The following is a 56,940-nucleotide window of genomic DNA, read 5'->3' as shown; positions in this document are numbered from 1 at the left end:
TTAACGAAGGCATGAATATCATTGATGAGGCACTAATCGATATTAGAACCAGTATGTATGCACGTGGCTACAAATTAGTTACTCAAGAAAATGGCATTTCCAAAAGAATAGAATTTTCATTTAGCATTAAGTAATTATGGATCCACAAACGATTGATAATTTAATGACACTTGCATTAGTGTTCTGCCTCTTTTTCGTGGGAACATTTTTCATGATTGGCAGCATTATTTTTCTACTTCATTTTAGAAGAGTACTAGAAATTATATTCCAAAAACTCCATAATACCACACAGGACGTTTAGTTAGGGAGGTGACCCGGTCTCATTGGGAGGTTTATACGATCACAGCTTGGAGGCACGTATAAATTTAGGTTCGAATCCTTTACCGGGAGCAAATTTAAAACAACAACAAAAACATGGGAAGAATTATAACAGATTCATACGCAATCAGTAAAGGCAAAAGCTTTTTTAACGACAAAAAAGCAACCACACTCGCAAAGTTAAATAACCTAAGCGGTGAAGAAATAGAAAAGGGTTCCACCATCACTATCAACGGAAGAGGTTCTACAAAACTTCATTTAAACATTACCTGCGATACAACCGGTGTTGTGATTAGAAACATTTGGTGTGGTTACTTAGAACTTATTGATTAATAGTCATGGAAGCAACTAAAGAACAAAAGCAGCTCATCGCTATTAACACACCCAACAAAGAAATAAAAGAGGAATGGGTGCAATGGGCAACCGGCGACACGCAAAAGAGGTCCACAAACGACCTGTCTTTTGAACAGGCGAATAAGATACTCGAAATGTTGAAATTAAAGCCACACGTGCCCGATAATTGGGCTGTGTTTGATAAGAACAACAAAAAGCATCGCAACATTTTATCATTAATGTATCAAGCCGGTTGGACGATCATAAAAAACGGAAAAGAAGTGCCGGATTTATTAAGGTTAGACACTTTTCTAAAATCAAATAAATGTCCACTGGCAAAGCCACTAATGCAATATGATGACTTGAACGAAATGCCAAAACTTATCCAGTGTTTTAAAGGAATTGTAAAATCAAAATATAAGTAAGATGGAAATAATTTTAACAGCAATAGCATTTGTTTTAATAATTAGAGCGGTTGACAAAAACTCCTATAAATGCGGTTTTGCAGATGCAAAAGCAAAGTTTGATAAAGAACAGAATTACAGCATTGAAGAGATTTGTCCTCATGATGTTGTGGAGGTTAAAGTACTGTGCACGCTTGGAACTTGTGAAACCACAGTTGAACAATGTGAAGAGTGCAAAAAGATATTGACTAAGCCTAAAATTGAGTGCTGATGAAAATAGAACAGTTGCCTGAAATAAACAAGATCGTCCTTGCAAAATGCAGAAAAGCTGATGGAAGCATAGAACAGCATCTAATCAGAAGAATAAAAACCAAAGATACAAGTAATGGCTGGCAATGGTCAAACGCTACTCTAGACACTTATTTTACTTTAGAAGTTATATCAATTATAAAATGAAACTACAACTTAAACTCTCAGCAAAGCAGCTATCAACATTGATATACTGTTTTCAAAATTCAGGACAAACACAAATTCAAACCAAAGAAGAGAAATTCACTTGGTCAATTTTGAATGAAATCATCCTGAAACTTCAAAAAAAGTATTTAGAAGTAACGGCTTCAACTAACCTATTTAATGCCAAAAAAAAGCACTCATTTAACTTCACATACTATCAAGCTTTTATGTTAGAAAAGTTCTTGCAGATAGCACAGCAAAGAGCACTTTCAGAATATGATCGCAACGTAGTTCAATTAATCATTTCAACCATAAACAAACAACTCGTATGAAAACATCAATTTACGTTGCCGGCAAAGTAACCGGTTTAGAATATCAGGAAGTAGAAGAAAAATTTCAAGCTGCCGAAACAATGCTTTTAGATCAAGGTTGGCAAATCGTTGTCAATCCTGTAAAGCTAATCAACAACCCAATGGAAGAGTGGCACGCTGCAATGGAAAAATGCCTCGAAGCTCTCACAAACTGTGAGGCCATTTATATGCTCGCCTGTTCTGTTGACTCTCCGGGTGCATTGCTCGAACTTCAACACGCATTGGATCACAACATCGATATTTATTACGAGCTTGAGAATGTGGAAGAGGAACCCGAAATTTTGGGATAATGGAATCGCTTACCACTTACAGGGCAACCGGAAAGACAATCGGACTTGTACTGCTGTTTAAATACGATTTAAAGGGCAATTTAAGAGAGTTTAAAATCGAAGAGGGTGAACTCACAAATGAACAGATGATTTGGTTATACAGCGAACGATTCCCGGCCAATGAGCAACTCATTAAAAGGTGGTCCACCAATGACAACTATAAAAAGGTTTTTACAGTTGAAAAGTTCATCGCCGATTTGTCTTTTGAATCATTTTGGAAAATTTGGGATCTAAAAGTAAAACGTGAAAACTCCGAAAAGGCATGGAACAAACTAAACGAAGCCGACAGAATCAAATGTTTTCTGAATTATAAAAACTATCAACGGCATTTGAATTTAACCGGTCAAGCCAAAGCTCACTTAGTGACTTGGTTGAACCAAAAAAGATATAACGACGAATATTAAATTTAAAATCAATTTATATGAACACACTCAAAATTAACATCCCTGAAGGTTTCAAAATAGGATCCTTCAACGAATCAACCGGAGAGGTGAATTTTATCCCACTTCCAAAAAGCATCAAGGAGCGAATTCTAACGTTTGAAGACGTTTTAAAAGAAAACGGAATCGAAGCTTCCAATTTCAACAAAGAGTTAGAAGGTCTTCCTCTTGACGAAATAGCCTACCGAAAAGTAAAGCAAATTGTCAAAGCATTTAATGAGGGTTGGACTCCTGACTGGACAAATGGCAATGAGTACAAATACTATCCTTGGTTTAAGATGGGTTCTCCTTCGGGTGTCGGGTTCTCGTTCGGCGACTGCGATTATTGGTACTCGTATTCGGCTGCCGGCTCTCGCCTTTGCTTTAAATCTAAGGATTTGGCAATACACGCCGGACAATTATTTGAAAGCATTTACAAAGATTTTTTAACAGCTTAATTACACATAACATGAACGAAATTAAAACTTTTGAAGACGCCTGTTTGGCGTTAGGAATTGAGACAACTCTTCCTGATTTTTCGGCAATTCCGGAGGAATTCCAAAAACCGCTTATCGCATATTATAAAATTGTCATAATTGCCAAGGCATTAAATGAAGGCTGGACTCCTGATTGGACAAATGGTAAATGGGACAAATACTATCCTTGGTTCGAAATGGGTTCTCCTTCGGGTGTCGGGTTCTCGTTCAACGGCTGCGATGCTTGGTACACGAATTCGTTTGCCGGCTCTCGCCTTTGCTTTAAGTCAAGCGAGTTAGCAGAATATGCGGGTAAACAGTTTGAGAGCTTGTACAAAGAATACTTTGTAATAGAATAAACTAAAAAGGTCGTATGGTGTCGTTGCTGTAGTTCTCCTTCGGGTGTCAGGTTCTCGTACAACGACTACGATAATTGGAACACGAATTCGAATGCCAGCTCTCACCTGAGCTTAAAATAAAAACACCATAGACCCTGCCAACATGGCAAAAAATAACAAAATTAATAGGTTCGTTAGTAAAGCAATTGAAAGCGAGCCAAAATAAGCAAAGCATGAAGCGTATAAATAATATTTACGATCAAATCATATCACTTGAGAACCTAAGAATTGCGGAATCAAAAGCACGCAAAGGAAAAGTTAATCAGTATGGAGTGAAGCTTTTTGATAAGGAGGCTGAGAGCAACTTATTCAAACTACACGAAATGCTTTTAAACAAAACTTACCAAACTTCACCATACACTGTCTTCACAGTTTTTGAGCCGAAAGAAAGAATAGTATTTAAACTTCCATACTTTCCGGACAGAATCACCCATCACGCTATAATGAACATTTTGGAGCCCATTTTTGTAAAAGTTTTTACCAATGATACTTTTGCATGCATAAAAAGAAAAGGCATTCATGCGGCAGCCAATGGAGTTAAAAAAGCATTATTAGATCGTGAGAATACAAGATACTGTTTGAAGCTCGACATTGTAAAGTTTTATCCTAATGTTGACCATGATATTTTAAAGCAATTACTTCGGAGAAAGTTTAAGGATAATGACTTGCTTTGGCTATTAGATGAAATTATTGATAGTGCGGAAGGTCTGCCAATTGGTAACTATTTAAGCCAATACCTAGCAAATTTTTATCTAACATATTTCGATCACTGGATAAAGGAAGATTTATCGATTAAATATTACTTCAGATATGCTGATGACATTGTAATTCTTTCAGGTAACAAACCGCATTTACATCAAACATTATCACAGATTAAAACCAATTTAAAAGACAATTTAAAACTTGAAGTAAAAGATAACTACCAAGTTTTTCCGGTTGAGAAAAGAGGAATTGATTTTGTAGGTTATGTATTTTATCACACGCACACCTTACTGCGTAAATCAATAAAAAAACGATTTGCAAAAGCAGTATCAAAATCAAAAAACAAAGCAACAATTGCCGCCTATAATGGTTGGGCAATACATTGCAATTCAAAACATTTATTAAAGAAAATATTACCAAATGAATCAATTTAATAGCTTTGGAATAAAGCCCAAATTATCAACTTTCACAGGCGATAAAATTAAAATAGAAAGAATATTAAACACAGAAATCAAGGTAATTGATTATAAAATTGAAGAATCAAAAGTAAAAAAGGACACTAAACTTTTAACCATGCAAATTGAAAAATCGGGCGTTAAACATATAGTTTTTACAGGCTCAACAATTTTAATGCAAATGATTCAAGAGGTAAAAAAAGAGGATTTTCCATTTACTACCAAGATTGTTAAAGAATTTGAACATTTAGAATTTACATAATTACGGAAATCCGTAAAAAACTAAAAAACCAACCTAATACATTTGCACTATGGATCAAGAACTAAAAGGCTTAATGCTTACCGAAAAGAAAGTTTCTTTTACTTATGGCCTAATTATCGGGCTTGCAATAGGAGTTATTGCTTTGATTATTTTATATTTGACTATTAACTAATTTATACACATCATGAAAACAAAAAAATGGCTTATAATTGGTGTTGTTGTAGTGGCACTATTATTATTCGGAATGTACAACGAATCAAAACAAAAAGCGGCTGAAAAATTAGAACCAAAAGAAGCTCCAAAGGTTTTAACCTATGAAGAGCAGTTTAATCAAAAGCACTTTAATAGCGTTTTTGGATTTTACAAACCGGTAAAAAAATATCTCAAGGAAAACTTGAACGACCCATCAAGCCTAGAAATAGAAAAAACATGGCTTGTTAATATGAACGCCGATAGTACATTTAATGTAAAAACACTTTACAGAGCAAAAAACGCTTATCACGCTACTGTAAAAGAATCTATCTACTGTAGAATAGATATGGAAGGCAACCTTTACGATGTTAAGGTGGAATAAGAAAAAATAGGAATGTTGGGAAAGGTTGCTAGTTGCCCGCATTAATTTGCTAGTCTTTTCCGTACGTAAACACGTCAGAGTATAGAAGCCAATACCAGATAAACTCACATTCTGAAAAACGGGTAACCCGCCAATGAGCGGGTTTTTTTATGCCTAAAAACTTGATTTGCAACATTAAATCGTACTACCTATATTTGCTACATGTCGTACAATAGTAATAACTATAACAAATGGGTGAATGAAGTCATCAAGCTGTATCGCAGTTTGAAAACCCCTGACATACCTGATACCGAAATAATTCGCCGTGAATTTCCACGTCACAATATTCATTTGTCTTATCGCCAATGGATGAATATAAAAGGACGTCCGCTCAAAAAAGAAGCTCCTACAAATCAACTTAATCTGTTTGCATAATTTGCCCGGTAAGGCTAAATGTGAACTCGGTTTCCTGTTCGGTTTCATCTTCCAAATACTCTTCAAAACTGGTTGTAAAATTAAGCTCTCGTATTCGAAGACCTATTTCATTTTTGTTTTTACCAAGTGCACTTGTGCGAACCAAAGGTGTAAAATAGTTCATTTGCCACTTTTGCAAATTAGCAATAAGCTTATTTTCTAATTTCAAATATTCTAAAGCCTTTTCCTTTACTGGGAGTGTTGCTAAGTTGTACGATTGACTTCCGGTATTAAACATTAATGTTAACTCAATGTTAGCGAGCCCTAATTGTGATCCGTTAGCAATTTCGCTATAAGATGTATTAGGAAAGTCAATCAATATTGCCGGAAATGATACTGAAGACCTAAAATTTTCGTCTCCCCACTGTCCTAAGTTCTGGTCAATGAATCGAACCTCAGGAACAGTGACTTTTAAATGTTCCTGCAGATCTAAAAAAAACTGTTTAAAAAAGCTCATGATGGTAATAATTTAGTTAAGTCATTGCTTACGGTTCTAATAACGGCTTTGTTCAACACAGGGCTATCATAGCTCGTGATTGGCATAAATTGCCGTTGTGGTATGTTTACACTTCTAATGTGGCTTTTTACCACGCTTTGTCCTGTTTTGGCTGTCACGGTTTGCATTCGCTCTTTTCCAGTTTTAGTTGGCTTTCCTGTGCCAACTCTTGTTTTTGTATATCGATTTCGTGTATGTTGTTTAACAGTAACATTTCCTTTAAATCCCTCGTTGTGTGCTTTTGCGTAAGCCATCCTATTAAAGATAATTGCCTGTCCGGGTTGCAAGTTGTATGAAGTTGCAGCCCTCAAAGCTCCACTGTCAACCAATACGGTTCCGCCTCTTTTATTTTTTTTCCATCGATTAAAGTTTCTGCCCTGATATCCCTGTGCTCTAAAATTGCCATCAATAAAACGCATGGCTGTGTTTGCCGCTTTTTTTGGAAATTCCATTTTGGCATATTGGTCAATCTCTTTTGCTTTCGTTTTTAATAAAACTTGAAATTGTTCGGGTGTCATATTAAAAAAGTTTATATATTTGCAACATCATGGAAATGAATCAATTTACATATCAAGGTGTTGATTTAAGAACGGCTAACGTTTTTGACTTAACTAGCGATGCAGAATATTTAAAAAAATTCTTATCGGTTGAGTTAGGTGTTGACGATAAAGACGCTTATTTAGAACTCTCGACTTCTGAGAGCCGTGTTTTTGATATGTTTGATTATGCCGAAACTTTTCAAAAGACTGAGCTAATCAACAAACTTAACGAGCTTTATAAAAACGAATTAGCATCATTTTTTAACGAGTAGTTTTTCATTACTTTTCAATAGACTTTCAAACGATTCCTTTGTCATACTTTTCGAATATCTTACCAAAGAATAAACTGTTGCTTCAGACAATCCAAATTTGTTGTTTTTAACCATGTAATCAGTTAACCCGGTCATTTGTTCAGTATACCTACCATTTATTAAATAATTTTTTACGCTTTCCAAGTGCTCCGCTCTGTCTAGTTCCATCCAGTCAATTAGCCTATCATAGTTTTTAACCATCCGGTTGTAACCAGTTGAAACCCTATTATTAACCAACTCAGAATTTTGTAATTTACCACCAAGTTTGTTCATAAATTGAGGAAGCGTTTTTCTACTTACATATTCGTTAGCCAACTCCATAGAAAGCGTTTGGTCTTTGGTCATTCTAAGATTGCCCGGCTTATTTGCATTGTGCCACAATTCATGATGTAATGTTGAAATTGCATCCTCTTGTTTGTAAGTGGTTGGATTATTTACTTTAATATTGTTTAAGCCATCTTTAACCAAGTCAAGTCTTTCCTTTGTTAGATAAACGGCACCATTCATATCTGTATATCCATTAGTATTCTTTTTTCTACCAACCGCAAGAAATTTAAACCCACGTGCAAAAAACTCAGGAAAAAGTACTGAAAACTTTCCTATAGTGTTGCTTACATCAAGCGTTGTTTTCAGTTCGCTTTCAATTAAAGCCGGCTTGGCAGTATCTTTCTTATTGGCTTTACTTGTGGTCTTAAAATATGGATGGCTATTATTAAAAATTTCTAATGTTATACCTACATTGTTATCAAATATTTTACCTTTCACCAAAGGATCAACCATCTTGTTTGCCCACTCCGAGTTATACTTTTTGCTAACTTGACTTTCTTTACCCGGAATGATAGTGCAACGGCATCCCCAATCCAATGGAGTGTATAAACGTTTCCAAATTGGATCTGTTTTTTTTGCGGTGAACTTATCAAACAGTTTGTGTTCTGGTCGCACTCGGTCATCGCCAACCGTTGAAAATTGCAAATATTCAGCGTCAAGCTCTTGCCACTTAACAGCCATCAATGAGGCTTGTTTCGTGAGATTGTATTCCGTTTTTAAATACGCATTATTAAACACTTCACCTTCATTGGCTACAATCTTTCTAAATGATGGAAAAGAAATGATTTCCTTTTTTTGATTCATCATTAAAGACCGGTAGTGTTCCATTTGCGTTGTTGTTTTGGCAGCGGCAAATTCAAACAAATTGACTCGTAAAGCTTGCTGAAGCTTAATCATTTGTTCCTCTTCAATTGTTGAAGCAAATTGCAACCCTGAACTCATGGCTTTGACTAATTGCTCCGCTGTTGCTTGATATAAATCAAAGTTGAAATTCTCGTCGGTTTCCAACAGTTGTTTTGTGATGGCATCATAAATGGCATCCCAATCAATACCTTTATCGGCTAAATCTTCAAGCTCATGATCGCCACAACAAATAGGATTGCTGTATAAGTCATTTAACCGCCCTACGATGGTAGGGCTTGGTCGAAAAAATCGGCAATCGTTTGAGCAACCCGGTCAACTAAATTTTTCTTTTTAGTTTCCGAAAGCTTTCCTTTTTTATCCGGGTTTTTTTCGAGTTTTTTTTGCTCCTGTTCCACTTCAAGTGCTTTGTTTTTTTTCTCTTCCATTTGAGCCTTTAACACTTCATAATTGTCAGGCTTTGGGATGCTGTATGTATCATACCAATAGTCATCACTTACAGGCACTTTTTCAGAAACAACTTTATCAATCTCTAATTTAATTTTAAGTTTATTAATGTCGATTTCATCTTCATAATAAAACTTACCATTAATATCAAAACCATAGCTTTTCAGGATGTTTAAAAACTTAGGAGAGTTCAACATATTAGCAACAAACTTCATGTCGCTTCGAGTGATTTCGTCCTGTTGATCTCCGTGCTCTTTTGATTGAGCATAGCCGGAGCTCTTGGAGCTCGATGTTGTTTCGGTATTACCTAAGATGGCGATTGACATTTCAGCGTTACAGGCCTCTTTAAATCGCTCCTGAAGCTGTCCGTCACCGTTTGAGGTTTTGCCGTCCAACATTTGAAACTCCGCTTGCTTCGGAATCATCATCGCTAACGATGAGCCGCTTTCATCTAAAATCTGTTTAAGCTCTGTTCGGGTTTTGGTGTCAAAAGCATCATAATAGATAATGCGGACCGGTTGCCCAAATATTTCAACATATTGAGCCCAATCGGCAAAGTTGCCACGTTTGAATATTGCATACATCGAACAGGCTAAAAGCTTCCCTAAATCCTTTTTATCGCCAATGACCCACACAAAAGGCAGTTCATCAATTTTAAAAGATTCATTTTCTACAGTGCTATATTGCGAGCGTGTAATAACGCCTTTTTCGGGCTTGATGTGTTTACGATCAATGTCCTCAAATTTGAAGTTTTCACCAACAATAAACTCAACACCGGAGATTCCCCACAATTTACTTTCAATGATTTTTTTAATTAAATCACGTCCGGGTTTGCTATCCATAAGCTCAGTTAAAGCTTCATTTTCTTTACCTGACTTATCAATGAATTTTAAATCTTTATTGAGAACAGAATCAATTCTCTTTTCAATAATTCCCTGTAGGTGTCCGTCAAGCGAAACAACGTCATGATATAAATCATAAAGTTGTACCCTGTTTGGATAATGAATTGCCTCAGCATGAACAATGGCAGATTTTAATTTGCCAATATCTTTCGACTCCCGATTAGGAGCAACTAATGTTATATCCTGTACTACAATTGTAGGCTCTTTTTTTTCTTCACTCATCGCTAAAAATGATTAGTTCTTTTTGTGTTACTGTTCCAACTTACCTGTGTATTTGCACTCTCGTCAACATCGGGAGTTGATGGGTCATCGGGTTTATATGGCCACTCAGGAACTAGGTAGCCCTCTTTGATTTGAGTTAGCCATCCCGGTTCGTCTTTAGTTCCAATCATAAGCTCCCAATCCTCCCGAAAAAGGTCTAGGCTTACAGCAGGATTGTTTTTTCTAACTAACCAGTATGAAGCAATGATTTTGACTGTTTTCTTTAGATTTTCATCAACTACCGTTGGACCAACAACCGGCACGACATTATCATCGCCAAAAAGAGCTTTTAAATCGAATTTAAACAAATAGGATTTACAAAAATCTTCCGCAGCTTTTATTTGCGTAATTACTTCATTTTGGTTTGACCGGGTAATTTCGTCTATGATTTCCTGATATAACTCAGAGGTTAATTCAGCTGGTTGTACTAACATAATTTACATTTTAAATTTGTTCGCTTTTCGCTTAAACATTTCGATGCCGTCCACACTTCGTGCAATGGCTTTATTTTCGATGACAACAACACCGCCCTCGATTGTATCAGGACCATCAATTTTTTTAGATTTCATGTTGAAGCTTTTGAACTGACTCATTAGCCTTTCCATGTGTGGGTTTTTCTCTTCGGTTTTATTGAATATCAATTGTCCAAGTCTGTTCTTTGGCTCAAGAGTTCCCTCAATTCTCACGTGTTTATCAGGTTTTGATCTGCCATCCGGTGTGATCGGTAAGGCGATGTCTTTTTGTTCACCTGTTTTAAAAATAAGTGGCAACAACACCTGTTCATAGAATGGATCCTGTAGCGTGTTATTTTCAATAAATATGTTAATTGGATCTACACCCGCACTTTTTAAATACAGATAGGCCTCAAACAGGTAATCTACAAATGCAGCGTTCGTCATTTGATTTAGCCATACTTTATAAATACCATACTTGATCCCTTTTTTACCAATTACAGCCACACACTTTCCGGAGGATGTTGTTCTGTCTTTATTACTCGGAGCAGGGTCGGCATACACAACCACATAATCACAATGGCGAAGCTGTGTCAATTGGTCAATGATTAACTCCTTGAAAATATCGCCATCGTCTTCGGGATTATTAAAGTATTCCTTTTCACCTGAAGCAGCAGAAATAATTGACAAAACACGATCAATTTGCTCTTCACTGTTTTTTTGTGGCCAAGTGCTTTTTCCGTGCTCATCACGAATATTTACAATGTCGTGTTTATTCGCCTTTTTTGCCATTTCAGTGATACAGCAATACTTTGCAATAATGTTTCCACACGCAATTAACAACAGCCCTGTGCTAATGGAACGAGTTGGAATTAAAGCCTGTTCTATCCACTTCACATTTTCTTTTACACGCTCTTCATTTCGGCATATTTCGTCGGTATCGATATCGTCAACTAAAATAACATCCGGGCGTTTGGCGTCGTTACGAGTTCCACGCGGTGACTGACCAACACCAATGGAACGAAAAGCCACGTTTTTACGTGTTTTAAATTCGGCGGCTTCCCATGAACCAATACGCTTTTGAACTCCGTAGTCATTAATTAAACGATTGTTGTGTTCAAGGTTGGCTTTGTAAGGTAAAAGCAAACGCTCCGCATTATCGGCAGAATTAGACACCAGTAAGATGTTGCTTTTTTTGCCGGTCATAACTAGGTATAGTACTTCCATCATGGTGCGACCTGATTTGGATAATTCTCTCGCCCATGAGCGTACTTCGTACCACTCATCATTCTTTAAAACGCGTCGCGTTGCTTTGATATGAAAGTCCGCAGGTTCACTGGTATAGTAATTAGGAAAATAGTACTTAAACCATTCCTCCGGATTGTCTTCTAAATGTTTTTTTCTTTTTAGCTTATCAGCTGAACTTTCAGTAAGGTCAATAGGTGTGGCATTGTCAAGGTTTTTGCAAAACTCCTGCCATTGTAATAAATAGTCCTTATCCGTAATTTTTTTAGCCATTTTTCATTCTGTCATTGATAAACTCGTCAATGTAATTTTTAAAGTTGATTGCATCGTTCAGATTGACATTCTGAATGAAAGTCAATATTTTTTTACCAACTTCTACATATTCGCCAAGACCAACCTCCGTTTCCAACTTTTGAATGTTAGAGGTGATTTTCGACATTGTGTCGGCTTCCTTAGATAGCGGAACAGGTGGAGTTCTTAAAGCAATCATATCGTTCATTGCTTCCAGTTGATTGTAAAAGTGAACTAACTGATTTTGACGAGTGGTTAATAAGCTTTTACGAAGCTTATCCCATCCGTCTAAATCTGCCCATTTACTGATTGTCTTTTCAGAAACTTTCACACGAAGAGCTATTTCCTTAAATGTTATACGATCATTAACGTATAACATTCTAGCAAACTCTCTTTCGCTGTCTTTTGATAAGCCCATTTTCACATTGATTTATACTGCAAAATTGAAGTGAAAACCCTTGTAAATAAAAAAGTCACGCAAGGATTGCACACTTATTTTCAGAGCCTTAGCAATCGATATAAGTTTGCATCAATAAATCAAGTGCACCCAAAATGGCTAACGTGAAAATCAAAAAAATAGATCGAGAATATTGCATCACAGATGGATCTGTGAATGTGTATGGATATCGATTGCTAACAGAAGGTTTAAAGCTCGATGAGTTTAAGAAAAACCCGATTGGTTTTCTAATGCACGATAGAGACAAAGGTATTGTACTACGTTGGGAGGACTTTAGAGTTGACGGCGACAAAGTTTATGCAAAACCGGTCATTAACCTTTCGCATCCGGAAGGACCAAAAACAGTTGATGACATTGAAAACGGCTTTTTGAACGCTGCAAGTGTTGGACGTATTGTTTGTCTTGATGCGAGCGATGATAAATCGCTACAGCTTGAAGGTCAAACCTCGCTTACAATTACAGAATGGTTTCCTCGTGAAATTTCACTCGTTGACATTCCGGGCAATATGAATGCACTGGCTAATCTTTATGATATGGATGACAATCCAATCGAGTTAGCTGATCTAACAGACAAAGTAAAATCTAAAAATCGAGATATGAGTAAAGTTTTAATCACAGCGGCCATGTTGGCGGCTTTAAACTTAGACGACAAAGCCAGCGAGTCTGACGTGTCTGTCAAGCTTCAAGATTTAGCTGATTTAGCCGCAAAGGTTCCATTATTGGAAAAAGACCTTTCAGACAAAACGGCTGAGTTGACTAAAAAAGAAAAGGAGCTCAAAGATTTACAGGCATCAACTGTAAAATCACAAGTGGCTGATTTAATTGCTAAGGGCAAAACCGACAAAAAGCTTACCAATGAGGTAGCTTCTAAATTGGAGCTGTCTTATGCTGATAATCCAGAGGGTTTAAAAGACCTTATCGATGCTATGCCTGCTCAGGTAAGTGTTGCGAAAGAAACTACAGAGGCAGACGCTAAAGACTTAGCAGCTTTTGAAGGTAAAAAGTGGGATGACTTGTACGCAAGTGGTCAACTTGAGACAGTAAGAACGAAGTTCCCTGACTTGTACGAAAAAATGAAAAAAGAAAAATTTCCTAATCAAGACTAAATTATGGCAGGTTTAAAAATTCCTCAAGAGTTTTGGGTATCCTATATCGTAGAAAAACTACGTAGAACAAACCCACACATCATGCTTTGTAATGATGAATCAAAATTTGTAAAAGGCGGAAGTGTGGTGTATATCCCACAAGCCGGAGCAAATCCAAGTGTAGTAAAAAATAGAGCTTTTGGAGCTGCCACAGCAGTTCAAAGAGGCGATACAGCTGTTGTTTATGCACTTGATGTATTTACTACAGATCCAACAGCGATTACCTATGCTGAGGCAATGGAAATCAGCTACGAGAAAACCGACAGCGTATTAGGTGACCATACCGACACCTTAGCAGAAACAATCGGTGACGAATTAACATACAGTTGGATTCGTGGTGTGAAGCCTGCCGTTGGTGGTGGAACTACAGTAGAGTTTATTCCTGCAAGCCGCAGAATTCCAACTTCGGGAGCTTCTGTAGCTGTGAATGGTGTTGACGGTCAAACAGGTGTGCGTAAGGCATGTACTTATGTAGAGTTTGATGTGATGCAAGCGACTTTTAACAAAGACAACGTGCCAAAGAATGACCGTTATGCAATGTTAGAAAGCTTCATGTTAAAAGAGTTCCAAAACTCTTTATCAGGAAACCAAATGGCAGCATTTCAGCAAACGGCTGACTTAGCAAACGGAATCGTTGGTAAATATGCCGGGTTCACCATTTTAGAAAGAAGTTCGGTATTGGCTGTACAGACAAACGGAACTTTCAGACTACCGGGTGAAGCTTTGGCTGCAACTGATAACCTTGCCTCTATCTTCTGGCAAAAGCAATCGGTAACGAAAGCTTTGGGAACAACTGAGTTGTTTCAAGATTTCGGCAACCCACTTTACTACGGAGATATTCACTCCGGATTAGTGAAAATGGGAGGTCGTTGCAAACGCGAAGACTGGAAAGGTATTGGTCTTATTGTTCAAGCGGCAGTATAAACTTAACCGAAGTATATGTAAACAAAAGCTGTCATTTCACGATGGCAGCTTTTTTAATAATTAGTCAAATGGAAGATTTTTTAAGCACAGTTCTTTATCCATCATTGTACGCCTTTTTAGGCATCTTAGCCACTAAGTTGTTTGATTGGATTAAACCAAAATTTCAAACCAAAATTGACAATGCCGATGCAAAAGCAAAGGAATTGGAAAACGAGGTAAAAGCATCAGAATTTTATCGAAACTTATTAGACGATGCCAAAGTACGATTAGATCAAGCCATTCATCAATTGGAAGAGCGTGACAAAAGAATACAGGAGCGTGATGCACGAATAAAAGAACGCGACGAAAAAATCGACTATCTAATTGAAGAGATTGAGACAATGACCAATGAGCTGAAAAAATACAAACAGTTAAACGGCAAAGTATAATGGTAACATCAGCACAATGTTTAAAAAAATATGGAGATCCAAATCTTTTGGCAACCCAATCAAAACACTTTGTCCTTTGGTTAGTTGACCAAGATATTCAAGATGCTTTCAAACACGTTCGTTTTTCACAGGTTGGAACAATTGGGTTTCCAAAGAAGATTTTCATCAACAAAGATTTTCAACCAATACTAGAACAGGCATTACGAAATGTAATCAATAGAGGTTTAGCCTCTGAATTAGAAACATGGGACGGTTGTTTTATCATTCGTCAAAAAAGAGGTTTGTTATCGCTCTCATTACACTCATGGGCACTTGCTGTCGATGTTAACGCATCAGAAAACCAATTGCATCAAAAACCAAAGCTTTCACCAGCATTTGTAAAATGTTTTACCGATGCGGGTTGTGATTGGGGTGGAACATGGGAAAGAAAGGACGGAATGCACTTCCAAATCAAAAAAATATAATATATGAAAGCAATTTTCAGACTGTTTTTTGTTGTTGTGTTGGTGGTGGTGGCAGTTGGTTGTAAATCAGCTGCTCCGCTTCCACCAGAAACAAAAACCGAAATCAAGGAAACCACGATCACGGAAACAATAAAAGACACTGTTTTCTTAACGGAAAAAGATAGCTCATTTTATAAAGCCTACATCGAATGTGTTAACGGTAAGCCGCAGCTTAAGGAAGCAGAACAAACACCCGGAAGAAAATTGAAAGCTCCGGATGTCAAATTAAACGGAAATGAGTTAAGTGTGGATTGCATAGCGGAAGCCGAAAAGCTGTTTGCCCAATGGAAAGAAGTTCACAAAGCCGATAAAGTATTTACCGAAGTAAGAACACCTTATCCGGTTGTTATCGAAAAGCCTTTCACGCAATTTCAGGTGGTGCAACTATGGTGTGGAAAAATCTTTCTACTCATCGTGTTGTTACTTATCATAAGGCAAGCAATAAAGTATTTCAAGTTCATTTAATAACTAATTAAAATCAATTTAAAATGTCAAAAAATAAAGATTTAGCTAAAGACTACTTTGATCGTCACCCATTGAGCAATGAGTGCCACATCACATCAGACGGACGTGTATTTCACAATTCGGGAGCGGCTCAAGGGTATGCAACCAACTTGAAAGACCGTGAAATAGAAAAATTCGAAAGAGATCAAAAAAAGCAAGATGACAACACTTCTGACGATGCTGTTATCACTCTTGTCGATTTTGACCCTGAAGTAACAACTTATGCTCAGGCAAAAGCCTTAGTAAAAGAATTAAAACTTGAAACTCCTTCACAAAGCAAGGACGATCTATTCAAGGCATTAACTGAAGAAAAAGCTAAAACGCAAGAGTAATGGGTCAGGGAACAGGAACACCCGCAGTAAACGTTAGCGTTTCCTCCGGAAATTTATTAAGAGAGGTCAAAAAGATTGACGGTGTTGCCGCATTCGTTATGACGTCCACTGTTCATATAGGATTAGTTAAGGAAGTTTTCAATTTGCAGGATGCAATTGCCAAAGGTTACACGCTTTTAGCTGCTCCACAAATTTACAGAGCTTTAGAACAATTCTATACTGAGTTAGGCGGTTCCCAAAAGGTTTATGTAATGGGTGTTGAGGATACTATGACATTAACTCAAATGGTAACATCAACTAACGAAAACGGAATTAAAAAGTTGTTGCAAGCCAAAAGAGATATTACACATGTTGCAATAGACAGGCTTCCGGCTGGTGCGTATGATCCGGGAGAGGAATTTTTGGACGTGGATGTTCCGGCAGCGGTTTTGGCTTCAAAACCACTTATTGAATACCAACGCACTATTAACAGACCTTTCCGCTTAATCATTGCCGCTAAGGTAAATGATTTGGATGCCGATTTATACGAACCAAATACAGCTTTGAACACTGGAGCGATGGTTGTTTTAGGTAACAATGCAGCCGGTACTTCTTATGCCGCTTTGGCAATTGCCAGAACAATGAAGTTCGGAGTTCATGTAAAAATTGGCGACGGATTAAACGGACCTCTTTCAGTTGCTGAAGCTTTCATAAAAGATAAGCCAATTGAAGAATTCTTTCCTGTGCAACTCGATGAGTTTGCCGATGCCGGGTTCTGTGTAGTTCATCAACGTGAAGGATCTGCCGGTTATTATTTTGGTCGTGACAACATGGCCGGAAATGATGACTTTAGAATTTTGGTTCACGGTTCATTGATTGACAAAGCTCAACGAATTGCAACGGCAATCAACACTCCATTTTTGGAGAGTTCTGTTAGAATGACTGCTGAAGGCAAAATAAACGAAGCTGATGCGAAGTATTTGGAGGAAACTACAAAGCAAGCAATCTTGGCTCAAATGTCCGGGCAGATCAGTGATGTGGATGTGATTATTTCAACAGATCAAAACTTGATTGAAACTCCTGTTTTGACTGAAACTGTCAAAATATTACCACTTGGCTACTTGACTTGGATTAAAATCGAAATGGGTTTAACCTCTAATTTATCTTAACCATGAATGTAAATGTTACATCTTCTGAATGTGCATGGGCACAATTTGAAGTAAAATTATTAGGACGTGTAATCAAAGGATTGCGTGGTTTCTCTTTGAAAAAAGAGAAAGATATTGAGGAAATCTTTGGAGCAGGAAATGAGCCACTTGATTTGAACGAAGGAAATAACAAATATTCCGGTTCTATTAAGCTTTTAGGTTTTGAGGTAGATGCCTTGAACAAAACCGCCAAAGATGCAAATTATGACGATTTAACCGAAGTTCCGCACGAAGCGGCGACAATGACTTTATCGTTCAAAAAAAGAGCCACAGATCCCCTTACAACTTACACCGTAAGAGGTGTTAAGTTCACGGAGTGGTCGGCAGAAATGGAACAGGGTGCAAAAAACCGTGAAACTACACTGCCATTCAAAGCAATGAGTATCTATTAATCTAAATCCCCTGAGCAATCAGGGGATAATATTAACTTTTTTATCAATACAACAATGTCAACAAAACAAACAATCAATGATGCTTTTTCTAAGAGAAAAGCTCAAGAGAAAAAAAAGGAAGAAACAATCACATCCATCACAGATGAGCTAAAAGAATTGTTTGTAAAAAGATTCGGCAAGGACAAAATTGCTGAAGCTGAAAAACAAGCCGGCGGAAGAAAACTGCTTTTTATTAAAGTAGATGAATCGCTTGCCATTTTAAGACCTCCAACGGCTGAGGATTTAGGTGACTATTTAATGGCAATTGCTGAAAATGGAATGGCAAAAGCCGGAGTTCAAATTGTAGATCAACTTTGGATTGATGGCGATGTTGAACTTATCAACGACGAGGACAAATGGTGTGCTGTGTTCTTAAAAATGAATGCTTTGCTGGAGGGCAAAAAAGGGGAGTTTTTTCGCGGCTAGTGAGCGTGGAAAAAACGACGTAAAAAAGAACAAAGCAGGCATTGAATTTTTAACGGTCTTTGGCACTATGCAATTTGGCTCAACGGCATTAAAAGAATGGGGCGACGAACTGTTTTACTACAGAACCGGGATAGCCTTAGAAATTTGGGACAAAAAAAACGGTAACACCTGATGAACAATCAAATTGAATTTGTTTTAAAACTTAAAAACCTGATGGGAGGTGAGCTCAATAAAATGGGCTCAACCTCTCAATCAACATTTGGTAGAATGTCTAAGCACATGGATCAAGTGAATGGTAAAAATAAGATTTTAAAAGATTCATTTGGAGAGCTTAATAAGCAAATTCAGAATGCCGAAAACACTATAAAGAATAGCACAATACCAAGTCGTATTGCGTTAGCTCGTCGAGAGCTTGCCGCACTTTACAGACAAAGTGCGAGAAGTCAAGGCGGTTCTATGGGTGGAAGCGGTGGCGTTTCGATGCCCGGCAAAGGAATGGGCATTCAAGGAATGGCGATTGGTTCCATGCTTGGTGGTATCTACACTCAAGCTTTAGGAATGATTACTTCAGGAGCTGGAGCAATTATTTCGGAAAGCTTTAAAAAGGAAACTGCTATAACCGGACTTAAGACATTTTTAGGTGAAGCCGGAGCAAACGAAGCTTACAAAAACATTCGTCAAGATGCTAACATCACACCGTTTGACACGGAAAGCTTATTGATGGTAAACCGTTCTTTAATTTCTGCAGGAGAGAATGCAGTTTTAGCACGTTCTACATCCTTAGACTTGGCAAATGCAATAGCAGCTGTTGGAGGTGGAAATGATGAGCTTGGTAGAATGGCAGCCAATATGCAACAGATTAAAACAGTTGGTAAAGCTACGGCAATGGATATCCGACAATTTGGAATGACCGGTATTAATATTTATGAAATGTTGGCCAAGTCAACAGGGAAAAATATAGAGCAGGTTAAAGAAATGGAGGTAACCTATGAGCAACTTCAGGCGGCGTTAGCTATGTCAAGAGCCAAAGGCGGAATGTATGAGGGTGCAATGGAAGCTCAAAGTAACACCAAAAGCGGAAAGTGGAACACAATGAAAGATAATTTCATGACAGCCGCTGCTGATGTGGGCGATGCTTTCTCACCAATTATAAACAAGCTTTTAGATATTGGGGTTCGTTTTGCAAATAGTATTTCACCGGCTTTACAAATGGTTCAACCATACATTACACTGTTTGCCGATGGTCTAGGTTCTATCATTGATTATGTCACGAACATCGGAACACAAACAGGAGGTTGGGCTGATTATTTAGCCATTGCACAGGAAACTGCAGGCGTGATTTGGGGTGTTTTAAAACAGGTTGGTATTGCCATTTGGAAAATTGTAGGATCTATCATTGAGTTTGTGATGAACTCACAAATTATCAAGGACATTTTTGCAGTAATTCAAGGAGTGTTACAACGTGTTTTCTTAATTATTGGTTGGATTGTAGACAAACTTTTGTGGGTGTGGGAAAATGTAGTTATGCCACTTCTTAAAGCAATTGATGACGTGTATAAATACATAAGAGGCTTTTTTGCTGAGGAAAAGAATGTAACTGTAAATGTAAAAGCTAAACCGGTTGGCGTGCCAAAAGGTTCGGCATCACCAAGTACAGTTTTTGCAACGAGCAAAATGTCAGCATCCAATCAGTCAGCAGGAAGGTCTGCGGGTGAGAGTGTAGTTGGTGGTGGTCCTAAAACGATAAACATTTCAGTTGCTAAGTTCTTTGACAACATTCAGTTTACAACCATGAGCGGCAATGAGAGTGCTCAAGAGCTTGAAAAAATTGTCATGGAAACATTGGCAAGAGTAATATATAACGGTTCAAAATTAGCATAATGTCACAAACATTTGATTTATACAAGTTATACCGGTCAACTTTTGGAAACACACCTTTTGGAATAAAGCCGGGTGATTCTAAAAGCGAAGACATCAAGTATGTTGTGGCAGAAAACAGCAGAGACTTAGCCAATTTTGACTATACCACAAAGCGAATCGCACTAAATAAGTTTTCGGCTATGGGTCGGGACATTTGGTTTCCGGTAACCTTTTGGAAAAATACGCAAAGTTCTATTGAAATTGAAGCCTGTACTGTTGGCGTTAATTTGATGAAAACGATTGTAAAAACGCCTGTTAGTGAACGCAAAGGAACAGTAAAAGAGCAGTTTAATATTGATGATTATCGCTTTACTATAAAAGGCTTTTTGATTGGAAAAGACAGAAAGTTTCCGGAGGATCAAATCAATGCTTTAAAGGAATTATTTGAAACTTCCGAACCGGTGTTTTTAAAAGGCGGTTATCCAGAATTGTTTTTGGAGGAAAATGCACAAGTTGTCATTACCACTTTAGACTTTCCGGAGGTGGAAGGGAAAAGCCACTACATCAGACCGTTTAATTTAGTTTGTGAGTCAGATTACATTCAAGATCTAATCATTGTATAATGTTTACGCTAAGTAGTGAAATCAGTATTGGTAATTTACGAAAAGTAAAGCCCGCAAAAGTAGACTGGAAAACGGATGTAAATAGTTATGTTGACACCTGTTCAATTGACTTGCCGCGAATTAAATATTTAGTGACTGATAAACTCTCAACGGAGGACAAATCAGAGCTAAACGCCCGGAAAGAATATTTAGTAAAAGAAGGTGATGCGGTGGATGTTCTTTTGGGTTATGATGGCAGAAACGATCGAAGATTTAAGGGTTTTGTTCGTCGAGTGGTGCAAGGCATCCCGGTGAAAGTAGAATGTGAAGGATATGCGTATTTGTTGTACGATGTTATTTTTAATAAAAGTTACAGCTCCACAACGGCTAAACAAATTGTAACCGATTTATGTCAAGGTTTAGACATCATTATTTCCACCGAAATACCAAACATTCCTTTGCAGAATGTCCGATTTAAAAACGCTACCGGAATACAGGTTTTGGACTGGCTAAAAGATGAGTGTAAGCTTGCGGTTTATTTCAATTTTAATGAGCTATATGTTGGAACTCTTTTTGGTAAATCACAGAAAACAGTAAAATTAAAATTAGGTTGGAACACTATTAAAGACGACAATTTTAAGCAGCGTGAGCTTGACAAAAATGTAAAGATCAACATTATTGAAAAGAACATAAAAGGTGAAGTAAAACGAACGCCGGCAGATGTTCAAAAGTACAGTAATGAAAAAGATGTAAAAGTGAAAGCTGGTATTCCCAGTGAGCTTTTAAAACAGATCGCCAACAGATTACAAACTAAATCAAATTACGGAGGTCATCAGGGCGACATAGAGTTGTTTTTAGAGCCTCATTTTAATAAAGGTTTTGTGGCTAACATTGATGGGTTTCGTTACTCGGAAAAGTCAGGGAACTATTTTGTTGAAGCGGTCAAAGGAAGCTTTGGCAGAAACGGCGGAAGACAAACAATTGAATTAACCTTTTTACAACAGCTATAATGCCAACAGCGGAAGAAATACGAGCAGGATTTAAAGAGATGGCAAAAAAAAACGGACCAGCCGTTTCAAACATCGCAAAAGTTAAATCGGTTAATACAAGTGAGGCAACCTGTGTTTTAATAGATGATGACGGTCAAGAGTATTTTAACGTTCGCCTTCGTCCTGTTGTGAGTGATAAAAAGAGTTTGATTATTATCCCGAAAGTTGGCAGCTATATTTTGGCTGTTCGTGTGGAAGATGACGACGACTGGATGATTATTGGTTATGATGAAATTGAAAAAGTAGGCTACTACATTGATAATGTAATTTTTGAGATTGATGCTGATGGCTTCAAGTTGCAAAAACAAAATGAAACGCTCAAAATATTAGTTAGTGATTTGATAGCCGCTATCAAAAACATGAGCTTTACTGTTACCACACCGGACACGTTAACCGGAACAACAACGGCATTGACAAACACGGTGGAATTTGAAGCCGTTGAAACGCGATTTAATGACTTTTTAAAATAGGTTTAAATGAGAGGATTATTGCTTAACGAAAACATGACTTTGAAAGTTGTAAACGGATCCTTAGCGATCGGCGAAACAACGTATCAAAACCAACAAATGTTATTGTTGGCCGAAAAGTCAGATTTTAAACAGTTACCAATGCGAGGCGTTGGAGCAAAGCGTTTCCTTGAATCTAATCAGCCGGATGAGTTGGCACGTGAAATCAGGTTCGAATTTATTGCTGATGGGTTGACAGTAAAAACAATTGAGATTCCAGAAACCGGAACTTTAAAAATTGATGCAAGTTATGATTAAGGTGTTAGGCAATCAAACGTTTTATGACATCAGCATCCAATATTTTGGAACTGCTGACTATGCATTTCTTATTGCCGTTGCCAACAAAAAAAGTATTAGTTCTACGCTTGCATCTGGTGATGAATTAGTGTTGCCAAACGTTCCGATTATACCTGAAGTAATTCAGTTTTACAAATCTCGAAACATTGTGCCTGCAACAGGTATAAAATTACAAGAGGATCAAGAACTAATCAAAGAAACCGGATTTGTACCGACTTTAGAGCGAAAGAATCAAAACGGATTAGTAAAAGTTAAGGCATTAAACCGTCAAACGTTTTACGACGTCAGCATTCAATATTATGGAACTGCTGACTATGCTTTTTCAATTGCATACGCAAATCAAAAAAGTATTAGCTCTACACTAAAATCGGGTGATGAGCTAGTACTTCCACAGAATGTAAAAGATGAAAAGGCTATCCAGTATTACGTTGCAAGAAATATTGTTCCGGCAACGGGATTAACATTACAAACGCCAATAGTAGTTTCACTAGATTATGAATTACCGGGAGAGTTCCCATTATCATTTTAAGTATGGCACGAAATAAATCAGAAATAAGAGAGGAAATTAAAAGCTCATTCATTGCTAATCCGGCTTTAATTGAACTGTATGATTTGACACCGGGTCAAACTTTTGAAGAGCAGTTTTCAATTGCCTCCGTTGAAAATATATGGCTTGAGCAATTTGTTGACATGATTTATAATCACGAGTTGATTGTTTCGGCCAATGCGGCAAACTCAAGACCTCAAAACTTGCCAAATTTTATCGCTACCGTTTACAACTTTCACGATGGTTTGCCTTTGGTTTGGATGGACGGACAGTTCACTTATGACCTTAGTGAGGTTGAGAACCCAGAGGAAAGAAAAATAGTAAATCGATGTGCTGTGTTAGAAAGTGAAGACGGTGAGCTTGTGGTTAAGGTTGCAAAAATTAACAGCGATGAACTTGAACCATTGGCAGAACCGGAAGCGGAAAGATTACTTTTCTATTTGAACCAAATGAAAGTACCTGGCGTTAGAATTCGGTTAATAAATGAACTAGCCGATTTATTAAAAGTGACTTTAAACGTCTATGTAGATCCGTTGCAAATTGATTTGAACACTGGTAGAAGATTAAATATTACTGAAGACATATTTCCTGTTAAGGCGGCCATTAAATCGTATTTAACAGAGTTAGAGTTTAACGGAGCTTTTGTAACTAACTTTTTTGAAAGAGCAATACAAAACGAACCCGGAATAAATTTGGCAGTTATAGAGCTATTACAGCACAAGTTTGCTGCTTTTGATTTTGCCGATTTTACGGCTTTTAAAGTTCCGCAATCGGGTTATTTTAAAATTAATGAAGAGAACTTAATCATAAATTATTTACCGTATGTTTTGGTCAACAATTGATATTGATAAGCTCTCAAAAGAGTTCTTGCCAACCTATTTTAGGGCAAAGCAAGCGGTGTGTCATAACGAGGCTTTTTTGTCTCCATTGCAAACAATAGCAGATCAAACGCTTTATAAAATGCAACACAACGGCACAAAGATTTATTTAGAGAAAATGCTGAATGAGTCGTATAGTGTTCCGGGATATGACAACCAAGACCACGAAGGAACTAAGCTCATCTATATTGATGATATTGCACAGGAAGACAAATTATATATCTGGCAAAATGAAGAGACAGACAGCTCCTTTTTGGAAGACGACGACGACCCCAACGAGGACGACGTTTTTTTGGTTGACGAGGAGAGCGGAGCCAGTTTCGCAAGTTGGACAATATTCATGCCGGACACCATTACCTTTCAAGAAATCACTTTGAGAGCTTTGGTTGATAGTTACCGGTACATTGGCAAAAAATATAACATTGAAATTTATACACCATGAATTTAATAGATTTTACTAAAAATGGAGGATATCGTTTTAAACAGTTTACCCTTCGAAAAATGCAAGAGGCTTACTTTCATGTCCTGAAAGCATTTATTTCTTTCTGTAATGTTCCTGACTCCGGCAGTTATATTATTTCCGGGATGCAAATCTCCGGTTCTAACATCACAGCAGGTTACTGCTACATCGACGGTGAGCTTTGCCGCTTTGAGCAAACCGCCGGAACATCGGCCACAAAAATTAAAAAGAATGTTGTCATCCAATCACTTGGCTTTAAGAACGGAAACAACGAGGACGTTTTCCGATTTGTTAACGCACAGGTTGACGCTGTTGACGGAGTGGCTTTGAGTGACTTTGTGCGAGTGTCAGCAGTGTTTGACCCTAATTATGTGCATACGGACAATAATTTCACGACTGCACTGTTAAATAAGCTTTTAGGAATTCAAGCTGGAGCGGAGGTAAATGTGCAAACTGACTGGGATGTAGTAAACCCATCATCAGACGCATTTTTAAAAAATAAGCCTAAAATTATAAACGTTTTGTTCCAAAGCACTTATATTCTTGGTGATGTTCTTAATGCAGATGTTACTATTCCTTTTGCCAGTGTGGGCACTTCTAACTATAGCGTTTATGTTTCATTTGAAACGCCACCACCTAATGCTGCTGGTTCAACTAATTATTTTTACACAATTCATTCTAAAACTGAAACCTCATTTAAAATTCATTTACGTGAGACCGGTAATGCGACTCAATCTTTGACTCTTAACTATTTAATTATAAAAAACGATTAATATGAGATTTTTTAAAGCTATTGCGGTTGATGTAAAACCGTTAATTCATTGGACTTGTGTTGCAAAAAACGCTACTGAACTTGATATGTTAGGATTGAGTGATGATCCTTTGGTTTTGCCGGAGGATCAAGTTCCTGCTTATATTTATAATGTTTGCCCATTAAAAATAGTTGAAGGTGAGTTGGTAAATAGAACACCTATGGAAATGTCGCTTTACGAAAGTGAGTTTTTGGAAAAGCAAAAAATAAACAATCAATCACAGATCTCGTCTAAGCTTGAGAATTCTTCTGATGCGTTTTTTACATTCTTAACTAAAGATTTTCCAATGAACCAAACCGCTAGACTTCACTATTTAGCGATACAAAATACAACCGGAAAAACAGAGTACAATGTTATGACTACAAACGGTATGACAGTAGAAATTACGGCGGCTAATAAAGCTGATTTTTTAGAAGCTTATCATGAAAAACTTTTGCAATTAACACAACCTGAAGAAATACTTTAAGATGACATTTATAAGCATTCAACAAAAACAAGATTCTGCCGAAAAATTGGCAGCGGTTCAGGGTAAACCAAGAGCAAATTATTTATTTGCTCCTGAGTTTAATTTGGTTGTGGCTGCTATAAATAGTTTACGTCATCTCATCAATTTGAACGCTGGTAACATTGATTACCTACTTTCAAATGCTAACAAAATTGAATTAGGCGAAATTGATGTTGATTTCGTGACTTATATTAATGAAAGTGAGGAAACAACTTTGGCGGCTCCTGTCTTTGTTACTTTTACAATTGATGGAATTTTTTATGTAAAAGCCTACACTGGCATTGATGGAACTTTTGGAACAATTGCTGGTTTATTTGTTGTTGAAGAGGACTTTTTACCAATATATCAAAGTGATGAACCTGATACAGAAATTCCAAGTTCTTTATTAGCTTTAATTATTTTAGGTTCAGACCCGTCAGCACCCGCAGTGGACAGAGTAAATTTTTATGCTTTAGCTAATACTTTGGCCGCTCAATTTCCGGATGGGCAAACAATTAAATTTTTAAAAAATCCTAGTTTAAACGGTGTTTTGCAAATGCCGTACTATACAGCTCGTGTTGAAACTCAGCGACCTGTTGCAACCATAACCGGAACTACTTCTTATACTCTTCAAGATACAGATACATCAAGATGTCTACGAGCATTTATGACATTTGATTTAGATTTCGTTATCCCTACTTCTATCGGCGGAAATCAGGTTTGGGAAATTGTGAACCAAAGTACTGGTATTGTCAGATTATTAACAGCGGGAACTTATAGCATAAACGGTTCACTTGATCCAATTGTTTTAGAGCGAAATGTCGTTTACAAAGTAAAACGTGTATCAACACTAGATTATATTTTAACTCCTAAGCCCGGAGGTGGAACAGTTCCAAGTGCAACTGACTTGATTGCAGGAATAATGAAACTTTATGCAGCCTATGGTGCGGGTCTTGATGGTGCAATTCGTCAAGATTTCTTTACCACAGAAATGGCTAAAAAAGCTGTTTTGGGCGATCAAAGAACGGTTGTGCCTGTTGCTGGTGAATATGTAAATGTTACCCTTGCAAACACTAATGGAGTTGTTGTTTCTTCAAATACTTTATACTATGTAGGATTGACATTTTTGCGGGATTGCGTGGTTGATTCTGTTCAAATTGTATCAGGGTCTTCTTCTGGAAATGGCGATTTAAAGTTTGGTGTGTATCACTCAGATTCAAATCAAAAGCCCGGAAATAAAAATGCAGAATGTACTATTTCTGTTGTAGGTGCGGGAACAACTCAGACAGGTGTTTTTTCCGTACCAGTATCAATAGCAAAAGGGCTACATTGGTTCACCTTTGCAAGAGGTACTAATGGAGATTTAGTTACTACGTACGGTGTTAACTCTCTAACATTAGGTAATTTTCTTGAAAACAGAGGTGGTGTTGGTGATAATTCTTCACGTAACGGCTCATATGGCGTTGGAAATAATCCAAATAATAATTTACCATCAACTGTTACAACACATATAAACGCCGGTATTGTCATGCCAAAATTCGCATTATTAATTTCAAGTGTATCATAATGAAAATACTATACAGATATGATTCTGAAGGCAACTTCATAAATAGTTATACTGAAAGATTCATTTTAGCTAATCCTGAATTAACAAAGGATTGGATTCTAAATGAAAATAAGCCAGTGTTTAGAGTACAAGTTCCTGAACAAGTGCCTTTGTGGTGTTTGCGGCAAATTTTAAAAGACATGGGCTTATTTGAACTCATTCTTACAGAGTTTGATAAACTTGAAGAGCCCACTAGAACTAGAGCACTTGATTTTTTAGAGTATGGAAATTTTGTTACTCGTAACTCTCAAACCGTACTTCTTTTAGGGCATTTGCTAAATAAATCGAAAGAAGAAATAGACCAAATATTTATCAACGCAAATAATATTGAATTATGAAAAACTTTTTAAAACATGACTTTCAAACGCCTTTTGAAGACATCAAGGCTAAATCCTACCACTTTCATTGGTTAGGCGGTAGAATCGTTTCAGTACTCTTTTTTGTGCTGTTTTTTTTCACTACAACTGCATGGCCAATTGGTCACTTAATTGGAATTGCATTAATCTTAAATCTTGCGTTTTGGTTTGCAAAAGAAATGCTTTGGGGTGCCCTTGAGTATATGACTCGTGATGGAAAACGACCGGGATTGAAAAAACTATCTAATTGGAAATTTTTGGGCATCACACCTTTTGCATGGTCAGAACCGGACTGGAAGGATTTGCGGTTTTCGGTTTATGGATCAATTCCGTTAACATCGTTTATTTACTATTTCACAAGAAGGAAATAGCATGTTAGCCGGGAGGCACTAACTAAAAAAAGTCCTCCAACAAATTAATAACTTCTCACGGTAATTTAATTTAGCACAATGCCAGCGTTGGAGAACAAAAGTCTTCTTATGCTGGCATTGTTGTTTTATAAATTATCGTGAGAGTGGCAAAGTTAATCATCAAAAATCATATTATCAATCAAAATGAACAAGTATCACAAAATTTTACAAAAGATCCTTACAACAGGAAAGCTACAAGAAAATAAAAAAGGAAACATAACTTACTTAATCAATGAAAAGTTAGAACTAAAGCCTGTTGACCTCCTTGAGCTATTTGAAGGGCATGGAATAGCACGAAAGAAGCTCAAAGATGAATTAACTTTATTTATGGCAGGCGAACGTCTCACAGAAGCTTATAGAGATTCCGGTATAACATGGTGGGATTATTGCGGACCTATTTTGGTAAATAGTTATCCAACATATTTTGAGCAACTCCCAAAGCTTATTGAGAAAATCAACAAAGAGAAACGAAACTCAAAGAATTATGTGTTATTCTTAGGCTCTAACAATACTGAGAGCAATCAACAACCATGTTTGAGTTTAATACAGTTTCAGGTTGTTAATCAAAAACTTGTCATTACAGCCTACCAAAGAAGCTCAGACGCATCTTTAGGGCTTCCAAGTGATATTTATCACCTTTACCTGATTAGTAAGCAAATAAAGCTTCAAATCAAGAGCATTACATTGTTTTTGGGTAATGTACATGTATATCAAAATAATATTGAACCGACTAAATTATTATTAAGAGGTGAGAGTGCATCTTTTACTCTGAATGTATAACTTTAAACCCTGTTTAAATAAACTTTAAACAGGGTTTAATTATAATGTTTCGCTAAGGAGTTGGTTTACTAAAAAAGGGAAATTTCGTTTTATATTTAGGGAAATTTTGATTTTGCGATTATAGCTCGGTCAAAATAAATCATAGCTCTAGCATCAAAATTTTCATATTCTGCTTCATCTTTACTGTCTTTCTCATAGATAAAAGTTCGATTGTAACTTTGTAATAAGGTGTCATTCTCTTTAAGTACTATAATATCATTGTTATAAAATTTATTTTTAATGTGTTTTTTTAGTTTAAACTGTGCTTTGCCTTCTTTGTTTGTGTAAACTGTTTCATCTTCATTTTTAATACTCGCACTTTCGATTGGTTTTCCTGTTTTTCTATCTAAAACATAAAATGAATTTTGTTTTTCATTACGATTTTCTACTATAAAAAAATTAGTAACTTTTATATTCTCATAAGCATAGGCAATTTTATTTTCAACAGTATCATTTAAAGTTTCCATAAAAACTAAATAATTTCCAACATCTATTTTCTCTAAAAGAATCTCGGTAGAATAATTAAAAAAATCACCTTTGGAAGGTAGTTTAATCGTATAACTTTTTACTGGCTGTATTTTATTTTTGTAATCAAAAATTAAAGAATCTCTTTTTTTTAGGTGATTTTTTTCACGGTTATAGTAAAGTGAATTGTCAAATAAATAATTATATTTTATAGGAAATCGATAATAACTAATTTTAATCGAATCAACATTTTTGAAACCTATGGATGCACGATTATTTTGATTGGGATATATAATTTTTTGTAAATTAATTGACAGCGATTTACTGAGGATTTGATTTTGAATAGTTTCTGCTTCTGCTAATGCATTTGGATTGTTTTTTTCGACCAATACAGTATCGATTAATGCCAACGCCTCTCTGTATTTATTTACACTATTATATTTTGAAGTTTGATGATAGTAGTTTTTAATACGTTCAACTCGTAAAGACTGTTTTAAAAAAGAATTTGAGGTTTTATTTTCTAATTGTTTAAGTTTAGAGTTGTAAATAGTAAAGTCACGATAAATTGAGTGAAAATATTTTAGTCGCTCAAAATAAGCAAAATTTGCTTTTTCGTTATTGTTGGAAAGATAATATCGTTCATTACTCTGCAAAATTTTAATAAGTTTTTGCAGATCTACATTTTCTGAATCAGATAATTTATAGTTTATGAAAATACTTGATTCTGCAAATAAATTTTCAAATAAATTATTTTCTGATTTTTTACTTTTTAAATTTTGAATATTAATCTTTGGTTTATAATAGATAATACTTTTCTCAACCAAAAAGTCATATAAATTATAATTTTTAGCATCTGTATTTGGAGATATTTCAATAACTTCTTTGAAGGTTTCAATTGAAGTAGCTCTTAGCGAATTTTCATTTTTTAATGAATTGTTCATTGCCTCTTCAATTTCTGAAGTAAAATCGGAAGTTGTCCACGTTAAAAAATCTGAACTTTTTTGAGTTGCCAAATCAGTCCTTTTGCTAATATCATAAGAGTAATAGTCGTAATAATTTTGTAAAATGGCCGCATAAATGTAGTTTAATAGTGCTTTTGAAATCGGTTCAGCTACCTTAATTTCATTTTGTAAATTTGAAATAATCGTTGATTGAGCTTTTTCATCAAAAACTTGTTCAAATTTTGACAAATAGAAAAAACATTTGACGATTTGAACTTCATCTTTTTTCTTTTTGGCTTTTTTATAAATTTCCTGTACTTCTTTTTGGGCAGATTGAATTTTTCCTTCTAATTCATGTTTGTAAACTTCCTTCCATTGATTGTCAAAATGTTGACCAAATGAAAAAGATAAAATAAAGAGGAAGTAAAGGGTTACTAATTTACGCATAAGTGTTTTTTATTTAATAGAGTATAAAATGGCTTATAAGGTTGGATTTGATGAAAATAATTATTTACTAAAATACTTAAAATTTCTACAACTAAATGGAAACGCAAAAACATTTCCTTACTTTTGAATACAAATAAAAACTATGTCAATTTTAAAACTGGTAATTTTTCTAATTTCATTTCAACTGATGGCCAATTCAGATTTTGAAAAAGCAGAGCAGCTATTCCAAAAGGAAAAATTTGCCGAAGCTAAAGTTTTGTTTGAAAATCACTTAAAATCAAATCCAAATCATACCAAAACTTTAGAATATTTAGGCGACATAGCTGGTAAAGAAAAAAATTGGGATGAAGCCATTGCTTATTATAAAAAAATAAAAATTCAATTTCCAAAAAATGCAGATTACCACTATAAATATGGTGGTGCAATGGGAATGAAAGCCAAAGATTCAAATAAATTTACTGCTTTGGGAATGATTGACGAAGTAGAAGAATGCTTTTTAACTGCCGCAAAATTAGATGCAAAGCATATTGATTCTCGATGGGCTTTGGTCATTTTATATATTGAATTACCCGCAATTGTAGGCGGAAGCGAAACAAAAGCCCAACAATATGCCAATGAATTGATGAATTTGTCAAAAGTTGATGGGTTTTTAGCCAAAGGTTACATTGACCAATATTTTAAAAGATATGCAAAGGCAGAAGCGAATTTAAAAAAAGCTCATGAAATTGGAAATTCAAAAAAAACATTTCAAAAGTTATACGATTTGTATAAAAACAAAATGAAGCAACCTCAAAAAGCAGAAGAATTAAAAAAGAAATTTGAAAAATAGTATTCCGTTGTCGGTTATCGGTTGTCAGTTATCAGTTAACCGACAACCGACAACAGACAACAGACAACGGACAACAGACAACAGACAACCGACAACGGACAACCGACAACAGACAACCGACAACAGAATATGAGAACCCACTTTATCGCCATCGGCGGAGCCGCCATGCACAATTTAGCACTTGCCTTGCATCACAAAGGTTATCACGTTACCGGAAGTGACGATGCTATTTTTGAACCTTCAAAATCACGTTTAGAAAAGTTCGGACTTTTGCCTAACGAAATGGGTTGGTTCCCTGAAAAAATCACATCAGATATTGAAGCAATTATCCTCGGAATGCACGCCAAAGCAGATAATCCTGAATTGTTGAAAGCAAAAGAATTGGGTTTGAAAATTTATTCGTATCCTGAATTTTTATACGAACAATCAAAAAATAAAACACGTGTTGTGATTGGTGGTTCGCACGGAAAAACGACAATTACCTCAATGATTTTACACGTAATGCATTATCACAACATTGAAGTCGATTATATGGTAGGTGCACAGTTGGAAGGTTTTGAAACGATGGTTCATCTCACCGAAAAAAATGATTTTATCGTTTTGGAAGGTGATGAATATTTGTCTTCTCCAATTGACAGAAGACCGAAATTTCATTTGTATCAACCTAATATTGCTTTGCTTTCCGGTATCGCTTGGGATCATATTAATGTGTTTCCGACATTTGAAAATTATGTAGAACAGTTCGAAATTTTTGTAAATCAAATTACAAAAGGCGGTATTTTGGTGTATAACGAAGAAGATGAAACGGTTAAAAAAGTAGCCGAAGAAACGACCAACACCATCCGAAGATTGCCTTATCAAACTCCGAATTATTCCGTTGAAAATGGAACTACTTATTTGGATACTCCTGAAGGACCAATGCCAATTGAAGTATTCGGTGCTCACAATTTGAACAATCTTGCGGGAGCCAAATGGATTTGCCAAAATATGGGTGTGGATGAAGCCGATTTTTATGAAGCCATTGCTAGTTTTAAAGGAGCTTCCAAACGTTTAGAAAAAATTGCCGAAGGAAAAGGAAAAGTGGCTTACAAAGATTTTGCTCATTCACCCAGTAAAGTTTCGGCTACGACAAAAGCCGTAAAAAATCAATATCCAGATAGAAAATTAGTGGCTTGTTTAGAATTGCACACGTATAGCAGTTTGAACGCCGAATTCCTAAAAGAATACGAAGGTGCTTTGGATGCTGCCGATGTTGCCGTTGTGTTCTATTCGCCAGACGCAGTAAAAATCAAACAATTGGAAGAAGTAACGTATGACCAAATTGCACAATCTTTCAAAAGAAATGATTTGATTATTTACACGAATCCAACTGAATTTAAAGATTTTTTATTTTCAACTAATTTGGATAATTCTGCTTTGTTGTTAATGAGTTCAGGAAATTATGGTGGATTGAATTTTGAGGAGGTGAAAGAATTAGTCAATTAGACAATTAGACAATTAGACAATGTGTCAATTAGTAATATATTAATTGACATATTGCCACATTGCCTCATTTTCAAATTGCCCCATTATCCACCATACCGAAAATGCCCCACAATCTTCCAACTAAACAAACAATCCTCCAACACCTGTCCGCTTCCTACATTATGAACAATTAAATTGCGTTTCCCATTAGCTGATTTTTTGTGTGTAACAATACCGATATGCGGAAGTTTGTCGCCAATCATCCAAGTTACTAAATCACCTGTTTTGTAATCGGAAGGATTTTTAGTTACGGTTAATTTTTCTCCTTTTCGTTCAAAAAACACTTCCAAATTTGGAACTCTACGGTGATCGATATTAGTGTCCGGTTTTTTTAATCCCCATTTTTTTAAATTTGGGTATTTAGAGAAATTCGCCTTCAAATCTTCATGAACTTCTTTCTGCAAATCGATTCCTAATTTCCGATAGGCTCTAATAATCACATCTGTACAAACTCCTTTGTCTTTCGCCACATCACCGTTTGGGTATTTAATACCAACATAAGACGGATCATAAGTCACTTTATCTTTTGTAAGTTCTAAGGCTGCATTGGACAATTTTAAAGAAAATGATTGCTGATTTATTGGTAAAAAAACAAACAAGAAAATGGATAGAAAGAGTTTCATACAAATTAAATTTAATTGATAACGAAATGCACTTTCAGTTTAGTACAAAAAAAATGCCTCTTTTTGTAAAGAAGCATTTTTTAGAAAAAATAGTTATAAAATTAATCTTTTAAGTATTCTTCAAACGATTTCAATGAAAATGGAATTTGAAGTTTTGCTGCTTGTTCAACTAATTTGTTTTTGTACTTCGATTTCAAACTTTCAAAACCACTTTTTGCGGTAGAATATTTATCCATCACATTTTCAATATTTGAAATCTGCGAAGGAGAAGGAGCATCAAATTGAGAAGCAACCGTGGCATAAATAGTACTTAATTTTTCTCGCAATTGTGGTTCGGCAGCTCCAACATACATATCACCCGTGGTTACCACCATTGTATTTTTTAAAGAATTAAATTCAGAATCAATTTTGCCGTTTGATTTTGCTGATTTGGCATCTTTTTCCATAATTTTCTTATTCAAAGCAATCATTTCGTCCAATTCATAAACCATATAAGCTAACTCTTCATTTTTATCAAATAGCATTTTTGTGGTTTCGACTTGTTTTTTTCTTTCCGCAGACGAAATAACGCTTTTCGGATCATTCACAACTTTAAATTCCTGCGTATAGGTTTCTTTCCCTTTCGTTAAAACGGCTTTGTATGTGCCTTCCGGAATTCTAGGTGCAGTAAATCCTCCATAACTCAACGTTTTGCCGGTCGCTACTTTTGGATTTCGGGTATTAAAACCCCACGTAATAATGTTAATTCCTTTTTGATTTCCAGCAGGAAGCGTAACTATTTTATTTCCGTTTAAGTCTTGAATTTCTAATTCCATCTTACCAAAAGTGTGACGCTTTTTCAAATAATAAACAATTTGAGCTGCCGTGTTTGGATTGGCTCCTACAAACTCTAATTCAGAAGCTATTCCTCCAAAGCTGGATTGTTCTTCGATGGCGAATGGTTTCATCTCAAAGAAATGAACATCTTTTTTCAAAATTTCAGGTGTAATTTGACGTAGCGGACTCACATCATCTAAAATAATGATTCCTCTTCCGTGCGTAGCCATCACTAAATCATTCGTTTTTGGATGCAAATCAAGGTAATGAACAGCCACTGCTGGCATATTATTTTCAAATTTCGACCAGTTTTTTCCACCATCAACGGTGATGTAAAGCCCTTTTTCGGTTCCTAAAAATAATAAGTTCGGATTTTTATAATCTTCTTGAATATTTCTTGCAAAACCATCAATGTCAGCGGTTACGATTGAAGTCCACGTTTTTCCAAAATCAGAAGTTTTATAAACATATGTTGCATAATCATTCTTTGAATGACCATCAAAAACGGCATAAGCAGTTCCTTCATTAAAAACGCTGGCTTCAATGTGATAACACCACGTGTTTTTTGGTAAATTTTTTAAATTCAGTGTTACATTTGTCCAATTTTTTCCACCATCTCTAGTAATTTGAACATTTCCATCATCGGTTCCGGCCCAAATTATTTCTTTATTTAGAGGAGATTCCGCAATGGCAAAAATGGTACAGTGATTTTCAGCACCCGAATTATCAACAGACAAACCGCCTGATTTTTCAGTGTTTGTTTTTGAAGGATCATTGGTTGTCAAATCGCCTGAAATCTTTCTCCAAGTTTGTCCCATATCATCCGATACATGCACAAATTGACTTCCGGCATAAATTCTGTCCGGATTATGAATTCCGGTTACAATCGGCGTGTTCCAATTAAAACGTAATTTGGGATCGCCTTTTACCGCAAGTGGTTGAATGGTTTTTAGTTCTTTGGTTTCTAAATTATATCGCCAAATATTTTCAGCACCTTGCATTTCACTGTATATAATTTTTTTGGTGGGATGTTTCAAAACGCGGAAACCATCACCATATCCTACAACGTGCCAGTCGCGAGCTTCAATACCACCATCGCTTTTGCTGGGACCATACCACGAACCATTATCTTGTAAACCACCATAAATATTGTAGGGTTCTTCATTATCCAAACTCAAATGATAATATTGCGAAAGTGGTAAATTCTTAACGATATCCATTGTGTTTCCGGAATCCCAACTTCTATATAAACCACCATCGGTTGCCACATAAATTCGATTACTGTCATTCAAATCAACGGTAATGTCGTGAATATCAGCGTGCATGTTTCCTAGCGGTTTGAATGTTTTTCCGCCATCACGACTTATCGAGCCTCTTAATCCACCTTTGTATAAAATATCAGGATTTCGTGGATCAATCGTAATTCTTGAAAAATAAAAAGGACGAACAACCAATTCGAAATCACTATTCAAATGTTTCCAAGTTGCTCCGGAATCATCCGAACGATATAAACCTTTGTCTTTGTCTTGTTCGGTTTCTAAAACAGCATATAAAGTCTGCGGTTTAGAAGGAGCAACGCCAATCGCAATTCTACCTAACTGACCTTTTGGAAAGCCATTGTGAATTTTATTCCACGTTTTTCCTCCATCAATAGTTTTGTATAATGCAGAATTGTTTCCTCCCGAATTAAACGACCAAGCCGTTCTTCTGAATTCCCAAAAACTGGCATACATAATGTCAGGATTTGATGGGTCGATAACCAAATCAGCACAACCGGTTGTTTGGTCAACATAAAAAGCTTTGTTCCACGTTTTTCCGCCATCGGTTGTTTTGTAAATTCCTCTTTCTTCGCTATCTCCCCAAAGTGCTCCTAAAACTCCTGCCCAAACTACATCGCTATTTCTTGGGTCAACAATGATTGAAGTAATGCGATCGGATTTTGGTAAACCCATATTATTCCAATTCAAACCACCATCGGTAGATTTATAAATACCATCGCCAATAGAAACACTGTTTCGTGGCCAAGGTTCACCTGTTCCCACCCAAATGGTATTGTCGGGATTGTTTGGGTCAATAGTTACACAACCAATGGATTGAATGTGTTTATCAAAAATAGGAGAGAAGGACGCACCTCCATCGGAACTTTTCCAAACTCCGCCACCTGCCGCACCGATGTAAATAATTTTGTTATTGGTGGGATGATTAGCAATATCCGAAATTCGTCCGCTCATAATAGCCGGACCAATTTGCCGAGCTCTAATATCACCAAAAAGTTCTTTTCCCTTCAAAATCACATCTTCTTGAGCCTGTGATTGAAAGGACGAAATCAAACCTACTGTTAGTAATAATTTGTAAATGTTTTTCATCTGTTCGTGTGATTAAAAAAAATCCCCGTACTAAAATTAATAAGGGGATTTTGTATGATTATGATTGATTTATTCTTTGAAAGTAAAAGCACTTGGATCAACTGTTGGATTGAAGGTTACTTTTTTAATTTTCATTGGTTGACCGCCTTGATTCATGGAGAAAGGGAAATACATTCCTTCCACTTCTTGATAATCGCTCATCGTTGAAACAGACATTTGACCTTTCATCGGACCTGATTTAATTTCAGATTCGGTTAGAATAGGAACATTATTTTCTGTATCAAAATAGTAAAATACTACGTTATCCACTTTTTGGCCATCAATTGTTTGTGGTTTTTTAGTAACTTTCACTTTATAACATTCTGTTCCTTCTTTTGTTTCTTTACCAAGGTATTCTGCAGTGTAACCTTTTGCTTTGTAGTCAATTAGCGGATCTGGATAATCTCCGGCTTCTAGTTTGATATTTTCAACCATTTCCGATTCCATCTTTTCAGCTTTCATCGTCATAAAATTGGTTGACCATGCAGTTGTTCCATCAAATGCCATTTGTGTAATTTCTTGTCCTTGAAAATTAATTTTCAAATACATTTTTCCACCTTTTAGCTGAACAAGTTCCACCGGAATTTCCATTCCTTGGTAGTTTACAATCATTTCCATTTTTGTGCCGTTCAAACTTTTAAATTTTTCGGCACCACCAATATTTTTAATATAGGTGTTAATTATTTCGTCGGCAGTTTGAGCTTGAGCTGAAAATCCACCTATTACAAAAAGCATAATTCCAAATGCGTTTCTTAATTTTTTCATAGTTTAAGTTTTAATTTTTAAAATAAGTCTTAAAATTAGTAATTATGTTACAAAAAAATCTTTATTTGCATTAATTATTTTTTAAAGCCATACAGAATGGAGCAAAACAACCCTTTTTCGATAAAATTTTGGGCAGAAGATGATAAGCCCAGAGAAAAATTAATGTTGAAAGGAAAATCGGCACTTAGTGATGCTGAATTATTAGCAATCATTATCGGTTCAGGTAGTAGAAATGAAAGTGCTGTTGATTTGAGTAAAAGGATTTTGGCTCACGTTCAAAATAATTTAAACGCCTTAGGAAAATTATCCCTAAAGCAACTAATGGAATTTAAAGGAATTGGCGAAGCAAAAGCAATTTCTATCATTGCAGCTGCGGAATTAGGAAGAAGAAGAAGAGAAGAAGAAGTTCCGGAATTAATAAAAATAAATTCAAGTCGAGTAATTTTTAATGTGATGCAACCCATCATTGGCGAATTACCACACGAAGAATTTTGGGTTTTGTATCTGAATAATGCGAATAAAATCATTCATAAAGCACAATTGAGTAAAGGTGGAATTACCGGAACCGTTGTGGATATTCGGTTGGTGCTAAAAATGGCTTTAGAATACAATGCATTATCAATTGTTTTGTCACACAATCATCCTTCTGGGAAATTAATCGCAAGTGATTCGGATATTGAGCTGACACAAAAAATAAAAATAGCAGTTAAACAATTAGATATGAATCTTATTGATCATGTTATCATAACTGAAAATGGATATTTCAGTTTTGCTGATCAAGGAATATTATAATTTAAAAAAGTAAAAGTGTCTGAGACCAGAAAAAATCAAGCCAAAGTACTTCGAATATTTAGAAAAGTGCATCGAACAACCGGAGCATTTTTGTTTGTTTTTTTCTTTATTGTTGCCATAACCGGATTTTTATTGGGAATAAAAAAGCATAGTGGCGGGATAATTTTACCCGAAACAAAAAAAGGAACATCAACAGAATTAAGAAATTTTCTCCCGTTGGATAGTCTGCAAAATAATGCAAATCGATTTATAACGTACTATTTGAAGGAATCGAAATCATATGAAATTGATAGAATAGATGTTCGTCCCGAAAAAGGAATGGTGAAGTTTACTTTCAAATCTAATTTTTATGAAGTGCAACTCGATGGATCAACCGGAAATTTACTTCATATTGATTTACGACGTTCCGATGTCATTGAGAAGATTCACGACGGTTCAATCATTGATTACTATTTAGGATTTGAATCGGGCGTTTTTAAATTGATTTATACCATCATTATGAGTCTGGCTTTAATGCTTTTTACAATAACCGGATTTTGGCTTTGGTACGGACCCAAAAGAATGCGAAAATCTTAGGCTAATTTTTAGAATTGATTAACAACTCATTTTTCAAATTATCATTATCTTTCCAATCTAATTAAAATGGAATGATTTATACAGAAAATTTAACTTTCTCATTTAACGAAACTACTAATTTTTCCTTCCCGAATATTACAAATAATGCATCAGAAGCATTGTTGATAACCGGAAATTCAGGAAAAGGGAAAACCACATTATTACATCTTTTAGGAGGATTATTGCGACCTAAATCAGGATCAATTTCCATACAAGACACCAACATTTCTTCTTTATCTGAAAAAGAATTAGATCGCTTTCGCGGAAAAAATATTGGATTAGTTTTGCAACAATCACATTTTGTAGCATCTTTAAATGTGCTCGAAAATGTGGTGTTAGCTTCATGGTTAGCCACCGGAAAAAAACCAACTGAGAAAGCAAAATCGCTTTTAAAACAATTAGATTTAGAAGATCAACTATATAAATTGCCTTCTAATTTGAGTGTCGGACAGCAACAACGCGTTTCCATTGCAAGAGCTTTGATTAATGAACCAAAACTGCTTTTAGCCGATGAACCAACTTCAAGTTTAGATGATGAAAACGCCTCAAAAGTAGCCGATTTATTAGCTCATTTATCCAAAGAATATAAAGCTTCGTTGATTATTGTGACACACGACCAACGATTAAAAGATAAATTTTCTAACCAATTAAACTTAAACTAAATGATAGCAAAATTAGCTTGGAAAAACCTTTGGTTTAAGCCTTTGAATACAGTGTTAAGTTTGGTTTTATTAATCGCTTCGGTAGCGATTATTTCGTTGTTGATTTTATTGCAAGAACAATTTGAAAAACAATTTTCGAGTAATATTGATGGTGTCGATTTGGTTTTGGGAGCACAAGGAAGTCCGTTGCAATTGATACTTTCTTCTGTCTATCACGTTGATGCTCCCACCGGAAATATTGATTACAAAGAAGCTGAGGTTTGGATGAAACATCCGTTTGTAGAAACCGCCATTCCGTTAGCTTTTGGTGATAATTATCGCGGATTTAAAATTGTAGGAACAACACCTGATTACATCAAAAAATACACAGCAACCATTTCTGAAGGCAAAGTATTTGAAAAGAATTTTGAAGTAGTAATTGGAAGTGAAATTGCAAAAAAACTCAACATCAAATTAGGAGATAAATTTTTTGGAACGCACGGCGATGCTGAAGAAGGCGATGTGCATGACGAATTTGCGTATGTTGTAGTCGGAATTGCCTCACCAACCGGAAAAGTGATCGATAATTTAATTTTATGTACGGTAGAAAGTGTTTGGGAAATGCATTCCGGACACGATCACGGTGGAGAAGCACATTCGGAAGATGAAAATCCGCCACACGGAGAGGAAGGTCATATTCACGTAGAAGGAGATGAGCACGACCACGAAGGACACGATCACGAAGAGACAGTAGTGAATCCAGCTCACGGAGAAGAAGGTCACGTACATGAAGAAGGCGATGAGCACAATCATGAAGAGTCAACACAAGAAAATCCCGCTCATGGCGAAGAAGGTCACGTGCACGAAGAAGGTGACGAACATGACCACGATGAAGCCAAAGAAATCACAGCTGTTTTAGTGAAATTTAAAAATAAAATGGGCATCATTTCTTGGCCAAGAATGATTGCTCAAAACACCAAAATGCAAGCGGCACTTCCGGCCATTGAGATAAACCGATTATTTTCGCTATTTGGAATTGGTTTGCAAGCCTTACAATACTTGGCCTACGGAATTATGTTGATTTCAGGAATAAGCATCTTCATCGCTTTGTATAATCGATTGAAAGAACGAAAATATGAGTTTGCGTTGTTGAGAGTTTCCGGTGCATCGCGAATCCAAATGTTAGGTTTAGTATTGTTTGAAAGTTTATTACTTTGTGTGGTAGGCTTTATCTTTGGTACGCTTTTTGGAAGATTAGCATTAGTTATGATTTCAAGTACCACTGACGAACAATTCAAAATGGCGTTTGATCCAATGACAATAATTTGGGAAAAAGAAGGAATTTTATTTTTGGTCACTATCTTTGTCGGAATAGTGGCAGCCGTTATTCCTGCGGTGAAAGCGTATCGATTAAATATTTCAAAAACATTAGCAAATGCGTAAAATTTATATAGTTTTTATTCTATTATTCGGAGTTATAATTGTGTTAGATTCTTCATTAGAAGTAAAATATCCCTTTTCTAACAACAAATCATCCGATGAAATCTCGGTTCAAAAAGCAGGATTCATTTCTTCTTTTGATACGAAAGTTGATTTGGCAGAAGCGGATTTATTTACTCAAGTGAAACCCGACACCTTATCTTGGAAATTGTTGGGAGTGATTAAATACATCAAAAAACCGGACAAAGATTATCCAGACGGAGTGATGTTTCCTATCATCAATTCAGATTTAAAAGCAAAAAGTAAAAAGAAAATCGTGATGAGTGGTTTTATCATTCCAATTGATAATGTGTCGTATGCATTAAGTAAAAATGTTTTTGCTTCGTGTTTTTTCTGTGGTCAAGCCGGTCCGGAAACCATTATGGGAATCAAGTTCAAAGGCCCAACGCCAAAACTTAAAACAGATCAATACGTAACGATGGAAGGAACTTTTCGTTATAACGACAATGATGTGAACGATTGGATTTACCACATTGAAAATGCCGTGATTGTTAAAGGCGGAAAGAAATAGACACAGTTTTGTCATTCCGAAAGATGACGAAGTCGAAATAGGACACGAGCGTTAGCGAACTGGCGTAGCAATCTCCTACGAAGTAGGCAGTTTTACTTAATTATTTAACTTTCAACATCACCTTTTACCCATTACCTTTTACCAATTACCACAAGATGAAACCCTTCCAACATAAATCCGACATCTTTTTTGACTTAGATCATACCTTGTGGGATTTCGAAAAAAATTCAGCTTTAGCTTTTGAAACTATTTTTAAAAAGCATCAACTGGAATTGGATTTAAACGTTTTTTTGGAACACTACATTCCTACAAACCTTAAATTTTGGAAATTGTATAGGGAAGAAAAAATTTCACAAGAAGATCTTCGTTACCAACGATTGAAAGAAGTTTTTGATTTGATGAATGAAAATGTTGCGGATGATTTGATACACCTTCTTTCACAAGAATACATTGTTTATTTGCCACAGTTCAATCATTTATATGAAGGTGCGTTGGAGATTTTAGAGTATTTGCATCCAAAGTATAATCTGCATATTATAACAAATGGTTTTCAATCGGTTCAAGATGGAAAAATGAAAAATTCGAATCTTTTAAAGTATTTCAAAACCATTACCAACTCTGAAAGTGCCGGTGTGAAAAAACCAAATCCAATTATTTTTAACCACGCGATTCAATTAGCCAATGCTGAAAAAGAAAAATCAATTATGATTGGAGATAGTTGGGAAGCTGACATTGAAGGAGCAATTAACAGCGGAATTGATGCAATTTTCTTTAACGAATTTAATATTCCTGTCGAAAATAATTTTCCGCAAGTAAATCATTTATTACACTTAAAGAATTATCTTTAAACTTATTTATTTTTACGATGAAAAAATCACTTTTTATAATTTTATTGTTAAGTTCAATTCAGCTTTTTTCTCAAAATTTGAATGATTATCAATACGTAATTGTTCCTACTAAATTTAACGATTTTGATACTGAAAATCAGTATCGATTAAATACAATTGCAAAATTTAATTTAGAGAAAATGGGTTTCATTGCTTTTTATGAAAATTCTGAAATTCCAAAAGAAGTAACGAAAGAAAGATGCACTATTTTGACGGCAGATGTTGTTAAGGATAATAATTTACTATGGACAAGAGTATTTGTGACCTTTAAAGATTGTTACGGAAAAATAATTTACCAAAGTGAAGTTGGAAAAACTAAAGAAAAGGAATTTAAAAATGCCTATCCTAAGGCTTTAGACGATGCTTTTCAGTCATTATTCAAATTGAATTATAAGTACAATGGTACTAAAGTGATTACAACTGAACCAATTGCAGAAGTAACCTTGCCTAAATCAACTATTTCACCGGAAAAACCAAAAGCAAGTTTGCCTGCACCGGTTTCTGAAACAACAGATTATTCAAAATTGTTATTTGCTCAACCTACTTCAAATGGTTTTCAATTAGTTGATTCAACTCCAAAAGTGGTTTATAAATTATTCAAAACAGACAGTCCAACGATGTTCTTAGCTCAAAAAGGAAACCAAAACGGTGTTGTTACTTTAAAAGATGGTAGTTGGTTTTTTGAATACCAAGAAAATGAAAAAGTGGTTTCGGAGAAATTGGAGATTAAGTTTTAATAGCTTCCAATTCTTTTTTACTGTTACAAATTTTTGAATTTACTCTATTTGACATAATGTTTTTCATACATTACTCATACACTATCCATACTTGGGATAGGGGGATACGATTACGGTGACTCGTAGTTGCCCCGAGCTGATTTAGCTATACAGTTTGTCTCAGACTGGTTTGAGTTTAAAGTGGTAGATTAATACTTTTTATTGCTTATAAAAAGATTCTATTATTTTATCTCATTTTTAATTTCGCGGATGGCTAATGTGTTTGATTACTTTATTTTTTAATTTCATCATTTTTTTCTGAGTATTTATTTAATGCTCTTCCCAAAATAGCCTTGATACGATTGCGTAAGTTTTCAGGTTTTAGGATTTCAATTCCGTCGCCAAAGCCTAGGAGTAGCCTTTCCATTTCATAGTTTTCAATTAGAAAGAGGTTAACGATTATGCTTCCGTCTTCATTTTGTTGCAAGATGCGTTGCGAGTGGTGAAGTGGTTTTGTAATCACGTATGGTGCATTAATTCGGTCAATCCATAGTTGAATTACTCTCGGTTGCAAGCCTTCATTTACCGTAACTCCGATTACATTTTTATAGTATTTCTCAACATCAAAATGATAGTCTAAAAACGGCATTTGAAAGTCGTAATCAATCTTGATGATTCGGTCTAACGCCAAATTTGAAATGGGCTGATTTGGTCTTTTTTTTCCGACTACAAACCAGCGGTTATTGAATTCTTTTAAAATAAACGGATGAAAAGGAAATTGATTTTCGTCTCTGGATTTAAAGGACTTGTAGGTAATTACCAAGACTATTTTTTTTACAATGGCTTGATAAATTTCATCCAGAAAATGTAACCCTTTCAAGCTTTCGTTTTTGTCTAAATGAATGACCGGTTGTGTATGTGATTTTTCAGCATAGATTTTATCCTCCAATCGCTGAACGATATCCGAGACATCGTTAAAAAGTGAAAAATCTTTGAATTGTTTCAACATCGATACCGTTTCAGTTAACACATTAATATCCGTTTCGGTTAACGGAATATCGGTAATTGTGAAGCCTTCTTCTGCGTAATGGTAATATTTTTTATCATACACTTCAATCGGAGCATTATACCCCAATTTTTCACTTCGCATCATTTGAATATCTAGTTGAATAGTACGTTTGCTCACCGGATTTTCTTTTCCTTCATACTCATATAACGCATCGCTACACGCGTTTATCAAATCGTCTAACGTCCATTGACGATAGGTGTTTTGCAAACATTTATCGATGGTTTTGTAGCGGATGAGGGCGTTTTTGTTTTGAGACATTTTTTTGAGGTTCTGAGGTTAAAAGGTTAAAAGGTTAAAAGGTTAAAAGGTTAAAAGTTTAAGAGGTGCTGAGTTGCTGAGTTAGTGAGATGCTGAGCCGCTGAGAATTTTGATTTCGTGTTGGATATTTTGCTTGGCGGTTTGTTCGTATTTAGTTCTGAATTCCGGGGTTTGGTAGATGAAATCGTTTTCTAGGAAATGGTGTAATGCTTTTTTTCGTCCGGGTTTGTATAGGAAGTCGGGGTAGATTTTGTATTCTTTTCGAATTTGTTCACAATACTTTTTGTAGTCTTTCCAATCTTTTGAAAGTATTTTTAAATCAAAATCGATTAACCAATTGGTGTCCTCTGATTCGTTGTGTTGGTGCAGTTGTGTGGCACAAATCATTTCATACACTACATGTTTGTTTAGTGTTGCATTTAGAGGTAAAATTGATAAAGCATATTCTGCACTTTTTTGTTCGTTATCCTTTTTAGTGACTTTGTACACATAATCATGGTAGAATATTGTATACAGCACTTCATTTGGAAATTGCAGTTCTGATTTATACGTTTCATACAACGCAATCATTTCTTCCAAATGAACTAAGTTGTGATAATGTCTTGATTTTTTGGAATATACTTTTTCCAAATCTTTCCAATGCATTCCATTTTCAGTGATAGAAAAGCCAATCTTTTGAAGTAGTTCAGTATATGTTTTTTCTAAATCCATCCTTACTTATTCATTACTTTTTCCTTCCATTTCAAGGTTTCTCTTTCGGGGTTTTGCCACCAATGTTGACTCCATATCCGTTGGTAATCAAAACCGGCTTTTTTGAGAATTTTTTCTTTGTGAATGTCTTCTAAATAAGCCAATTCGCCCCTATATTCTTCTTTGCTTAAACATTCTACAGCTATGTTTTTTCCGTTGTTGGTTTTAATAAGCATATCTAAATTATATCCTCCAAACGGATGATTAATCAGAATTTCAGCATCAGTCATACCGTTTTTTAATTGTTTGTACACTTGTTCTTTGAACTTATTTTTTAAGTCATTTTCAGAAACAGTTTGTTTATTACTAAATTGATCTAAATCGTGTAAAATTTCTTTTCTTTTGTTTTCATTTTCATCGCTAACAGCTTTGCAATAGGCTAAATAAGCATAAAAAACAGCACGACGATTGTTGCTTCCTTCTTGCTTTAAAACCTCTTTGTAGTTACTGTAATTTTCAGTTGGAATGGAATTACATATATAAATTTTTTCTTTCGCTCTAGTCACAATCACATTCAGTAATTTATACCCTTTAGAATGGTTAATTGGGCCAAAACTTTGAATAAATTTTCCGTCTTTTTTTCTACCATAAGTAGTTGAAATAATGATAATATCCCGCTCATCACCTTGAATGTTTTCTAAGTTTTTAATAAACAATCCTGCCGCTTCTAATTGCATAATTTTTTCTCTGAAATCACTGTTTTCGTCCAAACTTTGTTTGTAAGCAATTTTTCGTTTGATGTAATTTCGTTGTGTTATATTAAATGTTGCAATTCCAACCGAAGGATATTTTCCGGCAGCATTTGGTTGAATTTCTTCTAAAATTTCTAAGATTTTATCCGCTTCTTCTTCGTTAATGTGTTCATGAAAAGTGCCGTTCACTTCAAAAAATTCAATTGGTTTTTGATTGTTTAAAGCGGGTAATGGTTTCAATCGAGCATCATAAAAAGCATGATTGGAAAAGTCAATCAAATACGGATGTCTGGAACGGTAATGAAAATCTAAATGGTTTTTATCAAATTTATATTCCAACGCAAAATCCAACAAAGATTCAATGTTTAATAAAGCATTTTTTTGAGTGATAATGGTTTCTTCCTCCAAATCATCTTCATCTTCAAACGAACCGTCAAACACTTTACTAAAGTAATTGGACGGCGGCATTTGGTGTTCATCACCGGCAATAATGATGTTTTTTCCTTTCAATAATGCCGGTAAATTGTCTTCTAATTTGAGCTGACTGGCTTCGTCAAACACCACATTATCAAAATAGAAATTTTTCCCTTGAAATAAATTGCAACACACATCGGGAGTTGTAAATAAAACCGGAAAAAAGGCAGTAAACAAATCGGTATCCATATTCACAATTTGTCGTAACGTAAGCCGATTAAATTTTACACTTTTACGTTTGTTATACAAATTTGCCACTGTAATTTCTTTGTTTACTTTTTCAAAATGAATAGCTGCTTTCAATTGTTCATTTTTCCAATAACTTTCGATAAAGTTTTTTTGCGTACCGGAAAAGTAAACCAATTTTTTTGCCATCGAATTGTAATGTTCTTCACTGAAATTCAGTGCGTTGTTCGAATTGTTTTTCAGCAAAAAATTCAAATAAGCAAACAAAAACGAGTCTTTCCAATACTTTACCGGATAAAGATGCGTAAGAATTTGTTTTTGAAAATTAGTTAACGATTGATGAAATGCATGCCAATTATATGTCACCAAAAACGGATTGTCCGGATGCATTTTATAGGTTTCGTGTTGACTTAAAACAGCATTTATTACTTCTTTACACTGCGGAAAAGTTGTTCCCAAATCCAATTGATGCAACCAATTATCATCCTGAAGCAATCGTTTTAGTTTTTTTGTTTTTAAAACAATTTGATCCAAATCGGCATTTTGATAATTGCGTTCAAAAAAGTTTAATAAGTCAGTTTGTTTAAAATCATTTTCCATTTTTTCGGAAAACGTTTGCTTCGCGAGTTCAATTTTTTCTTCATACTTTTTACATTCCACTAGATTTTGCCACAAATTAGCAGTGATTTCTATCGGATAAAAATTTTGATGCAAACTGATGGTTTTGATTTTCTTACCCAATTCCCGCAACGTTTCCTGATGTTGCAACACCGTTTTTTTGGACGAAGAAAACCATGAGGAAATTTTATAGAAAAAACCGTTAGTTTTTGTATGATTGAACTCATCGCTTTGTTCACTCAACGTGGCAGTTAGCACAAACATTTCGTTTCGGCTTTTTTGTAGTTCTTCCAGTTGAAGTGTAAATTCTTCTTTTCGTTTGGTATAATAAAAAGCTTCGTAATTTTTAATGATTTGATTAATTTCCTGCCAGTCTGTTTGATACTGTTGAAACGATTCGTTTAAACGAAGTTGACTTGTAAACAAATCGGTTTCGGTAATTTTAGTAGCATTGTAAAACAGTTTTTCGCTATACGGTTTAAATTTATCATACAGCGGTTGCCCTTGTTCAATCATGTCGGTGAGCCGAATCCATTCTTCCGAATCAAAGGCAAATGGCAAGGCTTGTAGGTTGATGTCTTCTTTTAACGTCAAACTATCCAACAATTGCCCAATGATTTCCGACCAGCTTTGATTATTAATAAGTTGTTCATTTAACTTGTGATGTACAGCATTAATTTCATTTTTAGATAAATGAATACTATCCAATTGTTCTTGCAAAACACTTTGTGGATACACTTGTGTGGCTTCTTTAAATTTGGTGTTGTCCACCACATTTCGAACTGCATCCACCACATTTTTCCGGTCGGAAACACTGTCTTTAATCATCACACAATACTTGTCTAACTTGTGGTTTTGCATAGCGGTTTGCAAGACTTCCAAAGCGGTCTGTTTTTCACAAACGACAATGGTTTTTTGCTTGTTTTCCAAAGCATTGATTAGCAAAGCCGTTAAAGTTTGACTTTTTCCTGTTCCGGGTGGACCTTGAATAACTATTTTGGAGTTTGATTTCAGCGATTCCAAAATGCCTTGTTGTGACGGGTCAGTTTCAATGGCTGTGATTGATTGAAATGCTTTTTCCGTTATTGCTTTTTCCTCGGCTTTAAAGTTCGCAATTAAATCGCCATAATCATTGATGATGTTTTGCTTTTGCACTTCAAACAACGAAAAGAGTCCGCATTTTTCAATAACTGCATCACCTTTTTTGGGTAAAAGTTTTTCGTAAGTCGCTTTGTTTTTAATGGGTAAAATGGCTTCATAATTATTCAAAATAAAATCAAGGTTTTGATCTACATGCAATTGCTGTAAAATCGATTGACAAATGGCTTGCAATTCCGGTTTGTCAATTTTGCCATCTTCCAACATTTCAGCCGGAATGGGTTCTAAAAAAACACCCGAATCGGTTTGCAAATGATTGATTAATACTTCATTTAAATAGATTGGATCTTCTTCGGTGCGGCTCACTTCCCACGTATTCATTTCCGGTGAAGGTTTGATTTTAACAGACCAAATCAAAATAGGAGCCACCGAAATTTGTCCGTCGTGCATATCTCGTCGAATCAACAGGGGAAAACCAAATCCTAACGAATTCAAACCTTTTTCGGACTGAATTACTTCATTTTGAAAAATCAGATTTTCTAATCCTGAAGCCAATTTTTGTAAATCAATCAACCGTTCGGCTTCTTCTTTACTCAGGTCGGTTGTTTTTTCTTTTATTTTCGGTTTGGGCTCAAAATCTTCATAGTCATTCAAATAAATACTGTCGTTTTTTGGTGGAGCTTCTTGAGCTTTTTGGGGTTTGTCATGAATGGAAAATTTGAAATTCACATTCCGCAATGTCAGCAAATCCAATATAAAATGTTCCGGTAAGCTTTTGTGAATGGTAGCCAAACGTGCCAAATCGAATTTATACCTCGAATTTCCGGGAATAGCATTCAAGTGAATGGTTCTGCGGTTTCCTACTTTTAATTTGGTTTGAAAGGCTTGAAAAATATCCGGTGTAAAATTCATCTTTAAAAAGCGATAAGTTAAGAGGTAAATATAGAATTTTTTGGTTTATTTAGAGAAAATATTTTACTACGCAAAATAATTGCGTACTACTTTTAAAATCTTTGTATCGTTGAAAGCAATCAACCAATAATAGTTTAATTTTTAAAACGAGAAACGATGAAATTCAATTTTTTAGCAAAACAGAAAAAAACGATTGTTAATTACGAAAATGCGTTGGCTTTTCCATTAACACCGGAATATGAATTGTATGCGGCTGTGGTAACAACAAGTTTGAGTACTTCCTTTTATGAAAAAGACACCACTCGTTTGGATAGAATTAAAAAGCTAGTTAAAAAATCAAATCCGGAATTTGTAGCAAAATTAGCGGTTTATGCTCGTAACACGATGCATTTGCGTTCTATACCTTTGGTTTTGGTGGTTGAATTGGCTAAAATTTATTCGGGTGATGCCTTGATAAGTAAAATGATTACCAACGTTATCCAACGTGCTGATGAAATAACCGAATTATTGGCTTACTACCAATTGGCAAATGAACGAAATGGCGTAAAAAAATTAAACCGTTTATCTAAGCAAGTTCAAAAAGGTTTAGCTCTTTCGTTTAATAAATTTGACGAATACCAATTCGCAAAATACAACCGTAGTGGCGTTGTAACGTTAAAAGATGCTTTGTTTTTGGTACACCCAAAAGCAAAAGACCAAGACCAGCAAGCCCTATTTGATAAAATCGTGAATGATTCGTTACAAATTCCCTACACTTGGGAAACCGAATTATCGCAATTGGGTCAGGTAAAGTATGCTAATGAGGCTGAAAAGCAAAGAGCATTTACCCAAAAATGGGAGGAATTAATTGATAGTAATAAGATAGGTTACATGGCTTTGATGCGAAACTTACGAAATATTTTAGAAGCTAATGTTTCGGGTTCACATATTGAAAAAGTAAGCCACTATTTAACTAATGAAAATGCGGTCATGCATTCAAAACAATTGCCTTTCCGATTTTTGGCTGCCTACCGTGAGTTGAAAGCAGTAAATTCGAAATACACTTCTTTGGTTTTAGATGCTTTGGAACGTGCGGTTATGATAAGTGCTTCTAATATTAAAGGTTTTGATATTCATACTTCGGTAGTTATAGCTTGTGATGTCTCGGGTTCGATGCAACAACCCATTTCACCGAAAAGCAAAATTTTATTGTATGACATTGGTTTAATGCTGGGTATGTTAATGCAAAGTCAGTGTAAAAATGTAGTTAGTGGTATGTTTGGTGATACTTGGAAAAAAATCAATATGCCAAAACGAAGCGTATTGAGTAATGTGAACGAGTATTACCGACGTGAAGGTGAAGTTGGTTATTCAACAAACGGTTATTTGGTCATAGAAGATTTGATTAGACAAAATGAACGGGTTGATAAAGTGATGTTGTTTACTGATGTTCAACTATGGAATAGTAATCAAACCAATCATTCTTTTGCTAACTCATGGAACCGCTATAAAGCAATAGCTCCCCAAGCAAAACTATATTTGTTTGACTTGGCAGGTTATGGTCAAGCACCAATTTCTATTGAAAAAAACGATGTTTATTTGATAGCCGGTTGGTCTGATAAAGTGTTTGATGTATTGCATGCGTTGGAAGATAAAAGCAGTGCAATACACTACATCAACAGAATTGAATTGTAAATAAATCTACTGCGTAAAATAATTACGCAGTAGTTATTGAAAATTTGCAAAAGAAAATAAGTTCATTGAAAAAACAAAACAAAACAAGTGTCGTAGATAAGTGTTACTTCGCTTTTAACGACGGTGTCGCGGGTTCGAGTCCCGTCTCTTCCACTAGTTAAAAATGAAAATGGGAGAGTAGCTCAGTGGTAGAGCACGTAATGTCACTTATTGCTTTTTACCTTGTTTTAAAAATAAAAAAGAATGTCGTAGATAAGCGTTACTTCGTCTCAATTTGGGGAGGAATAGCGAAGTTGTAAAACCAGCAAGGCTATCCAGTTCGACTCTGGCAATGACATGCCCCGTCTCGCTTATCGAATTTTACTTCTTTTTATAACACACAGAAAATGTCTTGCACAAGTGTTTTTTGTTCATTGAAATAAAAACCTTGTGAGAGATTGTTTTTTTAAAAAATTAAGATGCCGTTGACAAGTGTTCCTTCGTTGGCAGATTTAGTTAGGTTCGAATCCTAAATGTATCACTTATCAAACTGTTGCTCTTAGCACAAAGAGTGTCGTCAAGAATGGTTCCTTCGTCCAAATGAAAAACAAACCAATCTAAACTATTACCTCTTTTTTTAAATCAAAAGGCCTTGTAGCTTAAAAGGAAAAGCCTATGGCAAAATTGACTTACCATAGTGTTTACGGATATTCCGGTTAGACCTGTGCGGACTAATGGGTAGAGTTTACAGATGCACCGAAATTCTAACGATCAGTAGGGAAGCGTATTTACAGCCGTAATGCCTGAGAAGGATTGTGAGTTCGAATCTCACCAAGGTCACAAAGAAAATCACTACGCAAAATAATTGCGTACCATAAAACAACTATTTGTAACAGCAAACTAACCCGGCTGAAACAGCGGATTTCAGTCGGGTTCACAAAAGGATAGAAAACATGAACACACCCATCAACGGAAACGATTTATTAGCCTTAGGCTACGAGCAAGGAACTGTTTTAGGCATTGCTTTGCGAATTAATAAAAAGAGAAACGGCTATACTAAAGCAGAAATGTTATCGCATTATACCGCTGTTTTAGCCCAACCGGAAAACTATTTGGATGACAATGTCTTTGGCAAATTAGCCACCGCCATTATCGAAAAAAGCAATGAAAAGTCGGAAGATTTTATTCAGTTAAATCCGGAAACCAAATCGTATGTTGCTTACGGTTCCGACCATATTGAACAAGGTGCCATCAAACAAATGGAAATTGCCATGCAGTTGCCCGTTACCGTTGCCGGAGCGTTGATGCCAGATGCTCACCAAGGATATGGTTTGCCGATTGGCGGAGTTTTGGCCACCAACAATGCCATTATTCCGTATGGGGTGGGTGTGGATATTGGCTGCAGAATGGCGTTGTCTGTGTATGATATTGCAGCAGATTTCTATTTTGAAAACGAAGATAAATTCAAACGTGAACTAATTGCTCATACTAAATTTGGAGCCGGTCACGGTTTTCACGGTCAGTATAAAACCGATCATGCCGTGTTGGAAAGCAAAGACTTTGACACCAACCCGTTTATCAAAAACCTGAAAGACAAAGCGTGGTCGCAATTGGGTTCGTCGGGTGGTGGAAATCACTTTGTGGAATTCGGTATTTTAGAATTTGCTCAAGACGATGCGGTGCTAAACATCCCGAAAGGAACGTATGTGGCGTTGTTAACCCATTCCGGTTCCAGAGGTTTTGGAGCTACGATTGCGGGACATTATACCAAACTGGCCAAAGACGTTTGCAAGTTACCCGAAGTAGCCAAAAACTTAGCCTATTTGGATTTAAACTCGCAATTGGGACAAGAATATTGGTTGGCGATGAACTTAGCCGGTGATTATGCGTCGGCTTGTCACGAAGTGATTCACGACAAAATGGCCAACGCCTTGGGAGCAACCGTTTTGGCAAAAGTGGAAAACCACCACAATTTTGCTTGGAAAGAAGTTTGGAACGGCGAAGAAGTTATCGTGCACCGAAAAGGAGCTACACCAGCCGGAAAAGGCGTGATGGGAATTATTCCCGGCAGTATGACTGCACCCGGATTTTTGGTACGCGGAAAAGGCGAGGAGCAAGCGATTAATTCTGCCTCACACGGAGCGGGACGACAAATGAGCCGAACCCAAGCCGAAAAAACCATTACCAAAAACGCTATGCAAACCATCTTGAAAGACCACGGCGTTACCTTAATTGGAGCCGGACTAGACGAAGCCCCAATGGCCTACAAAGACATTCATCAAGTGATGGCTGCCCAACAGGAATTGGTGGATGTAGTGGCGAAATTTACACCGAAGTTGGTAAGGATGGCGGATGATGGGAGTAGGGAGGATTAGTTGAAGGTTGCGGGTTGCGGGTTTCAAGTTTCAGGTTTCAGGTTTCAGGTTTCTTGGTATTTGGTGAGAATGTTTTTCTTGCAAAGCAGTTTTTTTGAATGAACGTAACCTCAGAACCTTAGTACCTCAGCCCCTCAAAAAAAATGTTAATAAATCAACCGCAAAGTCAATATATTACATTGGTTTTGTGGTTGGTTTTTTGTTAAATTTATCTTTTTATTAAAAAATATCTTAAATTATTAAAACTTATGGACAAACTATCACTTTATGAAATTTTATCCTTCGTGATACCTGGATTTATTTTAATTAATGTTTTTGAATTTTATAATTCAGTCATTTTTAAAAATGGGGATTTATTAAGTAAAGGCAGTAATTTAGAAGAAAGTATTTTGCTTTTTTGTCTTTCTTTATTTTTGGGAGTTATTGTTCATATTGTTACTTTTCGATTTTTAAAAACCTCTCGATTGAAGTGGTATAAAAAGTTAATTTTTAAATCACCACAAGAGATTACTTCAGACAATGATTTTATTAAGAAGGTAATTCCTTTTTTGAATGAGGATTATTTGAAAACTCAACAGCATAATGAAAAAGTGCCTGAAAGTAATGAGGTAGCTAATTATCTATTTGATTTTGCTTACTTGTATCTTGAAGTGAATGATAAAATTACACCAGCCAAAAACTTTCAAAGTATGTATTTCTGGTTTAGAAATATGTTTACTATTGGTTTGTTCTTGATTCCTTTTTCATTTATAATATGCATTGTTACATTTTTCAATAAAATGGAAAATGATTTAATAATGAAATCGTTTTTTATGTTTTTGATTACTCTTACCATCACATTAATTTTGATACCAACCGCAAATTGGTTAAGGGAAAAATTGATGGAAAAAGTATTTTGGAGTTATTACGTGGAACGAGTTCATAATTTAGATTAATTAAAAATATTATAAGATGGAAATTTCTAACAATACACACGAAGCAAAAAAAATATATTACAATCATCAGGTAATTGATGATAAGCATTATTTTGGGGGATTTTTAAATTTGGCTCTAAATAATATTGAATTAATTGTTGAAGAATTTAGAACAAGACTACATTTACCCGCAGCTAAAAGTGAAATTGAAGTATTGAATAATTATTTTTCTAAAAGTAAATTGTCCTATACCGATTGGGAACGAGGAATTAAAATACTACAAGAATATTTACCAGTAATTGAATTCTTAGACTTACCGATAACTGACAAACAGTTTGAAGAAATTTCAATTGAAAATAAAGAAAAAGCAAAGCGAGATTACTTTCGTCAAAATTTTACACTTTTAATTAAATCTATAAATGATTTAAGAAACTTCTATACACATTATCATCATCCAAAATTAGTTTTTAATGAAAGCTTATTTACGTTTTTAGACACAACACTTTTAAAAGTGAGTATTGAGGTTAAAAAAAATAAAATGAAACAAGATAAAACTAAACAAACTTTAAAGAAAAGATTAAAAAGTGAGTTAGAAATATTAATTGAGTTAGAGAAAAAGTACCAAAAGGAAAAAGGTATTAAGACTTGGAACATTTCTGAAAATATTGAAGGAGCAATATATAATAATGCATTTTCAAATTTTATAATTAAAAATGAAGACGGTTCAATTATTCTTTCAGATTATAACAAATCAAAATTCATTAATAGAAATAATAATAGTTTTGAAACTATTATTGATTTATCAAATTCAGGATTAGTTTTTTTATTATCTATGTTTTTAAATAAAAAGGAGAATGAGCAATTAAAAGCAAATCTATCTGGCTTTAAGGGTAAGATTTATGGTGAATCTGATTTACATTTAATTGATAGAAGAAACAATAGTTTAAGGAATATGGCAACGCATTGGGTGTATTCATATTTGACTTTTAAAGGCTTAAAACAAAGAGTTAAAAATACTTTTGAAAAAGAAACCTTACTAATGCAAATGGTCGATGAGCTTAATAAAGTTCCTAATGAGATATATAACAATCTAATTAAAAATGAGCAAGATAAATTCATTGAAGATATAAATGAATACATACAAGATAATATTGAGAATAAAGGTAGTTTAGAGCAATCTACAGTTGTTCATCCTGTTATCAGGAAAAGGTATGAAGATAAATTCAATTATTTTACACTAAGATTTCTCGACGAATTTGCTAATTTTCCAACATTAAGATTTAAGGTTTATGTTGGTAACTATCTTCATGACAATAGAACAAAAATTATTCCTGGTGGTTTAATTGAAAGCGATAGAATGATTAAAGAAAAACTTAATGTATTTGAAAAACTTTCTACAGTAAGTAAAAATAAAAGCGAATTCTTTAAAGAGGATAAAAGTGATACTCAATGGGAGCTTTTCCCAAATCCGAGTTTTAGCTTTAATGGAAATAACATCCAAATTTATATTGATTTATTTAAATATGAAAATGCAAAAGAAATTCAAAAAGAGATTCTTGCTTTAAAAAATAAAATTGATAATGATAAAAAGAGGAGCAATAATAAACCCACCAAAACAGATATTCTCAAAGAAATATTTGGCAAAGATATTACTACTGGAAATGGAACAGCTGTGTTAAGTTTGAATGAATTACCATCACTTCTCTATGAATTATTGGTTAATAATAAAACAGGTGAAGAAATAGAAAATATAATAGTCGATAAAATTGTTTCCCATTACAACGAATTAAAGGAGTATAATGTTAGTAAAGAATTATCTAATAATTATATACCAAAAAAAATGAAGCGTAGTGAAAGTGAAACAATTTTGAATATTAATAAAATTAAAAATGATATTGTAAAGGAAATTGAATTAACAGTTGAAAAAATAAACGTAATTAATCTAAATACCAAAGAGTTTAATCGTAGAGATAAACTACTTAGAAGAAAACATATATTCTTTTCAAAGGAAATAGGAGTAGAAGCAACTTGGTTAGCTTATGACTTAAAACGATTTATGCCAAAAGAATCTAAAATAAATTGGAAAGGGAATTATCATAGTGAGTTGCAACGTTACATAGCATTTTATGAAAGAAATAAAAAGGATGCATTTGCACTTTTAAATGAATATTGGAATTTTGAAAAAGACACGTTTTTTGGCGAAGAACTTCAAATTGCCTTCTTAAAAAAAGATTTTGTTAGTTTTTATTCTACTTATTTGTCGCAAAGGAAAAAGGTTCTGGAGGTGTAAATCGTCAGCATAAAGTGGACTGATTTAATTCAAAACTAAGAGAGTGTTTTCAAAAATTATTAACTTTGAAAT

General features: G+C 35.3%; 64 protein-coding genes (1 of these 64 only partly in view). 50 read left to right on the top strand and 14 right to left on the bottom strand.

Going from position 1 to position 56,940, the window contains the following annotated elements; genetic code table 11:
* The 13 genes from AC23MC_RS01515 to AC23MC_RS01455 all read left to right on the top strand — a co-directional run.
* A protein-coding gene (locus AC23MC_RS01515) for a hypothetical protein (protein WP_487566666.1) crosses the window boundary here: on the top strand, nt 1–134 show its final stretch. It extends 625 nt beyond the left edge of the window; 134 of the gene's 759 nt are visible here — the last part of the coding sequence; its start codon lies off the left edge, out of view; its stop codon occupies nt 132–134.
* 280 nt (nt 135–414) lie between these two features.
* Entirely contained in the window at nt 415–651 is a 237-nt protein-coding gene (locus AC23MC_RS01510) for a hypothetical protein (protein WP_487566665.1), read from the top strand.
* Nucleotides 652–656: 5 nt separating this feature from the next.
* On the top strand, nt 657–1,076 hold the full coding sequence (locus AC23MC_RS01505) for a hypothetical protein (protein ID WP_487566664.1): 420 nt from the start codon (nt 657–659) through the stop codon (nt 1,074–1,076).
* 1 nt (nt 1,077) lies between these two features.
* Nucleotides 1,078–1,326 carry a hypothetical protein gene (locus AC23MC_RS01500; protein WP_487566663.1) on the top strand — a complete coding sequence of 83 codons (249 nt, stop codon included), beginning with the start codon at nt 1,078–1,080 and terminating at the stop codon, nt 1,324–1,326.
* Entirely contained in the window at nt 1,326–1,511 is a 186-nt protein-coding gene (locus AC23MC_RS01495; RefSeq protein WP_487566662.1) for a hypothetical protein, read from the top strand. Before AC23MC_RS01500 ends, AC23MC_RS01495 begins: the two co-directional genes overlap by 1 nt.
* Complete coding sequence (locus tag AC23MC_RS01490; protein ID WP_487566661.1) at nt 1,508–1,840, top strand: hypothetical protein; 333 nt, start codon at nt 1,508–1,510, stop codon at nt 1,838–1,840. Before AC23MC_RS01495 ends, AC23MC_RS01490 begins: the two co-directional genes overlap by 4 nt.
* The gene (locus tag AC23MC_RS01485; RefSeq protein ID WP_487566660.1) at nt 1,837–2,169 is read left to right on the top strand and encodes a DUF4406 domain-containing protein; all 333 of its coding nucleotides are present in this window, start codon (nt 1,837–1,839) and stop codon (nt 2,167–2,169) included. Before AC23MC_RS01490 ends, AC23MC_RS01485 begins: the two co-directional genes overlap by 4 nt.
* Nucleotides 2,169–2,612 carry a hypothetical protein gene (locus AC23MC_RS01480; RefSeq protein WP_487566659.1) on the top strand — a complete coding sequence of 148 codons (444 nt, stop codon included), beginning with the start codon at nt 2,169–2,171 and terminating at the stop codon, nt 2,610–2,612. Before AC23MC_RS01485 ends, AC23MC_RS01480 begins: the two co-directional genes overlap by 1 nt.
* Nucleotides 2,613–2,629: 17 nt before the next feature.
* A complete protein-coding gene (locus AC23MC_RS01475) occupies nt 2,630–3,085 on the top strand; it encodes a hypothetical protein (protein WP_487566658.1) in 456 nt (151 codons plus the stop codon).
* Nucleotides 3,086–3,096: 11 nt separating this feature from the next.
* The gene (locus tag AC23MC_RS01470; RefSeq protein WP_487566657.1) at nt 3,097–3,462 is read left to right on the top strand and encodes a hypothetical protein; all 366 of its coding nucleotides are present in this window, start codon (nt 3,097–3,099) and stop codon (nt 3,460–3,462) included.
* Nucleotides 3,463–3,674: 212 nt separating this feature from the next.
* Nucleotides 3,675–4,637, top strand: a complete 963-nt coding sequence (locus AC23MC_RS01465) for a reverse transcriptase domain-containing protein (RefSeq protein WP_487566656.1) — start codon at nt 3,675–3,677, stop codon at nt 4,635–4,637.
* A complete protein-coding gene (locus tag AC23MC_RS01460) occupies nt 4,624–4,920 on the top strand; it encodes a hypothetical protein (protein ID WP_487566655.1) in 297 nt (98 codons plus the stop codon). Before AC23MC_RS01465 ends, AC23MC_RS01460 begins: the two co-directional genes overlap by 14 nt.
* A 184-nt stretch (nt 4,921–5,104) precedes the next feature.
* Nucleotides 5,105–5,494, top strand: a complete 390-nt coding sequence (locus tag AC23MC_RS01455; RefSeq protein WP_487566654.1) for a hypothetical protein — start codon at nt 5,105–5,107, stop codon at nt 5,492–5,494.
* Between the two features lie 397 nt (nt 5,495–5,891).
* Here the strand turns inward: AC23MC_RS01455 and AC23MC_RS01450 are convergent, their stop codons facing one another.
* A complete protein-coding gene (locus AC23MC_RS01450) occupies nt 5,892–6,404 on the bottom strand; it encodes a hypothetical protein (protein WP_487566653.1) in 513 nt (170 codons plus the stop codon).
* Entirely contained in the window at nt 6,401–6,961 is a 561-nt protein-coding gene (locus AC23MC_RS01445) for a hypothetical protein (protein WP_487566652.1), read from the bottom strand. The genes AC23MC_RS01450 and AC23MC_RS01445 overlap by 4 nt, the downstream gene beginning before the upstream one ends.
* Nucleotides 6,962–6,996: 35 nt before the next feature.
* On the opposite strand from AC23MC_RS01445, the gene AC23MC_RS01440 reads away from it, so the two are divergent.
* The gene (locus AC23MC_RS01440; RefSeq protein ID WP_487566651.1) at nt 6,997–7,254 is read left to right on the top strand and encodes a hypothetical protein; all 258 of its coding nucleotides are present in this window, start codon (nt 6,997–6,999) and stop codon (nt 7,252–7,254) included.
* Here the strand turns inward: AC23MC_RS01440 and AC23MC_RS01435 are convergent.
* From AC23MC_RS01435 to AC23MC_RS01415, 5 genes are all read right to left on the bottom strand, one after another.
* Nucleotides 7,237–8,517: a phage head morphogenesis protein gene (locus tag AC23MC_RS01435; protein WP_487566650.1), complete on the bottom strand. Its 1,281-nt coding sequence runs from the start codon at nt 8,515–8,517 to the stop codon at nt 7,237–7,239. The two genes, AC23MC_RS01440 and AC23MC_RS01435, sit on opposite strands and share 18 nt — an antisense overlap.
* A gap of 227 nt (nt 8,518–8,744) precedes the next feature.
* Entirely contained in the window at nt 8,745–10,052 is a 1,308-nt protein-coding gene (locus tag AC23MC_RS01430; RefSeq protein WP_487566649.1) for a phage portal protein family protein, read from the bottom strand.
* A 2-nt stretch (nt 10,053–10,054) separates the two neighbouring features.
* Nucleotides 10,055–10,525, bottom strand: a complete 471-nt coding sequence (locus tag AC23MC_RS01425; RefSeq protein WP_487566648.1) for a hypothetical protein — start codon at nt 10,523–10,525, stop codon at nt 10,055–10,057.
* A gap of 3 nt (nt 10,526–10,528) precedes the next feature.
* Nucleotides 10,529–12,061 (bottom strand): hypothetical protein, encoded by a 1,533-nt coding sequence (locus AC23MC_RS01420; RefSeq protein WP_487566647.1) that lies wholly within the window; start codon nt 12,059–12,061, stop codon nt 10,529–10,531.
* The gene (locus AC23MC_RS01415) at nt 12,054–12,497 is read right to left on the bottom strand and encodes a hypothetical protein (RefSeq protein WP_487566646.1); all 444 of its coding nucleotides are present in this window, start codon (nt 12,495–12,497) and stop codon (nt 12,054–12,056) included. Before AC23MC_RS01415 ends, AC23MC_RS01420 begins: the two co-directional genes overlap by 8 nt.
* Nucleotides 12,498–12,631: 134 nt before the next feature.
* Between AC23MC_RS01415 and AC23MC_RS01410 the strand changes: the two genes are divergently transcribed.
* From AC23MC_RS01410 to AC23MC_RS01300, 23 genes are all read left to right on the top strand, one after another.
* A complete protein-coding gene (locus AC23MC_RS01410) occupies nt 12,632–13,642 on the top strand; it encodes a hypothetical protein (protein ID WP_487566645.1) in 1,011 nt (336 codons plus the stop codon).
* Between the two features lie 3 nt (nt 13,643–13,645).
* Entirely contained in the window at nt 13,646–14,605 is a 960-nt protein-coding gene (locus AC23MC_RS01405) for a hypothetical protein (protein ID WP_487566644.1), read from the top strand.
* A 68-nt stretch (nt 14,606–14,673) separates the two neighbouring features.
* A complete protein-coding gene (locus AC23MC_RS01400; protein ID WP_487566643.1) occupies nt 14,674–15,033 on the top strand; it encodes a hypothetical protein in 360 nt (119 codons plus the stop codon).
* A complete protein-coding gene (locus tag AC23MC_RS01395; protein WP_487566642.1) occupies nt 15,033–15,497 on the top strand; it encodes a M15 family metallopeptidase in 465 nt (154 codons plus the stop codon). Before AC23MC_RS01400 ends, AC23MC_RS01395 begins: the two co-directional genes overlap by 1 nt.
* Nucleotides 15,498–15,500: 3 nt before the next feature.
* The gene (locus tag AC23MC_RS01390) at nt 15,501–16,001 is read left to right on the top strand and encodes a hypothetical protein (protein WP_487566641.1); all 501 of its coding nucleotides are present in this window, start codon (nt 15,501–15,503) and stop codon (nt 15,999–16,001) included.
* 23 nt (nt 16,002–16,024) lie between these two features.
* Nucleotides 16,025–16,372, top strand: coding sequence for a hypothetical protein (locus AC23MC_RS01385; RefSeq protein WP_487566640.1), 348 nt, complete (start codon nt 16,025–16,027; stop codon nt 16,370–16,372).
* Nucleotides 16,372–17,520 carry a DUF2586 family protein gene (locus AC23MC_RS01380; protein WP_487566639.1) on the top strand — a complete coding sequence of 383 codons (1,149 nt, stop codon included), beginning with the start codon at nt 16,372–16,374 and terminating at the stop codon, nt 17,518–17,520. The genes AC23MC_RS01385 and AC23MC_RS01380 overlap by 1 nt, the downstream gene beginning before the upstream one ends.
* A 2-nt stretch (nt 17,521–17,522) precedes the next feature.
* The gene (locus AC23MC_RS01375; RefSeq protein WP_487566638.1) at nt 17,523–17,951 is read left to right on the top strand and encodes a hypothetical protein; all 429 of its coding nucleotides are present in this window, start codon (nt 17,523–17,525) and stop codon (nt 17,949–17,951) included.
* Nucleotides 17,952–18,005: 54 nt separating this feature from the next.
* Complete coding sequence (locus AC23MC_RS01370) at nt 18,006–18,416, top strand: hypothetical protein (RefSeq protein ID WP_487566637.1); 411 nt, start codon at nt 18,006–18,008, stop codon at nt 18,414–18,416.
* Between the two features lie 171 nt (nt 18,417–18,587).
* On the top strand, nt 18,588–20,297 hold the full coding sequence (locus tag AC23MC_RS01365; protein WP_487566636.1) for a tape measure protein: 1,710 nt from the start codon (nt 18,588–18,590) through the stop codon (nt 20,295–20,297).
* Nucleotides 20,297–20,899 carry a DUF6046 domain-containing protein gene (locus tag AC23MC_RS01360; RefSeq protein ID WP_487566635.1) on the top strand — a complete coding sequence of 201 codons (603 nt, stop codon included), beginning with the start codon at nt 20,297–20,299 and terminating at the stop codon, nt 20,897–20,899. Before AC23MC_RS01365 ends, AC23MC_RS01360 begins: the two co-directional genes overlap by 1 nt.
* The gene (locus AC23MC_RS01355; protein WP_487566634.1) at nt 20,899–21,888 is read left to right on the top strand and encodes a hypothetical protein; all 990 of its coding nucleotides are present in this window, start codon (nt 20,899–20,901) and stop codon (nt 21,886–21,888) included. Before AC23MC_RS01360 ends, AC23MC_RS01355 begins: the two co-directional genes overlap by 1 nt.
* Nucleotides 21,888–22,397, top strand: a complete 510-nt coding sequence (locus tag AC23MC_RS01350) for a hypothetical protein (protein ID WP_487566633.1) — start codon at nt 21,888–21,890, stop codon at nt 22,395–22,397. Before AC23MC_RS01355 ends, AC23MC_RS01350 begins: the two co-directional genes overlap by 1 nt.
* Nucleotides 22,398–22,403: 6 nt before the next feature.
* Nucleotides 22,404–22,691 (top strand): hypothetical protein, encoded by a 288-nt coding sequence (locus AC23MC_RS01345; RefSeq protein WP_487566632.1) that lies wholly within the window; start codon nt 22,404–22,406, stop codon nt 22,689–22,691.
* Nucleotides 22,684–23,259: a hypothetical protein gene (locus tag AC23MC_RS01340; RefSeq protein WP_487566631.1), complete on the top strand. Its 576-nt coding sequence runs from the start codon at nt 22,684–22,686 to the stop codon at nt 23,257–23,259. Before AC23MC_RS01345 ends, AC23MC_RS01340 begins: the two co-directional genes overlap by 8 nt.
* A 2-nt stretch (nt 23,260–23,261) precedes the next feature.
* On the top strand, nt 23,262–24,119 hold the full coding sequence (locus AC23MC_RS01335) for a hypothetical protein (RefSeq protein ID WP_487566630.1): 858 nt from the start codon (nt 23,262–23,264) through the stop codon (nt 24,117–24,119).
* Nucleotides 24,100–24,597: a hypothetical protein gene (locus AC23MC_RS01330; protein ID WP_487566629.1), complete on the top strand. Its 498-nt coding sequence runs from the start codon at nt 24,100–24,102 to the stop codon at nt 24,595–24,597. The genes AC23MC_RS01335 and AC23MC_RS01330 overlap by 20 nt, the downstream gene beginning before the upstream one ends.
* Nucleotides 24,594–25,388, top strand: a complete 795-nt coding sequence (locus AC23MC_RS01325) for a hypothetical protein (protein WP_487566628.1) — start codon at nt 24,594–24,596, stop codon at nt 25,386–25,388. Before AC23MC_RS01330 ends, AC23MC_RS01325 begins: the two co-directional genes overlap by 4 nt.
* 1 nt (nt 25,389) lies before the next feature.
* Entirely contained in the window at nt 25,390–25,893 is a 504-nt protein-coding gene (locus AC23MC_RS01320) for a hypothetical protein (protein ID WP_487566627.1), read from the top strand.
* Nucleotide 25,894: 1 nt separating this feature from the next.
* On the top strand, nt 25,895–27,478 hold the full coding sequence (locus AC23MC_RS01315) for a hypothetical protein (protein WP_487566626.1): 1,584 nt from the start codon (nt 25,895–25,897) through the stop codon (nt 27,476–27,478).
* Nucleotides 27,478–27,855 (top strand): hypothetical protein, encoded by a 378-nt coding sequence (locus AC23MC_RS01310; protein WP_487566625.1) that lies wholly within the window; start codon nt 27,478–27,480, stop codon nt 27,853–27,855. The genes AC23MC_RS01315 and AC23MC_RS01310 overlap by 1 nt, the downstream gene beginning before the upstream one ends.
* Entirely contained in the window at nt 27,852–28,244 is a 393-nt protein-coding gene (locus tag AC23MC_RS01305; RefSeq protein ID WP_487566624.1) for a hypothetical protein, read from the top strand. The genes AC23MC_RS01310 and AC23MC_RS01305 overlap by 4 nt, the downstream gene beginning before the upstream one ends.
* Before the next feature lie 183 nt (nt 28,245–28,427).
* Complete coding sequence (locus AC23MC_RS01300) at nt 28,428–29,063, top strand: thymidylate synthase (protein WP_487566623.1); 636 nt, start codon at nt 28,428–28,430, stop codon at nt 29,061–29,063.
* A 95-nt stretch (nt 29,064–29,158) separates the two neighbouring features.
* On the opposite strand, the gene AC23MC_RS01295 is transcribed toward AC23MC_RS01300, so the two are convergent.
* Complete coding sequence (locus AC23MC_RS01295; protein ID WP_487566622.1) at nt 29,159–30,955, bottom strand: hypothetical protein; 1,797 nt, start codon at nt 30,953–30,955, stop codon at nt 29,159–29,161.
* 142 nt (nt 30,956–31,097) lie between these two features.
* Between AC23MC_RS01295 and AC23MC_RS01290 the strand changes: the two genes are divergently transcribed.
* Both AC23MC_RS01290 and AC23MC_RS01285 read left to right on the top strand, forming a co-directional pair.
* Nucleotides 31,098–31,784 (top strand): tetratricopeptide repeat protein, encoded by a 687-nt coding sequence (locus AC23MC_RS01290; protein ID WP_487566621.1) that lies wholly within the window; start codon nt 31,098–31,100, stop codon nt 31,782–31,784.
* Between the two features lie 129 nt (nt 31,785–31,913).
* A complete protein-coding gene (locus AC23MC_RS01285) occupies nt 31,914–33,269 on the top strand; it encodes a UDP-N-acetylmuramate--L-alanine ligase (protein WP_487566620.1) in 1,356 nt (451 codons plus the stop codon).
* Nucleotides 33,270–33,352: 83 nt separating this feature from the next.
* Here AC23MC_RS01285 and AC23MC_RS01280 read toward each other — a convergent pair whose 3' ends face one another.
* The 3 genes from AC23MC_RS01280 to AC23MC_RS01270 all read right to left on the bottom strand — a co-directional run bounded on the left by AC23MC_RS01280 (nt 33,353) and on the right by AC23MC_RS01270 (nt 37,917).
* Nucleotides 33,353–33,931 carry a DUF1287 domain-containing protein gene (locus tag AC23MC_RS01280; protein ID WP_487566619.1) on the bottom strand — a complete coding sequence of 193 codons (579 nt, stop codon included), beginning with the start codon at nt 33,929–33,931 and terminating at the stop codon, nt 33,353–33,355.
* Between the two features lie 101 nt (nt 33,932–34,032).
* A complete protein-coding gene (locus AC23MC_RS01275) occupies nt 34,033–37,113 on the bottom strand; it encodes a WD40/YVTN/BNR-like repeat-containing protein (protein ID WP_487566618.1) in 3,081 nt (1,026 codons plus the stop codon).
* A 69-nt stretch (nt 37,114–37,182) separates the two neighbouring features.
* On the bottom strand, nt 37,183–37,917 hold the full coding sequence (locus AC23MC_RS01270) for an outer membrane lipoprotein-sorting protein (RefSeq protein ID WP_487566617.1): 735 nt from the start codon (nt 37,915–37,917) through the stop codon (nt 37,183–37,185).
* Between the two features lie 96 nt (nt 37,918–38,013).
* Here AC23MC_RS01270 and radC point away from each other — a divergent pair, with 96 nt between their 5' ends.
* From radC to AC23MC_RS01235, 7 genes are all read left to right on the top strand, one after another.
* Nucleotides 38,014–38,709: a RadC family protein gene (gene radC, locus AC23MC_RS01265; RefSeq protein WP_487566616.1), complete on the top strand. Its 696-nt coding sequence runs from the start codon at nt 38,014–38,016 to the stop codon at nt 38,707–38,709.
* 15 nt (nt 38,710–38,724) lie between these two features.
* Entirely contained in the window at nt 38,725–39,285 is a 561-nt protein-coding gene (locus AC23MC_RS01260) for a PepSY domain-containing protein (protein WP_487566615.1), read from the top strand.
* Between the two features lie 71 nt (nt 39,286–39,356).
* The gene (locus AC23MC_RS01255; protein ID WP_487566614.1) at nt 39,357–39,986 is read left to right on the top strand and encodes an ABC transporter ATP-binding protein; all 630 of its coding nucleotides are present in this window, start codon (nt 39,357–39,359) and stop codon (nt 39,984–39,986) included.
* Entirely contained in the window at nt 39,987–41,408 is a 1,422-nt protein-coding gene (locus tag AC23MC_RS01250; RefSeq protein WP_487566613.1) for an ABC transporter permease, read from the top strand. It begins immediately after the preceding gene.
* Complete coding sequence (locus AC23MC_RS01245) at nt 41,401–41,976, top strand: hypothetical protein (RefSeq protein WP_487566612.1); 576 nt, start codon at nt 41,401–41,403, stop codon at nt 41,974–41,976. Before AC23MC_RS01250 ends, AC23MC_RS01245 begins: the two co-directional genes overlap by 8 nt.
* A gap of 155 nt (nt 41,977–42,131) precedes the next feature.
* Entirely contained in the window at nt 42,132–42,824 is a 693-nt protein-coding gene (locus tag AC23MC_RS01240; protein ID WP_487566611.1) for a YjjG family noncanonical pyrimidine nucleotidase, read from the top strand.
* A 17-nt stretch (nt 42,825–42,841) separates the two neighbouring features.
* Nucleotides 42,842–43,600 (top strand): hypothetical protein, encoded by a 759-nt coding sequence (locus tag AC23MC_RS01235; protein ID WP_487566610.1) that lies wholly within the window; start codon nt 42,842–42,844, stop codon nt 43,598–43,600.
* A gap of 271 nt (nt 43,601–43,871) precedes the next feature.
* Here the strand turns inward: AC23MC_RS01235 and AC23MC_RS01230 are convergent, their stop codons facing one another.
* From AC23MC_RS01230 to AC23MC_RS01220, 3 genes are all read right to left on the bottom strand, one after another.
* Nucleotides 43,872–44,906: a helix-turn-helix transcriptional regulator gene (locus AC23MC_RS01230; protein ID WP_487566609.1), complete on the bottom strand. Its 1,035-nt coding sequence runs from the start codon at nt 44,904–44,906 to the stop codon at nt 43,872–43,874.
* Between the two features lie 81 nt (nt 44,907–44,987).
* Nucleotides 44,988–45,617 (bottom strand): HD domain-containing protein, encoded by a 630-nt coding sequence (locus AC23MC_RS01225; RefSeq protein ID WP_487566608.1) that lies wholly within the window; start codon nt 45,615–45,617, stop codon nt 44,988–44,990.
* Between the two features lie 2 nt (nt 45,618–45,619).
* Entirely contained in the window at nt 45,620–49,636 is a 4,017-nt protein-coding gene (locus tag AC23MC_RS01220) for an AAA domain-containing protein (protein WP_487566607.1), read from the bottom strand.
* 156 nt (nt 49,637–49,792) lie between these two features.
* On the opposite strand from AC23MC_RS01220, the gene AC23MC_RS01215 reads away from it, so the two are divergent.
* From AC23MC_RS01215 to cas13b, 4 genes are all read left to right on the top strand, one after another.
* Complete coding sequence (locus AC23MC_RS01215; protein WP_487566606.1) at nt 49,793–51,310, top strand: TROVE domain-containing protein; 1,518 nt, start codon at nt 49,793–49,795, stop codon at nt 51,308–51,310.
* A 932-nt stretch (nt 51,311–52,242) separates the two neighbouring features.
* The gene (locus tag AC23MC_RS01210) at nt 52,243–53,664 is read left to right on the top strand and encodes an RtcB family protein (protein ID WP_487566605.1); all 1,422 of its coding nucleotides are present in this window, start codon (nt 52,243–52,245) and stop codon (nt 53,662–53,664) included.
* 248 nt (nt 53,665–53,912) lie between these two features.
* Nucleotides 53,913–54,599 carry a type VI-B CRISPR accessory protein Csx27 gene (gene csx27, locus AC23MC_RS01205; protein WP_487566604.1) on the top strand — a complete coding sequence of 229 codons (687 nt, stop codon included), beginning with the start codon at nt 53,913–53,915 and terminating at the stop codon, nt 54,597–54,599.
* 16 nt (nt 54,600–54,615) lie between these two features.
* The gene (gene cas13b / locus AC23MC_RS01200; protein ID WP_487566603.1) at nt 54,616–56,868 is read left to right on the top strand and encodes a type VI-B CRISPR-associated RNA-guided ribonuclease Cas13b; all 2,253 of its coding nucleotides are present in this window, start codon (nt 54,616–54,618) and stop codon (nt 56,866–56,868) included.
* The last annotated feature ends 72 nt before the right edge of the window (nt 56,869–56,940 follow it).

The sequence above is a fragment of the Flavobacterium sp. T50_26 genome, assembly GCF_057652995.1.
Note: the sequence above shows the minus strand (reverse complement) of the source record. Positions and strands in the feature narration are given on the sequence as shown.

Excerpts from the sequence above, each read along its gene's own strand:
- AC23MC_RS01440 (WP_487566651.1), top strand. The coding sequence starts at position 6,997 with ATGAATCAATTTACATATCAAGGTGTTGATTTAAGAACGGCTAACGTT.
- AC23MC_RS01275 (WP_487566618.1), bottom strand. The coding sequence starts at position 37,113 with ATGAAAAACATTTACAAATTATTACTAACAGTAGGTTTGATTTCGTCC.
- AC23MC_RS01385 (WP_487566640.1), top strand. The coding sequence starts at position 16,025 with ATGTCAAAAAATAAAGATTTAGCTAAAGACTACTTTGATCGTCACCCA.
- AC23MC_RS01315 (WP_487566626.1), top strand. The coding sequence starts at position 25,895 with ATGACATTTATAAGCATTCAACAAAAACAAGATTCTGCCGAAAAATTG.
- AC23MC_RS01390 (WP_487566641.1), top strand. The coding sequence starts at position 15,501 with ATGAAAGCAATTTTCAGACTGTTTTTTGTTGTTGTGTTGGTGGTGGTG.
- AC23MC_RS01475 (WP_487566658.1), top strand. The coding sequence starts at position 2,630 with ATGAACACACTCAAAATTAACATCCCTGAAGGTTTCAAAATAGGATCC.
- AC23MC_RS01340 (WP_487566631.1), top strand. The coding sequence starts at position 22,684 with ATGATTAAGGTGTTAGGCAATCAAACGTTTTATGACATCAGCATCCAA.
- AC23MC_RS01230 (WP_487566609.1), bottom strand. The coding sequence starts at position 44,906 with ATGTCTCAAAACAAAAACGCCCTCATCCGCTACAAAACCATCGATAAA.
- AC23MC_RS01410 (WP_487566645.1), top strand. The coding sequence starts at position 12,632 with ATGGCTAACGTGAAAATCAAAAAAATAGATCGAGAATATTGCATCACA.
- csx27 (WP_487566604.1), top strand. The coding sequence starts at position 53,913 with ATGGACAAACTATCACTTTATGAAATTTTATCCTTCGTGATACCTGGA.
- AC23MC_RS01420 (WP_487566647.1), bottom strand. The coding sequence starts at position 12,061 with ATGGCTAAAAAAATTACGGATAAGGACTATTTATTACAATGGCAGGAG.
- AC23MC_RS01370 (WP_487566637.1), top strand. The coding sequence starts at position 18,006 with ATGTCAACAAAACAAACAATCAATGATGCTTTTTCTAAGAGAAAAGCT.
- AC23MC_RS01285 (WP_487566620.1), top strand. The coding sequence starts at position 31,914 with ATGAGAACCCACTTTATCGCCATCGGCGGAGCCGCCATGCACAATTTA.
- AC23MC_RS01330 (WP_487566629.1), top strand. The coding sequence starts at position 24,100 with ATGTTTTGGTCAACAATTGATATTGATAAGCTCTCAAAAGAGTTCTTG.
- AC23MC_RS01485 (WP_487566660.1), top strand. The coding sequence starts at position 1,837 with ATGAAAACATCAATTTACGTTGCCGGCAAAGTAACCGGTTTAGAATAT.
- AC23MC_RS01360 (WP_487566635.1), top strand. The coding sequence starts at position 20,297 with ATGTCACAAACATTTGATTTATACAAGTTATACCGGTCAACTTTTGGA.
- AC23MC_RS01415 (WP_487566646.1), bottom strand. The coding sequence starts at position 12,497 with ATGGGCTTATCAAAAGACAGCGAAAGAGAGTTTGCTAGAATGTTATAC.
- AC23MC_RS01395 (WP_487566642.1), top strand. The coding sequence starts at position 15,033 with ATGGTAACATCAGCACAATGTTTAAAAAAATATGGAGATCCAAATCTT.
- AC23MC_RS01380 (WP_487566639.1), top strand. The coding sequence starts at position 16,372 with ATGGGTCAGGGAACAGGAACACCCGCAGTAAACGTTAGCGTTTCCTCC.
- AC23MC_RS01500 (WP_487566663.1), top strand. The coding sequence starts at position 1,078 with ATGGAAATAATTTTAACAGCAATAGCATTTGTTTTAATAATTAGAGCG.
- AC23MC_RS01280 (WP_487566619.1), bottom strand. The coding sequence starts at position 33,931 with ATGAAACTCTTTCTATCCATTTTCTTGTTTGTTTTTTTACCAATAAAT.
- cas13b (WP_487566603.1), top strand. The coding sequence starts at position 54,616 with ATGGAAATTTCTAACAATACACACGAAGCAAAAAAAATATATTACAAT.
- AC23MC_RS01270 (WP_487566617.1), bottom strand. The coding sequence starts at position 37,917 with ATGAAAAAATTAAGAAACGCATTTGGAATTATGCTTTTTGTAATAGGT.
- AC23MC_RS01350 (WP_487566633.1), top strand. The coding sequence starts at position 21,888 with ATGCCAACAGCGGAAGAAATACGAGCAGGATTTAAAGAGATGGCAAAA.
- AC23MC_RS01300 (WP_487566623.1), top strand. The coding sequence starts at position 28,428 with ATGAACAAGTATCACAAAATTTTACAAAAGATCCTTACAACAGGAAAG.
- AC23MC_RS01290 (WP_487566621.1), top strand. The coding sequence starts at position 31,098 with ATGTCAATTTTAAAACTGGTAATTTTTCTAATTTCATTTCAACTGATG.
- AC23MC_RS01435 (WP_487566650.1), bottom strand. The coding sequence starts at position 8,517 with ATGATTAAGCTTCAGCAAGCTTTACGAGTCAATTTGTTTGAATTTGCC.
- AC23MC_RS01490 (WP_487566661.1), top strand. The coding sequence starts at position 1,508 with ATGAAACTACAACTTAAACTCTCAGCAAAGCAGCTATCAACATTGATA.
- AC23MC_RS01325 (WP_487566628.1), top strand. The coding sequence starts at position 24,594 with ATGAATTTAATAGATTTTACTAAAAATGGAGGATATCGTTTTAAACAG.
- AC23MC_RS01235 (WP_487566610.1), top strand. The coding sequence starts at position 42,842 with ATGAAAAAATCACTTTTTATAATTTTATTGTTAAGTTCAATTCAGCTT.
- AC23MC_RS01495 (WP_487566662.1), top strand. The coding sequence starts at position 1,326 with ATGAAAATAGAACAGTTGCCTGAAATAAACAAGATCGTCCTTGCAAAA.
- AC23MC_RS01355 (WP_487566634.1), top strand. The coding sequence starts at position 20,899 with ATGTTTACGCTAAGTAGTGAAATCAGTATTGGTAATTTACGAAAAGTA.
- AC23MC_RS01465 (WP_487566656.1), top strand. The coding sequence starts at position 3,675 with ATGAAGCGTATAAATAATATTTACGATCAAATCATATCACTTGAGAAC.
- AC23MC_RS01430 (WP_487566649.1), bottom strand. The coding sequence starts at position 10,052 with ATGAGTGAAGAAAAAAAAGAGCCTACAATTGTAGTACAGGATATAACA.
- AC23MC_RS01510 (WP_487566665.1), top strand. The coding sequence starts at position 415 with ATGGGAAGAATTATAACAGATTCATACGCAATCAGTAAAGGCAAAAGC.
- AC23MC_RS01405 (WP_487566644.1), top strand. The coding sequence starts at position 13,646 with ATGGCAGGTTTAAAAATTCCTCAAGAGTTTTGGGTATCCTATATCGTA.
- AC23MC_RS01425 (WP_487566648.1), bottom strand. The coding sequence starts at position 10,525 with ATGTTAGTACAACCAGCTGAATTAACCTCTGAGTTATATCAGGAAATC.
- AC23MC_RS01460 (WP_487566655.1), top strand. The coding sequence starts at position 4,624 with ATGAATCAATTTAATAGCTTTGGAATAAAGCCCAAATTATCAACTTTC.
- AC23MC_RS01445 (WP_487566652.1), bottom strand. The coding sequence starts at position 6,961 with ATGACACCCGAACAATTTCAAGTTTTATTAAAAACGAAAGCAAAAGAG.
- AC23MC_RS01335 (WP_487566630.1), top strand. The coding sequence starts at position 23,262 with ATGGCACGAAATAAATCAGAAATAAGAGAGGAAATTAAAAGCTCATTC.
- AC23MC_RS01320 (WP_487566627.1), top strand. The coding sequence starts at position 25,390 with ATGAGATTTTTTAAAGCTATTGCGGTTGATGTAAAACCGTTAATTCAT.
- AC23MC_RS01225 (WP_487566608.1), bottom strand. The coding sequence starts at position 45,617 with ATGGATTTAGAAAAAACATATACTGAACTACTTCAAAAGATTGGCTTT.
- AC23MC_RS01295 (WP_487566622.1), bottom strand. The coding sequence starts at position 30,955 with ATGCGTAAATTAGTAACCCTTTACTTCCTCTTTATTTTATCTTTTTCA.
- AC23MC_RS01215 (WP_487566606.1), top strand. The coding sequence starts at position 49,793 with ATGAAATTCAATTTTTTAGCAAAACAGAAAAAAACGATTGTTAATTAC.
- radC (WP_487566616.1), top strand. The coding sequence starts at position 38,014 with ATGGAGCAAAACAACCCTTTTTCGATAAAATTTTGGGCAGAAGATGAT.
- AC23MC_RS01305 (WP_487566624.1), top strand. The coding sequence starts at position 27,852 with ATGAAAAACTTTTTAAAACATGACTTTCAAACGCCTTTTGAAGACATC.
- AC23MC_RS01450 (WP_487566653.1), bottom strand. The coding sequence starts at position 6,404 with ATGAGCTTTTTTAAACAGTTTTTTTTAGATCTGCAGGAACATTTAAAA.
- AC23MC_RS01240 (WP_487566611.1), top strand. The coding sequence starts at position 42,132 with ATGAAACCCTTCCAACATAAATCCGACATCTTTTTTGACTTAGATCAT.
- AC23MC_RS01250 (WP_487566613.1), top strand. The coding sequence starts at position 39,987 with ATGATAGCAAAATTAGCTTGGAAAAACCTTTGGTTTAAGCCTTTGAAT.
- AC23MC_RS01470 (WP_487566657.1), top strand. The coding sequence starts at position 3,097 with ATGAACGAAATTAAAACTTTTGAAGACGCCTGTTTGGCGTTAGGAATT.
- AC23MC_RS01310 (WP_487566625.1), top strand. The coding sequence starts at position 27,478 with ATGAAAATACTATACAGATATGATTCTGAAGGCAACTTCATAAATAGT.
- AC23MC_RS01505 (WP_487566664.1), top strand. The coding sequence starts at position 657 with ATGGAAGCAACTAAAGAACAAAAGCAGCTCATCGCTATTAACACACCC.
- AC23MC_RS01375 (WP_487566638.1), top strand. The coding sequence starts at position 17,523 with ATGAATGTAAATGTTACATCTTCTGAATGTGCATGGGCACAATTTGAA.
- AC23MC_RS01400 (WP_487566643.1), top strand. The coding sequence starts at position 14,674 with ATGGAAGATTTTTTAAGCACAGTTCTTTATCCATCATTGTACGCCTTT.
- AC23MC_RS01245 (WP_487566612.1), top strand. The coding sequence starts at position 41,401 with ATGCGTAAAATTTATATAGTTTTTATTCTATTATTCGGAGTTATAATT.
- AC23MC_RS01220 (WP_487566607.1), bottom strand. The coding sequence starts at position 49,636 with ATGAATTTTACACCGGATATTTTTCAAGCCTTTCAAACCAAATTAAAA.
- AC23MC_RS01365 (WP_487566636.1), top strand. The coding sequence starts at position 18,588 with ATGAACAATCAAATTGAATTTGTTTTAAAACTTAAAAACCTGATGGGA.
- AC23MC_RS01255 (WP_487566614.1), top strand. The coding sequence starts at position 39,357 with ATGATTTATACAGAAAATTTAACTTTCTCATTTAACGAAACTACTAAT.
- AC23MC_RS01480 (WP_487566659.1), top strand. The coding sequence starts at position 2,169 with ATGGAATCGCTTACCACTTACAGGGCAACCGGAAAGACAATCGGACTT.
- AC23MC_RS01210 (WP_487566605.1), top strand. The coding sequence starts at position 52,243 with ATGAACACACCCATCAACGGAAACGATTTATTAGCCTTAGGCTACGAG.
- AC23MC_RS01345 (WP_487566632.1), top strand. The coding sequence starts at position 22,404 with ATGAGAGGATTATTGCTTAACGAAAACATGACTTTGAAAGTTGTAAAC.
- AC23MC_RS01455 (WP_487566654.1), top strand. The coding sequence starts at position 5,105 with ATGAAAACAAAAAAATGGCTTATAATTGGTGTTGTTGTAGTGGCACTA.